The organism is Kitasatospora sp. NPDC094019 (assembly GCF_044764505.1).
Taxonomy (GTDB): Bacteria; Actinomycetota; Actinomycetes; order Streptomycetales; family Streptomycetaceae; genus Kitasatospora.
The window spans coordinates 557,751-614,463 of record NZ_JBIWIF010000001.1 but is presented as its reverse complement, the minus strand read 5'-3'; the positions used below and the strand labels follow the sequence as shown (position 1 = coordinate 614,463).

The following is a 56,713-nucleotide window of genomic DNA, read 5'->3' as shown; positions in this document are numbered from 1 at the left end:
CGCCGCGTTCGCCGCCGCGTCCACCGGAGCGGGTCGAAAGGCCGCTGAGCTGCACGTCAATCGGACATTGATTCGCCTCTGATGTCCTCTCATCACCCTGGTGGGAGTGCCAGCCCACCGCTTCCGCCAGGTCGTGCCTGCCCTGCCCGAACCGTGAAGAGAGTGCCATGCCCAGCCACCTGCTGCCCGTAGCGTCCCCGGTGTCCCCGGCCGTGCCCACCCAGGGCGGCCCCGCGCACGACCGCACCGCCGACGAGGAACCGCAGGCCGTCCGCTTCGCGGGACTGCGGCTGGTGCACTCCGCACTCCGCCGGGACCTCGCCAGGCTGCCCAACGCGCTCCGACTGCTGCAGCCCGGCGAGGACGAGAAGGGCGCCGCGCTGCTGCGCCACTGGACCTTCGTCACCGCGGTGCTCTCCTGCCACCACGAGCAGCAGGACACCCGGATCTGGCCGATCGTCCGCCGGTTCGCGCCCGAGCTGCGGCTGCTGCTGAACTGGCTGGAGTCGGACCACCACAACCTCGACCACTCGTTCACCCGGGTCACCACCCTGGTCCGGATCGCCAGCCGGGACACCGGTTCGGTGTGGCCGGTGGCCTACGCGATCGAGGACCTCGCCGCCCGGCTGGAGACCCATCTGCGGGTCGAGGAGCGCCAGCTGCTGCCGCGGATGGAGATGGTCTTCACCGAGAACTCGCGGGTGGGCAGCCTGCCCGAGCTGCTCGACGTGATGCACTCCGCCGACGGCCCGGGCACGCCGGACGCGCTCGCCTGGCTGCTGGACGGTGTCGAACCGGTGCTGGTCGAGCGGCTGCTCGCCGATTGCGACGACCTCGTGGCCCGGCACTGGCCGCACTGGCAGGCCACCTACCAGCGGTGCACGGCGCCGCTGTGGGGCCCACCCGAGGCTTGGGACGCGGCCGGGGAGTGAACCCCGGGGCTTTTGCGGCGCTTCGGTCTACGCGCGTGGCAGGTGCCGCTGGCGTATGCCGTCGGTGACCTTCGCCGTCGGGCCGCTGTCCGGTCGGCGTCCGGGCCGTCGTCCGGTCACGTTCGGTCGACGTTCGGCCGTTGTCGGGCGCCGCCGGCTGTCGTTCGGCCGTCGTTCGGCCGAGGTTCGGCCGACGTGCGCGGCGGGCTCAGCGCAGGCCGAGGCGGGCCAGGTAGTCCGGCAGATCGGCGGGGTCGTGGGTGGCCAGGCCCAGATAGCCGTCCGGCCGGACGACGAACAGGCCCGGTCCGTACGCCCGCGCCGTGGCCCCACCGTCGATCCGGTGTCCGTGCGCCCCGGCGGGCAGCCCGGGCAGGGCGCGACCGACCGCGAGCACGGTGACGTGCGGGCCGCGGAAGAGCTCGAAGAGCCGCCGCGCCGTACCGGCCGTCGCGCCGGCCGCCGTACCTTCCGCCGTGCCGTCCAGTGGTGCGTCCGGGGCCCGCTCCCCGGCCCGCAGCGCGTCCTCGGCCAGGCCGGGGCGTGCCTCGACGGTCAGCGGGCCGTCCTCGTAGCCGAGTCCGAGTTGTTCGGTGCGCGGGCCGCGGCGCAGTCCGCCGGCCCGGACGCCGCCCGCGCGGTGCAGCCGGGTGGAGATCTCCAGCACGTCGGCGGCGATCGGCAGCCGCTCCTCCTCGTAGCTGTCCAGCAGGGCCTCGTCGGCGCCGTGCCGCAGTACCTGGCCGAGCTTCCAGCCCAGGTTGTAGGCGTCCTGGATGCCGGTGTTGAGGCCCTGGCCGCCGGCCGGGGAGTGGATGTGCGCGGCGTCGCCGGCGAGGAAGACCCGGCCCTCCCGGAACCGCTCGGCGAGCGCCGCGCGCGGCCGGAAGCCGGAGGCCCAGTGGACCCGGCCGAGCGCCGACTCCGGCAGGTGGGTGCGGGCCGCGACGGTCCGCCGCACGCCCTCCGGCGAGGTGTCGGGCTCCTCGACTCCTTCTGCGGCGCCGTCCGCCGCGCCGTCCGCCGCGCCGTCCGCAGCTCCGTCCGCCGGGCCGAACTGGGCGAACAACTGGAACGCGGTGGTGCTCGGCAGCGGGCAGAGCAGGAGCGGGCCGCCGGGAGCCTTCGGCCAGACGTGCCAGTTCCCGCGGTCCAGGCCGTCGATCTCCAGATCGGCGACCAGGGCCGGGCGCGGGTCGACCCGCTCGCCCGTCATCGGGATGCCCACCGCCCGGCGGACGGTGGAGCGGCCGCCGTCGGCGGCGACCAGGTAGCGGGCGACGACGGTCCGTTCGGCGCCGTCCGGGCCGGTCAGCCGCGCCTCGACCCGGTCCGGGTGCTGGTCGAGGCCGTTGAGCGCGGTGTCGAGGACGACCTCGCCGCCGAGTTCGCGCAGCCGCTCGCGCAGCAGCTCCTGGGTGCGCCACTGCGGCAGCATCCAGACCGAGGGGAACGGCACGGTCGGGTCCGGCTCGGCCGGCCCGGGGCCCCCGACGAGGTCCCACTCGCCCTGCCGCTCACCGTCCTCCCAGCTCAGCATCCGGGGATAGGGGCGCCCGGCGGCGTGGACGGCGGCCAGCAGGCCGAGGTCCTCGAAGACCTCCTGGGTCCGGGGCTGGAGGCCCTTGCCGCGGGAGCCGGGGAACAGCGCCCCGGCCCGCTCGACCAGCAGCGCGGCGACTCCGCGCCGGGCCAGGTCGCAGGCGAGGGTGAGGCCGGTCGGGCCGGCGCCGACGATGAGGACCTCGGTCCGGGTCGGGGCGTGCGCCATCGCACACTCTCCTTAACGTTGTTAAGTGGCTGACGTCAGGAGCATGCGCTTAACGGTGTTAAATTGTCAATGCCGGACGGCCGCGACGGGTTGTCGCCCGACCCGCGGTGCCGGATGCCCCGCCGAACGACCCCGCCGGACGCCCCCCGTCGCCACCAGGGCCGGCCGGCACGGAAGGAAGCACGACATGCCGCCGAAGCTGGATCGCGCCCAGGTGGTCGATGCCGCCCTGCGCCTGCTCGACGAGACCGGGCTGGACGGGCTCACCCTGCGCCGGATCGCCACCGAGCTGGACGTCAAGGCGCCCGCGCTGTACTGGCACTTCGCCAACAAGCAGGCGCTGCTGGACGAGATGGCCACCGAGATGCTCCGCCGGATGTCCGCCGGACCGGTCGGCGTCCCGGCGAGCTGGCAGGAGGCGATCGTCCTCACCTGCCGCACGCTGCGCGGCGCGCTGCTCGGCTACCGGGACGGCGCCAAGGTCTTCAGCGGCACCCGGCTCACCGACTACGGGCACTCCGAGGGGCAGCAGGCCCTGCTCGCCGCGTTCCACCGGGCCGGTTTCGAACTCGCCGACGCCGTCCTGGTCCTCACCACCGCGTACGCGTTCACCATCGGGTTCGTGATCGAGGAGCAGGCCGTCCACCCCGTGCCGGGGGAGCGGGCCCACGGCTACGACCCGGACCGGCGGGCCGCCGCCATCGGCCCCGGGCATCCGCTCGCGGCGGCCGCGAGTCAGGAGCTCTTCGGCGACTTCGAGCGGCGCTTCGAGCGCGGTCTGGCGATCGTCGTGGCCGGTGCCGAGGTCTCGCTCCGCCCGGCGTCCCCGCCCCAGGAGCCGTCCGGGCCGTCAACTCCCCTCGCCCCCTAGGGGTTCAGCCCCACCCGGTGTCGGGGTGGCGGCGGTCCCGGGGGTCGGGGAAGTGCCAGGGGCCGGGTACCGCCGACGGCCGATGGCCCCCCGGCGGCGGCCGCCTACCGTCGGAGCCATGACGAGTGCACCCGCGAACCCGCCCCCGGAGCACCGCCCCGGGCTCCACTCCACCGACGGTTCCGCCGACCGTCCTGTCCGTCCTGCCCGCCGTCCTGCTCGCCGCCGTGGGCCGGTCGCCCGCTCGGCCGCCCTCGCCGCCGGTGCCGTGCTGCTGCTCGGCGCCGGCCTCGCCGCCTGCAAGGGCGGTGTCTCGCTCTGCCTCGACGACAACAGTTGCGACGTCGCCGTCCACACCGACAAGGCCGACGGCACCCACACCGTCGAGGTGTTCGGTGGCGACAAGGCCCTCAGTCTGACCGTGGGCCGGATCACCGACACCACGGCCGAGGTCAAGCTCGGCGATGACACCAGGACCGTCACCGAGGAGGTCGAGACCACGTTCGGCTCGGCGAAGGTCACCCTCCACCACGCGAACGCGCACGAGCACACCGCCGAACTCCACGTCGTCCGTTGACCTCCGCCGACCGTCCGCCGGCCATGCCGGAGCCGGCCGCCACTACTCCGGCAGACGGTTGAGCCAGCTGATCGGCGTGACCGCGATCGCCGTCTCCGGCGCACCGTCCCACTCCGAGGGAAGCCCCGCCGCCGTCAGCGCCGCCACCACCGCGCGGCCGACCTCCGCCGTCCGCCGGACCACGGCCTCCGTCGGCTCGCCGTCCACCTGGAACCCGCCGTACCGCAGCATCAACGCGCCCCCGTCGGCGGCCCGTTCGGTGTCCTGCTGGTGGAAGAACACGAAGCCCCGCGAATCCTCGTCGGCCTCGCCCCCGATCTCGGCGTAGCCGCAACTCGCACAGCAGGTGAAGTCCATCGCGGCGACGATGCCCAGCTCCTCCAAGGCGTCGAAGGCGGCCTCCAGCCGGTCGACGTCGGTCGTCTCCGGCCAGGCGGCCTGTTCCTCCAACCGCACCCGCCACAGCGGAGCGACGATCCGCTCCGCCTCCTCCATCGTCAGTCCCTGGTCGTCGAGGACCTCGACCAGGGACTCGGCTATCTCGTCCGGCTCCTGGAAGCCGCACCGGATCAGTTCGCGGGCCCGCTCCTCGGCGTCCCGCAGTACCTCGTCGGCAAGGGTGCTCTGTACGGTCTCCTGGTCCATACCCGCATCCAAGCACCCCCCTCCGACACTCCGGGGCCGACCGTCCGGCGAGGGCCCCTCCTCGCGCGACCGTCCGGCCGGGGTCCGGCGGTCAGCCGGTGGCGAGGCGGAACTCCAGGTTGCCGAACCGGACCTGGTCGCCGGGGCGGACCCGGGCGCCGCCGACGATCCGGTAGCCGTTCACATGGGTGCCGTTGGTCGAACCGAGGTCGTACAGCACCCAGCCGTCGCCCTCCCGGCGCAGCTCGGCGTGGTGCCGCGAGACCGACGCGTCGTTCAGCCGCAGCCCCGATCCGGGGATCCGGCCGATCGTCAACTGCCCGCCCCCGGACTGGGGGAGGCTCAGCCCCGGCAGCCGCTCGGTCCGCCAGGCTTCGCCCACGCGCACGCCGAAGGCGGAGGCCCGGCCCACCGCGCGCAGCAGGAACCGTCCGACCGGGTTCCCGCCCGGCAGATCGGCCATGACGGCCTTCAGTTCGGCGCGGCTGCCCGCGTGGAGGACGAGGTCCAGTCGGCCGAGAAAGGTGTCGTGCGACAGTCGGCCGTTGCCGGCGCCCTCCCGCAACGCGTCGAGGGCGTGCTCCCGCTCGGCCTCGGACGGCCGGACCACCTGTGTCCGGTTCTCACGCGACATCATGGACCGATTCTCGGCCGCCCCCGCCGAGCTGTCCAGATTCCCCGGGGCACCGGTCCGCCGGCGCGGGTCAGGCCTTCCGCGCGGCCGCCACGATCTTGACCGTGGTGTGCAGGAACCGCGCGGTCGCCGACCCCCGGTACGACTTGCCGAAGAGATTGCCGGTGGTGGCCCACTTCCCGTTCTTCAGGTGCACCACGACGAACGCCGTCCCGGGATCGGCGCCGATCACCTCGTAGTCGCCCTTCGGCGAGGTGTAGGGGAGCGGGAAGTCCGCGGGCAGCGGCTCGGAGAGGAAGTTCACCGTGAGCCGGAGCTCCGGCGTCACCTCCACCCCCGCGAACGGTTCGGCGTCCAGCACCGCCTGGACCTCGTCCACCGTGCGCAGCAGCACCGGTACCGGGAAGCCCAGCTGCTCGGCCAGGTGCCGCTCGATCCGGCCGGTCAGCGCGGCCCGGGCCGCCGCGTCGGTGGGACCGGCGGTGAAGAACACGTTGCCGCTCTGGATGTAGGAGCCGACGCGCTCCAGGCCCAGCTCGCCGAAGAGCGCGCGCAGCCGCTCCATCCGCACCGTCCGGCCGCCCACGTTCACGGCGCGCAGGAAGGCGATGTAGGTGGTCGTAGTGGTCACCCGGTCAGTGTGGCACCGGCCACCGACGCGGCGCGGTGCCGCGCGGTGTCCGCCCGGCGGTTGTCGGTGGCCGGTGCCACACTGACGGCATGGCTACCTGGCAGGATTTCGAGCACGAGGCGCCGGACCTGGCCCCCGCGGTGCGGGCCCGCTTCGAGGCCAACAAGCACCACGTCCTGGCGACGCTGCGCAGCGACGGCTCACCCCGGGTGAGCGGCATCGAGGTGGACTTCTTCGGCGCGGACGTCGTGCTCGGCTCGATGCACGACGCGATGAAGGTGCGGGACCTCCGCCGCGACGCCCGCTTCGCGCTGCACAGCAACCCGAGCGACGAGACGCTGGCGGACGGTGACTCCAAGCTCTCCGGCCGGGCCGTGGAGCTCACCGACGAGGCGGAGCGCGCCGCCTACGAGGCCGAGCTCCCGGAGCCGCCGCCCGGCCCGTACAACGTCTTCCGGCTGGAGCTGGAGCAGGTCGTGCACACCACCGTCGAGGGGGACGCGGTGCGGATCAGCTCCTGGCGGCCGGGCGAGCCGGTCCGGCGGTTCGAGCGCCGCTGACACCGGGGGCACCGCTCCACCGCTGCCCCCACCGGCCGCGCCCTAGGGCAGGACGGACCGGACCGCCTCCGGCGTGCGCGCCACCACGGCGTGCCCGTCGTCCGCGGTGATGATCGGGCGCTGGATCAGGATCGGGTGCTCGGCCATCGCCGCGATCCAGCTCGCCCGGTCGCCCTCCTCCCGGCCCCACTGCTTCATGCCCAGGTCCTTGGCCACCGGCTCGTCGGTGCGGACGATGTCCCAGGGCTCCAGGCCCAGCCGCACCAGCACCTGCTCCAGTTCGGCGACGCTCGGCGGGTCCTCCAAGTAGCGCCGCACGGTGAATTCGGCGCCCGCGCCGGTCAGCTCGTTCAGTGCGCTGCGGCACTTCCCGCAGCGCGGGTTGATCCAGATCTCCATCCCACTACCCTACCGACCGTGGCCGGGCCCGGTCCGCCCCCGCGCCGCCCGGCGTTCACCGCCGCGTCCCCGCGCGTCGGCCCCCGTGTCCGTGCCCGCCCGCCGTTCCCGTCCGCGGCACCCGCCTCCCCGCCCGCGCGGGCCCGCTGCCCCGCGCGGGAACTCCCTTCCGTCCACCGACAGTTGTCCGTGCGGGAACTGGATCTACGGGAGGGGAACCCGCATGGACGGTGCGTCGATCATCGAGCGTCTCATGACCACCGAGGGGCGCTTCGACCCCTACCCGCTCTACGCGCGGGCGCACGAGCTCGGGGCCGCGGTGCCGGCCGGCCCCGCCGCGGTGCTCGTGGTCGGACACGCCGCCGCCAACCAGGTGCTGCGCAACCCCGCCTTCGCCCTGGAGGACACCAGGACCCTCACCGCCGACAATGCGGACCTGCTCGCCCACCCCTCCGTCCGGCTGCTCGGTCGCTCGGTGCTCCAGCTCAACGCCCCCGACCACGGCCGGGTCCGCTCGCTCGTCGCCTCGGCGTTCAACGCCCGCCGGGTCGCCGCCCTGCGCCCGGCGATCGAGGCGACGGCCGCCCGGCTGCTCGACGAACTGGAGGAACGGGGGGCCGACGGCTCGCCCGTCGACTTCATGGACGCCTTCGCCTTCCGGCTCCCGGTCGAGGTGGTCTGCGAGCTGCTCGGCGTCCCCGCCGCCGACCGCCACCGCTTCCGAGGTCTCGCCTCGGACCTCACCATCGCCCTGGAACTCGTCCAGGACCTCGGCGAACTCGCCGCCGCCGACACCGCCGCCGAGGAACTGGAGTCCTACTTCGCGGAGTTGGTCGCGGAACGGCTGGCCAGGCCGACCGGTGACCTGATCAGCGACCTGGCCCGGACCGCCGCCGACTCGCCGGACCGGATCTCCGGCGAGGAGTTGCTCAGCAACCTCGCCCTCCTCCTGGTCGCCGGCTTCGAGACCACCACCAACCTCCTCGGCAACGGTCTCACCCTGCTCTTCCGCCACCCCGGTGCCGCCGACGGCCTGCGCAGCGGCGGGCTCGACCCCGCGCTGTTCACGGACGAGGTGCTGCGCCACGACTCCCCGGTCCAGCTCACCTCGCGGATCTCCACCGCCCCCGGCCTCACGGTGGCCGGCCTGCCCACGCCCACCGGCACCGTGGTGCTGGTGCTGCTGGGCGCCGCCAACCACGACCCCGCCCGCTACCCCCGTCCGGACCGGTTCGACCCGACCCGTACCGACAGCCAGCCGCTCAGTTTCGGTGGCGGCCCGCACTTCTGCCTGGGCAGCCGACTCGCCCGCCTGGAGGCGGAGATCGCCGTCCCGGCGCTGCTGGACCGGTTCCCCCGGCTCGCTCCGGCCGGCCTTCCCGTCCGCCGGGACCGCCTCGTCCTCCGCGGTTACGAGTCCCTTCCCGTCACCACCCGCTGAGCCGCGGCCCGGGCGGGTCCTCCGCCCTCCCGGCCGTCCCTCGGCCGCCCCGCCCCCGGTCCGGCGCGTCGCCCGCCGACGATTCCCCCGCCGGCGCGTCGCCCGCCGACGATTCCCCCGCCGGCGCGTCGCCCGCCGGCGCGTCCCCCGCCGGCGATTCCCCCGCCGGCGCGTCGCCCGCGAGCCGGAGACTGCGGGCGGACTGGTAGGGGCAGCCGGCCGCGGCGAAGGCGGCGGCCGTGGCCCGCACACCCGCCGGGTCGCCGTCCAGGAGCGCCCGCGCCCGGTCGAGCTGGGCCACGGCGACGGGATTGCCCGCGACCGTGGTCCGGGCCTCGGCGAGCCGTAGCCGCGCCTCCGGGTGCCCACCCAGCACCGAGGACTCGACCCGCGCCGCCGTGTACCAGTGCAGCCAGACCCAGGAGACCCACTTCCACACCTCCGCGGGCGCGGGCGACAGCCGCTCCAGCGCGGCCTCCGCGTCCCCCCGGTGGAGCAGCACCGTGGCGTCGAACACCGCGCCGTAGCCGTGGCGGTGCTCCTCCTCGGTGCCCGCCCGGTGGACGACCGCCAGCCAGGAGGCCCGGGCGCCGTCGTCGCCGCGCAGGCCGTGGACCATGGCGACCGCCGCGGCCGCCGGGCCGAGCGAGAACGACCGCGGCCGTCCGCCCCGCTCCCAGGCGTCGAGGAACCGCGCCCCGCCCGCGAGCACCTCCTCCTCCCGTCCGGCGAACGCGTCCGCCACCAGCAGCCAGGACGTGGCGTGGTGCCCCACCTCGGCGGTCAGCGGATGCCCGGCGAGCTGCCGCCCCCACTGCCGGGCCCGGTCGAGTCCGCCGACGCCGATCGCGGTCGCGGCGGCCATCGCGAGCGCGTCCACCTGTTCGTGCGCGGTGGCCGGGGTGCGCGGCGCCAGGGCCAGCAGTTCGACCCGGCGGCGGGCCGCCCCGGCGGCCCCGAACGGCGAGCCGGCCCAGCTGTGCGCACCGGAGAGGGCGTCCAGGGCGGCGGACTCGGCCACCGGGTCGCCCGCGCGCCGGGCCAGCTCGACGGCCCGCTCGGCGTACCCGACCGTCTCCCGGGCCGTGTTGTCCGGACTGCCCTGGACGGAGCCGAAGGCGTCCGCGAGCACGGCGGCCTCGGCCAGGGCGAGGGCGGCCGAGACCGCCGGGGAGCCGTCGGACAGTTCGCGGGCCCGGGCCAGCAGGTCGGTCACCTCCGCGGCGGCGGGAAGGCGCGCGAACGCGCTGGAGAAGCGGTGGGCCACGGTGGCGGCCCCGGCCAGGTCGCGGGCGGCCCCGGCCCGGTCCCCGGCGTCGAGCGCGGCGGCCGCGGCGGCGCGGTGGAGGCGGTACATGTCGTCGCCGAGGCGGCGGCACCCGGCCACCCGGGCCGCCTCCCGGAGCGCGGCGGCGGCGTCCGCGGGGGAGTCGTCGGAGAGGGCGGCGGCCTGTTCCAGGCGCTGCTGGGCCTCGCCGAGCAGCTGGTGCCCGAAGGCCGGCCCGGCGAGGCCGAGGGCGAGCCGGCGGGCGTCGGGCCGCCGTTCCGGGCGGTCGGCGGCCCAGGCCAGCGCGGCCCGCAACTCCTCGGCCACCGCGTCGAACCCGGCCTGTCCACCGCCGTCCCGCGGCCGTCGTTCCTCGTCCCCTGCCCCGGCGAGCCCGTCCGCGCCGAGCAGGCACCAGTCGAGGTGGCGCCCCCGCGTCCGCGCCGACTCCCCGGCGCCGTCGAGCCGTTCGGCGCCGTACTGGCGGATCGTCTCCTGCGCCCGGTAGCGGGTGCCGTGCGCGGACGGGACGGCGGTGAGCAGGCTCTGCTCGGCGAGCCGGCCCAGCCCGTCGGCGACGGCGCCCGCGTCGAGCGGGGCGAAGCCCGCCACCGAGACCGCCGCCCCGGCCGTGAACGGCAGTACGAACGCCGACACCCGCCGCAGCAGCGCGCGGTCGGCGGGCTCCAGCAGTTCATGGCTCCAGTCCAGGACCGCCCGCACCGAGCGGTGCCGGTCGTCCGCGCGCGGGCCGCCCGCCAGGATCCGCAACTGGTCCGACAGCCCCGCCCGGAGCCCGTCCAGCCCGAGCGTCGGCCAGCGGGCCGCCGCCAGCTCGATCGCCAGCGCCATCCCGTCCAGCCGCTCGCAGACGTCCGTGATCCCGTCCCGGAGCGCCGGATCCGGGGCCGCCCCGGTGGCCGCGGTGGCCCGTTCGACGAACAGCGCCACCGCCTCCGAGGCCGTACCGCCGTCCCGGGACAACGGCGGTACGGGGAAGACCCGTTCGAAGGGAACCAGCAGCCGGGCCCGGCTCGTCGCCAGCACCCGCACCTCCGGGCAGGCGGCCAACAGCCGTTCCAGGAACGGCGCGACACCGTCCCTGACCTGCTCGCAGTTGTCCAGCAGCAGGAGCGCCCGGCGTCCGGCCAACGCGGCGCACACCGCCTCGTCGACACCCTGCCCGGGCTGTTCGCCGACGCCCAGGACGGCGGCGACGGCCGCGGGCACCCGCTCCGGACCGGCGACCGGGGCCAGGTCGACGAACCACACCCCGTCGGCGAACCCGTCGGCCGCCCCGGCCGCCACCGCCAGCGCCAGCCTGGTCTTGCCCACCCCGCCCGGTCCGACCGCCGTCACCTGCCGATGGTCCGCCAACAGCGTTGCGAGTCCGGCGCGTTCACGCTCCCGGCCGACGAACGCCGTCAGCGGCGCCGGCAGTGCGGGGGCCGTGCGGGGGCGCCCGGCACGGGCGAGTTCGACCGCCCGCCGGGACAGCGCGCGCCGGTCCGGCAGTGCCAACTTGCGCAGCAGTGAGGAGGTGTGGGACTCGACCGTGCGCACGGAGATGAACAGCCGGTCGGCGATCTCGGCATTGCTGAGGTGTTCGCCCAGCAGCGCCAGCACATCGGCTTCACGGGGCGAGATCACAGGAGTCGGCACGGCGCCATTATGCGGTCCGTCCCGAGACCCGTTCCGTGGCCCCTCCCGTGGTTCGTTCCGTGGTCCGTTCCGTGGTCACCACGGATGTGGCGCCCACCCCGCCGGAGGGAGGCTGTGACCAACGCCGCCGACGAGCACAGGAGTGAGAGACCATGACCGGACCGCGCACCCTCGCCGAGCGCCGCCAGGACGTCGAACGGCGCCTCGCCGCGGACGTCGACGTCTGGGTGGCCACGGCTTCGCCGGAGGGCATGCCCCACCTCGTCCCGCTCTCCTACGACCAGGACGGCGGAGCACTGCTGCTCGCCACCCCGGTCGACAGCCCGACCGGCCGCAACCTCGCCGCCTCCGGCACCGTCCGGCTGGCACTCGGCCGCACCCGGGACGTCTGCATGATCGAGGGCCGGGTCGAGGCCCTCGGCATCGACGACCTCCCGGCCGGCCGGGCCGACCGCTTCGCCGCCCGCACCGGCTTCGACCCGCGGGCCTCGACCGTTCGTTACGGCTGGTTCCTGGTCACGCCCCGCCGTGTCCAGGCGTGGCGGGAGGAGAACGAACTCTCCGGCCGCGAGCTGATGCGCGACGGCCGCTGGCTCGACCGGTAACCCGCGTTCCACCCGCAGTCCGACCCCCTCAGGAGGAGACCCACCATGAGCACCACCGACCGCACCACCAGCACCGCGCGGGCCTTCGACGGCTTCACCGAGGACGAGCGCGCGGCCATGAAGGACCACGCCAGGGAACTCAAGGCCGCCTCCCGCCGCAACCCGCGCACCGCCGGGGCCGACGCCGAGCAGGAGGTGCTCGCCAAGATCGCCGGGATGGAACCGGCCGACCGCGCCCTCGCCGAGCGCGTCCACACCCTGGTCCGCGCCGTCGCCCCCGGCCTCACGCCCAGGCTCTGGTACGGCATGCCCGCCTACGCCGAGAACGGCAAGGTCCTCTGCTTCTTCCAGTGCGCCCAGAAGTTCAAGTCCCGCTACGCGACCCTCGGTTTCAGCGACGTGGCCACCCTCGACGACGGCACCATGTGGCCCACCACCTTCGCCCTCACCGCCCTCACCCCCGCCACCGAGTCCCGGATCACCGCCCTCCTCACCGCGGCGACCGCCTCCGCCTGACCCGCCCCGGGACACGGGTTCACGGCGTCCGCCTCAGCGGCGCGGTGGGCGTGGGAGGAAGCCGCTGGTGCGCGCGACGTAGGCGTCCCAGCCCGGTTTGCTGGAGCCGAGCCCGCGTTCCAGCAGGGGCTTGCCGCTGCCGAACGCCAGCAGGTAGGTCATCAGCACCGGGCTGAGGACGAACGCCCAGCCGACCGGGTCGCCGGCGGCGAGCAGGAACAGCGCCCACCAGACGCAGGCGTCGCCGAAGTAGTTCGGGTGCCGTGTCCAGGCCCACAGACCCTGGTCCATGACCTTGCCGCGGTTCGCCGGATCGGCCTTGAAACGGGCCAGCTGCCAGTCCCCCACCGTCTCGAAGAACATCCCCACCGCCCACAGGAGCAGCGCCGCCGACACGAGCGGGCCCAGCGGCACGGTGAGGTACTGGGCGGCCTGGACGGGCAGGGAGACGAACCAGACGATCCCCGCCTGGAGCAGGTGGACGACGCGCAGCGCGTAGGTGTCGCGCCGCCCGGGCGGGGCCTTGGCGAGCATGCGGTCGTAGCGCGGGTCCTCGCCGAGCCCGCGCGCCCGTGACCGGATGTGGGCCGACAGACGCAGCCCCCACACCGTGACCAGCACGGTGACCAGCAGGCGGCGCCCCGGGTCGCCGTGCCCGGCGGAGAGCGCGTAGCCGGTCCAGGCGACGGCGGTGAAGGCCAGGCCCCAGGCGACGTCGACGCCCCGGTGGCGGCCGGTGCGCAGGCCGACGGCGAAGGCGACGAGCAGCACCGCGAGGGCGGCGCCGGCGGTGGCGGCGAGGTTGATCGCGAAAGCGGTGGCGTTCACGACGGCCCGCCCCGGTGGCGGTCGGTCAGCGGGCGGTCGGGGACGAGCGGCCGGGCGGGGGTCATCGGGCGGCCTCCGGGCGGGTGAGGAGGATCTGCTGGACGTTGAGGTAGCCGGTGGCGAACCCGGCCTCGGAGTAGGCCAGGTACAGCTCCCACATGCGCCGGAAGACCAGGTCGAAACCGAGCGCGTCGACCTCGTCGGCACGTTCGGTGAAGCGTTCGCGCCACAGCCGCAGGGTCTGCGCGTAGTGCGGACCGAAGGAGTCGCAGCGGGCCGGGCGCAGGCCGGTGTGGCGGGCGGCGGCCTGGCGAACCGCCTCGGTGGAGGGGATCTGGCCACCGGGGAAGATGTACTTGAGGATCCAGGTGTAGGTGCCGCTGCTGGCGAGCATGCGCTCGTGCGGCATGGTGATCGTCTGGAGCGCGACCCGCCCGCCCGGGGCGAGGACGCGGTCGATGGTGGCGAAGTAGACGGGCCAGAACGGCCGGCCCACGGCCTCGATCATCTCCACGCTCACCACCGCGTCGAACTCGCCCTCGGCGGCGCGGTAGTCGCACAACCGCACCTCGACCCGGTCGGTGAGGCCGGCGTCGGCGACCCGGCGCCGGGCCAGGGCCAGCTGTTCCTCGGAGAGGGTGAGGCTGACCACCCGGGCGCCGCGGGCGGCGGCGCGGATCGCGAGTTCGCCCCAGCCGGTGCCGATCTCCAGCACCCTGCTGCCCGGGCCGACGCCCGCCAGGTCCAGGAGGCGGTCGATCTTGCGGTGCTGCGCGGCCGGGAAGGTGTCCCAGGAGGCGAGGGGCGCGCCGTCCGCCGCGGTGGGGAAGATCGCCGAGGAGTAGGACAGGGTGGGGTCGAGGAAGAGCGCGAACAGCTCGTTGGACAGGTCGTAGTGCCGGTGGATGTTCGTGCGGCTGTTGTCCGGTGTACTGAGTTCGGTGGCGGGCGGGCGCTGGACGTACAGGCGTCGGAGCCACTGCGCTCCGGTGGGCACCAGCGTCTCGGGGGCGGTGGCCAGCTCGGTGAGCAGCGCGATCAGGTCGGGCGAGTCCCAGTCGCCGGCCTGGTAGGACTCGCCGAAGCCGATCAGCCCGCTCTCCCCGATCCGGTGGAAGAACGCGTCGGGCCGGTGCAGGCGCAGCACCGGTGCCCCGGCGGGGGCGGGGACCAGCGGGCGCGCTCCGGGCAGCTCGACGCGCAGGCCGCGGCGGCGGGCGATGCGGCCGAGCAGCCGCCGTGCCACCGCGGCGCGGGCCGGGACGTGCGGTGTTCGGGCCACGTCGGGCCACTGCCGCGCGTCGACCACCCCGGGTGACGCGGCGGCTACGGGCTGGGCGGCGGGCAGGGTCATGGGGCGGGCACCTTCGTCTGGGCGGTGTGGCCGGGGCAGGTGTGGCCGGGGCGGGGGTGGCCGGGGCGGGGGTGGCCGGGCAGGCCGCGCAGTCGGAGCGCGATGCCCTGGAGACGGATGTGGGCGCTGACCGCCCAGGTGGAGAAGGGGTGCCGGGTCGCGGCCCGCAGCAGGCGCCCGGTCGTGGCCGGGTGGCGGGTGCCGCGCAGGGTGGCGGTGAAGGGGCGTCCGCCCTCGCGTTCCAGCCGGACGGTCAGGGCCAGCCGCTCGCCCGGCTCCGGCAGCACCATCCGGTAGCGGCCGTCGACGGGGAAGTACGGCGAGACGTAGAACTCCTTCGCGGCCTCGGCCCGGCCGCGCCCGTCGGGGTGCAGCAGGTAGCGGTGCCGGCCGCCGTAGGTGTTGCGGACCTCGGCGACCGTGCAGACCGGGCGGCCGGCGCGGTCGTGGCACCAGTACACGGTCAGCGGGTTGAAGGCGTGCCCGAGCGAGCGGGCGTGGGCGAGCATCAGCACCCGCCCGCCGTCGAGGTCGATGCCCTCGCCGGCGAGGTAGCGGCCGATCTCCTCACGCGGCGGAAGACCCCGCTCGCCGGAGGGGAAGGAGGCCAGCCACCGCAGCGGCCGGGGGACGGGCGGCAGGCGGTCCAGGTCGACCAGCCACAGGTAGGTGCGGTGCCCGAAGGCGTTGCGGATCGGGGCGGTGCGCACATGGGTGATCCGGCACTCGTACAGCGCCGCGCCCCACGGCCCCGGCAGCGCGGGCGCCGGGCACCCGGCCGCCGGGGCGGACCGGTCGGCGGTCACGGTGCGCCCACTCCGAGCAGGGCGTGGGCCGCGGCCAGGCCCGAACGGCAGCCGTCCTCGTGGAATCCCCAGCCGTGGTAGGCGCCGGCGAACGCGGTCCGCCCGGTGGTCAGTTCGGGCAGCCGGGCCTGGGCCGCGACGCTCTCCCGGGTGTAGACCGGGTGCTCGTAGACGGTGCGGGAGACGACGTGCTCGGCCGGAACCGGGTGGCCCGGGTCCTCGTTCAGCGTCACCAGGTAGTCCTCGGTGGTGTCGAGGCCGAGGAGGCGGTTGAGGTGGTAACTGACCCGCACGCCCCGCGCGTCGTCCTCGCAGCTCGCCATCCGGTAGTTCCACGACGCGCGGGCCCGGGGAGCGACGGGGAGGTGGGAGGCGTCGCGGTGCAGGACGGTGGGGTTGCGCGAGTAGCGGAACGCCCCCAGCACCTCGCGCTCGGCCCGGGTGGGGTCGGCCAGCAGGGCGAGCGCCTGGTCGGCGTGGGTGGCGATCACCACCGCGTCCACCTCGGTGGCGCGGCCGTCCCGCGTGGTCACCGTGACCCCGTCGCCGTGGCGGCGCACCGTACGTACCGCGGCGCCGCGGTGGACGGTGCCCAGTTGCTCGGCGATCTTCGCCACGTACGTCCGTGAGCCGCCCGCCACGGTTCGCCAGTGCGGCGACCCGGTGACCGACAGCAGGCCGTGGTTGGCCAGGAACGCGAACAGGTAGCGCGCCGGGTAGTCACCGGCGACGTCCGGTGCGCACGACCAGACCGCGGCCACCACCGGCGTCATGAAGTGGCTGCGGAAGTAGGGCGAGAAGCCGTCGGCCACCAGGAACTCGCGCAGCGTCGGCTCGCCCGCTCCAGGATCGGCCAGCAGCGCCCTGGCCCGGCGGTGGAAACGCGGTACCTCGCCCAGCAGTCGCAGGTAGCCGCCGCGGGCGAGCGAGCCCGGCCGGGCGATCAGACCGCCGGGGCCGCGGGCCCCCGCGTACTCGAGCCCGCACCCGTCGCAGCGCACCGACATACTCATGTCGCTCTCCCGGGTGGCCACCCCCAACTCCCGGAACAGCGCGACCAGGTGCGGGTAGGTCCGCTCGTTGTGCACCAGGAACCCGGTGTCCAGCGCCAGCGTCCGGCCGTCCGCGCCGGTGGCCCGCTGGGTGTGGGCGTGACCGCCGAGCCGGTCGTCGGCCTCGAACAGCACCACCGGACGTCCCGCCCGGTGCAGCCGGAACGCGGCCGTCAGCCCCGACACTCCCGCGCCGACCACGGCCACGGTGCCGCCGCCCGCGTCGCCGGGGAGCGCCGTGGGTCCGCCCGTCCGCCACCAATCCACCGTAAACACCGTCGTGCCCTCCTCGCGGCCGGCCCACCCCGGGCCCGTCACCCTGTCCTCACTGCTGCTTCGGAGCACACGGGGAAAGGGATTGCTCCATTCGGGTCGGCGACTCGGACACCGGCCCGGCCGGTCGCGTCGGCCCCGCATCGTCGATCCACAGCTCGCGGGCCGCGCCCGGCGCCGCCCCGGGCGCCCCGTCGGCCACGAGCCCGCCGCCGACCCCGCCCGAGGCCGACCGCCGCGAGGCGGATCGACTGTCGCGAGGCGGGCCGCCGGCACGAGCCGCGGTCACGTCGCGTCGCGCCGGAGCGTGCCGGGCACGAGGACGGCGTGCCGGGGACGGGGCACGAGGAGCGGCGCCGGGCGGCGGGACGGAATCCCCGTGGGAGTACCGGTCCTGTTCGCCGCCGACAAGTCCGATCGTCATCGCGTTACGTGAATGACCGGCTGTGACGCGGGTGTCCCATAAAGTGGGGAACTCCCCTCATCACATGGGGGGCGGGATCATCGTACGGCGACAGTAGTGCCCGCGTCCGGATGCGATGTTTCCCCGCTGGAGTGATGAGACATGATAGAGACGCCATCGGATGTCACCCCGGCGGCCCAAGTCGGACTTCCCAGGCTGCGGTTTCACCATTTCGGCGTGCAGACGACCGACCTCGACAACAGTGTTCGCTGGTACGGGGACTTTCTCGGGTGCCGGCAGGCATGGTCGCTCGACCGGTTCTCCGAACTGACCCGTAGCCGCCTGCCCGGGATTCGCGAGCTGACCGAGATGTCGATCGGAAATGTCCGCATTCACCTTTTCGACCGGCCCGGCCGCACGTCCGATCCGGCCGAGAGTGTCGTGCAGTTCCAGCACCTCTGCTTCGGAGTGGAAACACCCGAGGACCTGATACGGCTTCGCCGGCGCTGGACCGAGCTCTACGAGTCCGGGCGGTATGTTTTCGCGACGGACGAGCAGCCGACCGACATCGTGATCGACAAGGACGGCGTGCAGAGCTTCTACGCGTACGACGTCAACGGGCTGGAATTCGAATTCACCTTCCTGCCGGAAGCACTGTCATGAAGCCAGCCACCAGTGGTGCGCTGTGCGACGCTCCGACCGCCGGGCGATGGGACTTCGGGGGATTCCCGTACGGTCTCGAACCGCTGATCCTGCCGGCGGTGGGGGAGCCCGACGGCCCGGCGGACGCGGTTCCGGCCTGGGACTACGCCGAGAGCTGCCGACGCCTGGCCGATCTCGGCGAACGCGGCCTGCTGACGCCCGAGGTCGAGCCGTGCGAATCGCAGGACGAGCTGTTCTGGTTCCGGTGGCTCACCGGGCACCAGGTGTGCTTCGTGCTGTGGCGGCTGATCGCCCAGCTCGTGGACGACCTCGACCAGGGGCGCCGGCCGGCCGACGAGGTGCTGCCGCAGATCAGCCACTACGTGCACGGTTACTCCGCGATGCTGCTCTACACCGGCTCGTGCCCGTCCGACGTCTACGACGTCCTGATCAGGCCGAGCATGCGGTTGAGGCACCGCGCGTTCAGCGGCGCCTGGGCGCCGGACTACTGGCCGATCCGGGACCTCTTCCGCCGGCGTCGGCTGCCCGGGGCCGCCGAGGCGGACACCGGTGAACTGCTGGACGCCATCGGCCTGCTGCACCTCGTCCACGACGGGGTCGCCGCGCGTCTGGTCGCCAACGGCCGGTCGCTGCTGCGCGAGGCCGCCGTGCGCAGTCCCGGTCACCGGGCCGCGGGGCTGGTCTACGACTCCTACTTCACGACGCTGCGGGCACCGGTCGCCCGGCACGAGGTGGTGGCGCAGCTGCTGCGCCGACTCGTGGCGATCGCCCAGGACGTCACCGCGAACGGGCTGTACGCGGCGGGTGACGCCGACGAGCGGCCGACCGAGCTGCAGAAGCCCGAAGTGGTCAAGTGCGAGAACAGCCTCGTCGACATCCTGCTGGGCGTCGCCCGACACGCGTGCGGCCTTCCGACCCCGCCGCTGCCCACCCCCCCGTACGAAGCCTGGCCGAGGAGTTAGTCCATGACCGTCCTGCGACCGGCGCTGACCGGAACCCTCGGCGGCGTGTCCGCGACGCACTGGCTGGCGTCCGCCGTCGGCATGGGCATCCTGGAGCGCGGCGGCAACGCCTTCGACGCCGCGGTGGCCGCGGGGTTCGCCCTGCAGATCGTCGAGCCGCATTCGAACGGGCCGGGTGGCGACGTCGTGATCGCCGTCTACTCGCGCTCGACCGGCGAGGTCCGCGTCATCTGCGGCCAGGGCCCGATGCCGCAGGCGGCGAGCATCGACGCGTTCGGTGCGCTCGGCATCAAGCAGATACCGGCGGGCGGCCTGCTTCCGGCGACCGTGCCGGGAGCCTTCGGGGCCTGGATGCGGCTGCTCGGCGAGTTCGGCACCATGCCGCTGGAGACCGTCCTCGAACCGGCGATCGGATACGCCTCCAACGGTTACCCGCTGCTGCCCGCCGCCGCCTCGACGATCGGCGCCATGGCCGACCTGTTCCGGACCGAGTGGACCGATTCGGCCCGTACCTACCTGCCGGGCGGCGCGGTGCCGGCGGCCGGGTCCCGGATGCGCAACGAGGCGCTGGCCGACACCTACCGACGGCTGATCCGCGAGGCACGGGCGAAGTCCTCGACCCGGGAAGGTCGGATCGAGGCCGCTCACACCGCCTTCTACCAGGGCTTCGTCGCCGACGCGATCGACCGCTTCGCGCGCACCGAGGAGGTGTTCGACTCGACCGGCCGGCGCCACCGCGGCCTGCTGACCGGTGACGACCTGGCGAACTGGCGGCCGGGCGTCGAGGCCGCGTGCTCGCTGCCGTACGGCGAGTTCACCGTCCACAAGGCGGGTCCCTGGTCCCAGGGCCCGGTGTTCCTGCAGCAGTTGGCCCTCCTTCAGGGGTGCGACCTGCGGTCCATGGGACTGGGCAGTGGCGAGTACGTCCACACCGTCGCCGAGGCGGCCAAGCTCGCGATGGCCGACCGGGAGGCGTGGTACGGCGACCCGGACCACACGCCGGTGCCACTGGCCGAGCTGCTGTCGGCCGAGTACTCCGCCGAGCGGCGCTCGCTCCTCGGTGAGCGGGCGAATCTCGATCCGCGGCCGGGACGGCCCGGCGGCGCCCGGGGACGGATCCCGGAGCCGGAGCCGGAGGAGGTGGGCGCGGACGAGCCGGAGTGGATGACCCACCTGCGCAGCGGCCTGCCCACCGTCACCCCGATCGGTCCGCGGGCCGGCGCCGGGAACACCTGCACGGTGGCCGTCGCCGACGCGTGGGGCAACCTGGTCGTCGCGGTGCCCAGCGGCGGCTGGCTCAAGAGCTCGCCGGTGATCCCGGACCTCGGTTTCGCGCTCGGCACCCGGGGCCAGACGGCGTGGCTCACCGAGGGACACCCCAACTCGCTCGCGCCCGGACGGCGCCCCCGCACCACGTTGAGCCCCAGCATCGTGCTGCGCGGCGGCGAGCCGTTCCTGGCCTTCGGAACCCCGGGCGGTGACCAGCAGGACCAGTGGACGCTCCACGCGTTCCTCGCGGTCGCCGAGTTCGGATGCGAACTCCAGGCGGCGGCCGAGCTGCCCGCCTGGCACATCGACCACTTCCCGCAGTCGTTCGCGCCGCGCACCTCGCGGCCGGGCGTGGTGGTCGTGGAGCGCTCGTTCGACCCCGCCGTGCTCGCCCTGCTGGAGCGGAAGGGGCACCGGCTCGACGTGGTGCCGGAGGGCACGCTCGGCAAGGTCTGCTCCGCCGGTGTCGACCCGGTCACCGGATTCCTGCGGGCCGCAGCCGGTCCGCGAGGCCGCCAGGCGTACGCGGTGTGCCGTTAAATTCCCGATCATGTGAGGCGGTAGCCATGTTCGTGCCCAGCCATTACCAGATCCAGGACGAGGACTGGCACCGCCGCATCATCGACGGTCACCCGCTGGCGACGCTCACGACCAACGGCGCGACCGTGCCGTGGGCGTCGCGCCTGCCGGCCCTCGTCGCCCCGGGCCAGCCCCGGTCCGGCCCGCTCGTCGGCACGGAGCTCTTCGGTCATCTCAACCGCGCCAACCCGCATTGGAAGGCGCTGGCCGACGGCACCCACGCCCGGCTGATGTTCGACGGGCCGGGCGGATTCGTCACCCCGGCCGTCTACCCCGGTGGCCCGTCCGCCCCGACGTGGAACTTCGCGGCCGTGCACGTCTGCGGGCGGATCCAGCTGATCCACGAGCCGGAGGAGACGCTCCAGGTGGTCCGGTGGACGGCCGAGCGCCTGGAGCAGCGCTTCGGCGCCGGCTGGGACCAGACCGCGTCGATCGACCACTTCCGCCGGATCCTGCCCGGCGTCGGTGCCTTCAGGCTCCGGATCGAGACGGTGGAGGGGCTGTTCAAGTTCAGCCAGGAGAAGCCGGCGGACGTTCAGGAGTCGGTGATCCGGCGCTACGAGGCCGATGACAGCGGCACCGGCCGGCCGATCGCCCGGCTGATGCGCGAGGCCGGGATGGGGCAGCCGGCCGGGGTCGGGGTGGCCGGCCGGGCACCGGATGTCGCCGCCGGGGTCTGCCCGTTCTGACCGGTCCGGGACCGCGGGACGATCGGTCGACCACAGAGCGGGGCACACCGTAACGTCCGAGGCATGGCACTCATCACCCGTACCGCCCAGGCGCTCTCCACCGAGACACTGAACCAGTTGCGTTCGGCCGTCGAGACGGCAACTCGGCCCGAACGCCTGGGCGGTCGCAGTCCCTATCACTACACCTTCTGGTACCCGCTGGGTGCGCCGCCGCGCAACCTGGTCGAGGCGGCCGTCCGGAACCACCTCCTGCGGCACATCCCCGCCGAGGTCCGGGCGGCCGCCGTCGGCGTCGAGTGGTGGCTCGGCCGGCTGTCCCCGCCGTACGCCCCGAACTTCGAGTTCGGTCTGCACCGTGACATCGGCGAGGATCCGGAGACCGGTGCGCTGGACTCCCCGATGCTGTCCAGCGTCATGTACCTGAACGACGTGGACGACGGCCCGCTGATGGTCTTCGGCGGTGAGCCGTCGCCGGAGGCGCAGGACCGGGAGTTCGTCTTCCCGGCCGAGAACCTCTACGTCACCTTCCCGGGCCACCTGTGGCACTCCGTCGGCAACCGGCGCGACGTGCACCACGAACCGTCAGCCGTTCCCGAGCACCGGGAACGGCTGACGGTTCTGGTGAACTGGTGGCCCTACCAGCCGGGCGACATCGCCGCCGAGCCGATGAAGCAGGTCGCCGCACCGTACGACGGGTCGATGTACCCCGAGTTGCGGGCGGCGGACACCGGCTCTCAGATCTCCCCGTAGCCCATCCGCCGGGTGATGGCGTCCTTCATCGCCGTGGCCAGCTGGTCCACGTTCTCGCGGTCGAACAGGCTCAGGTGGCTGCCCTTGACCTCGGTGCTCTCCAGCTCGGCGACGAAGGCGCCCCACCCGCGGTCGCCGTCCAGGTAGCCCGGGGGGAACGCCGGCGCGTCGGCCGGCAGCGGGTCTCCGGCGCGCAGCAGCTCCACCTCGGCCGGGTAGAACTCCGGCCAGTAGTCGAGGAACGCGGCGCGGTTGCGCTCGACCGTCCTGGTCAGCTCGGCCGGCGCCGTGGCGCCGGGGTCGGCGCCCTCCAGCCGCAGTACGTCGAGCGCCAGGCACGCGTCCCGCACCTCGGCGGCCTCCTCCGCCGAGGACATGAACGAGGGCGGCGCCCAGGTGTCGAGCAGCAGCGTCGCGGCGACCCGCTCGCCGCGCAGCAGCCAGGTCCGGGCCATCTCGACCGCCACACAGCCGCCCATCGACCAGCCGGCGAGCACGACGGGGGCGATGCCGCGCACCGTGTCGACGGCGGCCGCGTACCGGGCGGCGATCTCCTCGATCGTCGCCGGAGCGTCGTCCGGCAGCGACTGCAGGGCGTACACCGCGAACTCCCCGCCGAGCCGCTGGGCCACCTCGTGGAAGGGCAGCGCCGAACCGCTCGCCGCGTGCACGAGCACCAACAGCGGCGCGCCGGGGTTCTCGACCAGAGCGACCAGGTGGCCCTCGGGCGCCGGAGCGGCTTGCGCCGCCCCCAGCGTGGCCGCCAGTTCGCGCACCTTCGGGGCGGTGAAGACGTCCTGGACGGAAGGTCGCAGGCCGAGCCGGCCCGCGCATTCCTCGATCAGTTTGAACACCAGCAGCGAATGGCCGCCCAGCTCGAAGAAGCTGTCGGTGACACTGACCGAGTCCCGGCGCAGCAGCCGGGCGTAGATCTCGGCCAGTCGGGCTTCGAGCTCGGTCCTCGGGGCGACGAACCCCTCGTCCTCGGCGAGTGCCTCGCCGCCGCGCAGGTCGAGCAGCGCGGCGGCGTCGATCAGGCCGTCGTCGGTGCGGAGGATCCGGTCCACCACGGTGACGCTGCCCGGTACGAGATAGCCGGGCAGCTGCCGGGCGGCGCCGTCGGCGAGTTCCGTCGCCGACGGGGTCCGGCCGTCGGCCGGCACCACGAAGGCGGCGAGGCCGCCCTCCGGCGCCGCGGTGACCGCGCACAGGGCCACCCCGCCCTGGCCGGTGAAGGCCGCCTCGACGGCGGCCCGGTCCACGCGCATGCCGTGGAGCGTGAGCTGCCGGTCGACCGGGCCCAGGTGTTCCAGCGCACCGTCCTCGCGGCGTCGGCAGAGTTCGCCGGTACGCACCATGCGCGCGCCGGGCGCGCCGAAGGGGTCGGCGACGAACTGCTCCGCGGTCGGCGCGGACAGCCCGTGGTAGCCGTGGCCCGCTCCGGCCCCGCCGACGTACAGCTCGCCGACCACGCCGACCGGCGCCGGTTCGAGCGTCCCGTCCAGCACGTACAGGGCGTGGTGGGCCGCTCGACGGCCCTTCTCGGTGACCCGGCCGGTCTCCGGCAGGCCCTGCCAGGTGATGACCTCGCCCGGGAAGCCGGCGACGGTCACCGGTTCGCCGCCGCAGAAGATCCGGCGCAGCGACCCGCCGCCGGCGCCGTCCAGCGGCACCGACGGCCTGGTCCACAGGGTGGTGACGCGGTACGTCTCGATGTGCTCCAGCAGGGCCCGCGGGTCCTGGTGCGTCCCGGGCCGGCAGAGGGTGACGGTGCCACCGTACGACAGCGGCCAGAACGCGCCGTCGGGGGTCTCCGGGAGCACCACCTCGCCGACGGCCAGGGGGTGGCTGCGCTGCAGTTCCGCCACCTCGGCCAGCTCCCCGGCGACGGAACGGACGACGGCCCCCGGCCGGCCGGGGGAGCGGACCAGGCGGAGCAGGTCGTACCCGGCTTCCGGGGCCGACGGGTTCTCGGTGGGCGCGTCGGCCCACCGCTCGGCGTCGGCGAACGAGACCACCCGCCAGGATCCGGCCGGCACCCGGGCCGCGGTCGCCCGATCGGTGACCACCACCTCCGGAGCGGCGTCGGCCAGTTGCTCCGGCGCGACCGCCGTGTACGGGGCGCCGAGCTTGGCCGCGGCGTACCGGGCGACGAGCTGGTCGGCGCCGTCGCCGAGGCAGAGTGCCAGGACCGTGCCGGGCCGGACTCCGGCGTCGCACAGGGCCCACGCCAGCCGGTTGGCCCGGCTGTTGAGCTCGGCGTAGCTCACCGCCCCCTCGTCGGTGCGGACCGCCACCGCGGCCGGGCTGCGGCGGGCCTGCTCCTCGAAGGGCTGTGCCATCGTCCGGTACCGGACGTCCGGCCGTTCGGGTCCGGCCGGCCGGGGCAGGCCGCGCTCCCGTTCGGCCGGTGCGAGCAGCGGCAGCTCGAACGCCGGTGCGTCGGGTTGTCCGGCGCCCTCGGCGAGCAGCGTCTCCAGGACCCCGGCGAAGCGCAGGGCGGTCGACCTCTCGAACAGGCCGGCGTCGTAGATCAGGACGCCGCTCATCCCGTCCCGGTCGCCGAACAGGCTCACGGCCAGGTCCCACATCGCGGCGCTGGTGTCCAGCTCGGAGCCCAGGTCGGCGGTGCCGCCCGCGCCGGTCGACTGCACGTTGACCATGGTCTGGAACACCGCCTGCACCCCGTCCAGCCGGGGCAGGGCCAGTTCCGCCACCACCTGGTCGAAGGGCACCGCCTGGTGGTCGTGGGCCTCCAGGACGGTCTGGTGCACCCGGCGGACGACCTCGCGGAGCGTGGGGTGGCCGCTCAGGTCGGTGCGCAGGGGCGCCGACTTCACGAAACAGCCGATGATCGTCTCGGCGACCTCGTGGTCCCGGCCGGCCAGCGGGGCGCCGACGATGACGTCCCGCTGCCCGGTGGTCCGGGCCAGGAACAGCTTGTACGCGGCCATGAGGACGACGAACAGGGTGACGCCCTCGTCCGTCGCCAACCGCTGCAGGCGGGCCAGCACCGGGCCGGGGACCGTGAGGGGAACGGTGCCCCCGGACCGCTTCGACCGGGCCGGCCGCGGACGGTCCCTCGGCAGGTCCAGCACCGGCAGTTCGCCGGCCAGCTTTCCGGTCCAGTAGGACAGGTCGCGCCGGACCGCCGCCTCGTCGGCGTTCGCCTGCTCCCAGGCCACGTAGTCGAGGAAGCCGACCGGCGGGGCCGGATCGAGCGGGCGGCCGGCCAGCAGGGCGTCGAGCTCGGCGACGACCATCATCCGGGACAGCCCGTCGATGACGATGTGGTGGAAGATGACCGCCAGCATGGTCCGGTCGCCGGGCAGGGCGAACCCGATGATCTGGAAGAAGCACGGCCCGTCGAGCGGGAACGGGCGCCGGGCGGCCTCGTTGCCGCCCTCGGTCGCCAGCGCCTGCGCTTCCTCGGCCGACAGGTGGCGCAGGTCGTGCCAGGTCACCGGCGGCTCGATCGGGCCGTCGTCCTGCTGCACCGGCACGCCGTCGAGTTCGAACATCCGGACCCGCAGGACGTCGTGGCGGGCCATCAGCTCCGCCGTCACGGCGCGCACCGTCGGGAGGTCGAGCGCCCGGTCCAGGGTCCGCAGCTCCGGCAGGCTGTACTCGCTGGTGTCCGGGTACTGGCGGCAGGAGAACCAGATCCTCGCCTGCGGCGGGTTGAGCGGTACCGGGGTGCCCCGCGGCACCGGGGTGATGCGCGGGCCCCGCGTCGCGGTGCTCCGTTCGAGCAGCAGCTTCATGAGCTGCTGCTGCTGCTTGTCCACGTTCGGTGAGGTCATCGGATCAGCCCTCCTGGCTGTCGGGGTGCGCGGCGTGGTCGGAGAGTGCGGCCAACTCGGCGATCAGCGCCTTCTCCAGGTGCTCGGCCACGCCCGCGATCGTCGGCGCGCTGAAGAACTGCCGTACGGTGACCGCCACTCCGAACCGGGTCTTGACCCGGTGCAGCATCTGCAGGGCCGACAGCGAGCTGCCGCCCGCCTCGAAGAAGTGCTGCAGCCGGCCGACCTTCTCGATGTTCAGCAGCTCGCACCAGACCTCGGCGAGCTGCGACTCGATCAGCGAGGCGGCCTCGGAGACCCCGGCGCGTGCCCCGCGGTCCTGTGCGGTCGGTGCCGGCAGGGCCTGCCGGTCGACCTTGCCGGACGGGGTGAGCGGCAGCGCGGCCAGCTTCACGTACGCCGCCGGCAGGAGGTACCGGGAGAGGTAGCCGGCCGCGTGCTCCGCCACCTCGGGGACGGCGGCCCCGGGGCCCACAAGGTAGGCGACGATCTCCTTGGTGCCGGGCTCGTCCTCGCGGATCCGCACGGCCACCTGTTCGACCGACGGGTGGCGGCGCAGCACCTCCTCGATCTCGCCGGGCTCCACCCGTACGCCCCGGACCTTGGCCTGGCCGTCGGACCGCCCGGCGTAGTGCAGCAGGCCGTCCTCGTCCCGGACGGCCAGGTCGCCGGTGCGGTACAGCCGCTCTCCCGGCGTCACGGCCCAGGGGTGCGGCAGGAACCGCTCCGCGGTGAGGTCCGGCCGGCCGAGGTAGCCCCGGGCCAGGCCGTCCACGCCCGCGACGTAGAGCTCGCCCGGCACGCCCGGGGCCACGGGCCGCAGGGCCTCGTCGAGCACGAACAGCCGGTAGCCGTTCACCGCCCGGCCCATCGGGACGCTGCCGTTGCCCGGCCAGTCGCGCCCGCTCCACACTGCGACCTCGGAGGTCTCGGTCTGGCCGTACGCGTTGTCCAGCCGGACCTCGAAGTGGGTGGCGAACCGCCGCAGCAGCGCGGCCGGGACCGCCTCGCCCGAGGTCTGCACGCGGTCGAGGCCCGGGTACCGGGTGGCGTCGACCGTGGCCAGGTACATGTCCAGCATCGACGGGACGAAGTGGGCGACCGCGGTGTCCGGCGTGGCGAGCGCCTCGGCCAGGTACGGCACGTCCGTCTCGCTGCCGGCCTCGGCCAGCAGGACCGTCGCGCCGGCCCCGAGCGTCGCGAAGACCTCCCAGATCGCGACGTCGAAGATCAGCGGGGTCTTGTGCACCACCCTCAGACCGGGGCGCAGCTCGTAGCGCCGGGCGATCCACTCCACCCGCGAGGCCGCGCAGCCGTGGTCGATGATCACGCCCTTGGGCCGGCCGGTCGACCCGGAGGTGTAGTGGACGAACGCCGTGTTGCGGGGGTGGATCCCGGCCTCCGGCCCGCCTGCCGGGGCGTCCGCCGGGGTGTCCGCGGCCGGATCGACGACCGGCACGTGCTCCAGCCCGGCCGGCACCGCGGAGGCGACCACCGCCGCCATCGCGGAGTCGGCGGCGATCCAGCGCAGCCGCTCGGCCGGGTATCCGGCGTCCAGCGGTACGAATCCGGCGCCGGCGCGAAGCACCCCGAGCACCGCGGCGATCGAGGCGACCGAGCGTTCGACGCAGATCCCGACCAGCGCCTCCGGACCGACGCCGACGGCGGTCAGCGCGGCGGCGACCGCCCCGGCCCGGGCGTCGAGTTCGGCGTAGCTGACGGTGGTCGTCCCGGCCTGTACGGCGATCACGGACGGGTCCCGGGCCAGCGCCGCGCGGAAGCCGTCGTGCAGCAGCGCGTCGGCGGCGACCCGGTCCCGGTGGTCGGCGTTGATCGCGGCCAGCTGGGCGGTGGCCGCGGCGGGCGACAGCAGCGGCAACTCGGCCAGCCGCGCCGACGGGTCCGCCAGCGCCGATTCGAGGAGCGCCACCAGGGCGTCCTGCCAGCGATCGGCGGACGGGCGGTCGAAGCGGCGGCCGGAGTACTCCACCTCGCCGGTGACCCCGCCGCCGTCCAGCCGCAGCGTGCAGGTCAGCGCCATCTTGGCGGTGCCCGAGTGGATCAGCTGCTCGGTGATTTCGAGGCCGTCGATCGCACCGTCCTCGTCCACCGGGGTGGACTGCAGGACGAACATGGTCTGGAAGAGCGGGTTCTCGGTGGCGTCCGCGCCCTGGGAGACGCCGCCCGCCATCTCCGAGAACGGCAGGTCCTGCCGGGACAGCGCCTCGGCCAGCGCCGCGTCGGTGCGCGCCACCAGCTCCCGGAAGGTCATCCGGGGGGTGAACCGCACGCGCAGCGGCACGGTGTTGACCAGGTACCCGACCAGCTCCTCGGTGCCCGACCGTCCCCGGCCGGCCATCGGCACACCGACCACGAGGTCGTCGGCGCCTTCGGTCATCCGGTGCAGCGTGGCGAAGAAGCCGGCGAGCAGCACGCCGAACGGGGTGGACCCGCAGGCGCGGGCCACGTCCTCGACCTGGGCCGGGCCGAGCCCGTCGAACCCGAGCGGTATCGAGAACCCGGACTGCCCCGGTGCCCCGGTCGGCCGGCCCGGCTCGACCACCGGCGCGTCGCCGGAGAGCCGGTCCGTCCAGTAGCGCCGCTGCCCGGCCGCCTCCTCCGAGGCCAGCCAGCGCTCCTGCCAGGCCACGTAGTCGGCGTACCGCACGGCGGGCCCGGGCAGCGGGCGGCCCTGGTACAGCGCGGCGAACTCGCGCCGGAACACCCCGAGCGACCAGGCGTCGAAGGCGCTGTGGTGCACGTCGAGCAGCCAGAGGTGGTTCCTGTCGTCGACGCGGTAGCAGAAGGAGCGCAGCAGCGGGCCGGCGGACAGGTCGAACGGCCGGGCCGCGTCCGCCTCGGCCCGACGTGTCGCGGCGGCGCGGTCGGCCACCTCCGTCACCCGGGTGCGGACCGGCGCCGGCGGCCGGAGGCGGGCCCGGACCCGGCCGTCGACCTCCGCGAGGGTGGTGCGCAGCGCCTCGTGCCGGGCCGTCAGCTCGGTGAGCGCGGCGTCCATCCGGTCGATGTCGAGCGGACCGGAGATCCAGTACCCGAAGGGCACGGCGTACGTCGCGGCGCCGCCGTGCAGCCGGTCCAGGTACCAGAGGGCGGCCTGGCCGCGGGAGACCGGCCGCCACTCCTCGCGCTCGCCGGTCGGCGTGACGGCCCCCAGACCGGGTTCGTACCTCGGCGCCCGGTCCACCAGCGCGGTGACGCCGGCCACGGTCGGGTCCGAGCGCAGCTGCTCGAAGGTCAGCGCCGCTCCGGTGACCTGGGCGACGCGGCTGAGCAGTTGCAGCCCGCGCAAGGAGTCGCCGCCCGCCGCGAAGAAGTCCTCGCCGGCGTCCGGCACCCGGCCCAGCACGTCCGCGAAGAGGCCCGCGACGGTCTGCTCCGGGGTGGACGGGGCGACCGGGCCGGGCCGGTCGGCGACGGCCGGCGGGGGCGGCAGCCGGGACGGGACGACCTTGCCGCTCAGCGGGGAGCGCGGGATCCGGTCCAGCCGCACGATGGTCCCCGGGACCATGACGGCGGGAAGCCGGCCGGCCAGCTCGGCCCGGAGAGCGGCCTCCCCCTCCGGTGCCTCGTCCGCCTCGACGTACGCGACCAGGCGCGCGCCGGAGACCGGGTCCTCGGTCGTGACCACGAAGGCGTCACGGACGCCGGCGCAGGCCCGTACGGCGTTCTCCACCTGGCCGGGCTCGATCCGGAAGCCGCGGATCTTCACCTGGCGGTCCGAGCGGCCGAGGAACTGCAGGTTCCCGTCGGGCAGCCGCGAGGCACGGTCACCGGTCTTGTACATCCGGGTGCCGGGCGGCCCGAACGGGTCCGGGCAGTAGCGGTCGGCGGTGGCCGCGGGCGCGCCCAGGTAGCCGCGGGCCAGCCCGAAGCCGGCGATCCACACGTCTCCCGGTCCACCGTCGGCCACCGGCGTCAGGTCCTCGTCGAGCAGGTGCACGGTCACCCCGGGCAGCGGCCGGCCGATCGGCACGAGTCCGGTGTCGGGCAGGTTCGCCGGGTCCGGACGGTACGTGGTGCAGCTGATCGTGGTCTCGGTGGGCCCGTAGTCGGCGACGAAGTCCACCGGTCGCGAGCCGACGACCTCGGTCCAGGCGGCGAGCTTGTCCATGCGGATCTTGTCGCCGCCGATGAAGACCGTGCGCAAGGTCCCGGGGAGGTCCACCACCCCGGCCCGGAGGTCGTCCGTCCACTGGTGCCAGTACGCGCTCGGCAGGCTCACCGCGGTCACGCCGCGCGCGGTGATCAGCTCGGTCAGCTCGACGCTCGTCGGGCGCGGAGCGTCCGGCAGCACGACCGTTCCGCCGGCGAGCCAGACCGGCAGCGTCTCCTCCAGCGAGGCGTCGATGGCCATCGAGGTGAACTGGAGGAACCGGTCGGTCGGCTTCAGGTCCAACTCGGCCCGGATCGCGGCGGCGTGGGCGGCCAGCGAGGCGTGGGAGATGCCGACGGGCTTCGGCCGGCCCGTGGAGCCGGAGGTGAACATGCAGTAGGCCAGGTTGTCCGGCGACATCACCGGGGCCGTGGCGGTCGGGGCGGTACCGGCCGGGTCCGGGCCGGCCGGGGCGGCCAGGTCGGACAGCCGCACGGCCGAGAAGCCGGTGCCGGTCGGCACCGGACCGGAGCCGGAGTGCAGCAGCAGCTCCACCCCGGCGTCGGCCAGCATCGAGGCGGCCAGGTCGGCGGGGAGCGCGGAGTCGAGCGGGACGTAGACGCCACCGGCCTTCCAGATGGCGAGCAGCGTCACCAGCCAGCGCGCCGACTGTTCGACGGCCAGCCCGACCCGGACCTCGGGGCGCACCCCCCGCTCGGTCAGCAGGCCGGCCAACCGCGCGGCCTGTTCGTCGAGTCGGGCGTAGCTCAGGACTCCGTCGCGGGAGACGACCGCGGGCGCGGTCGGCGTTCGCGCCGCCTGCGCCTCGATCAGATGGTGCACGCAGAGAGTGGACATGAAACAGCCTGCCTCCGGATCCGAAAGGGCGTGAATCGCGCACGGGGAAGGGGGATCCGCCACCGTGTCCAACTGTGTGGGATGCGCGGTCGGACAATGCCTGGAGCAGCACCCGAGCGGGCCGGACCGGGACTTCGGGAGCGAGGAAACGCTCCGTCGTCGGTGCGCGGTCGGTGATCCCGATGCGCGTTCACGAGGGGTGAAGCACGGCCGGAGCCCTGGCGGAGTGGACCACGCCAGGGCTCCGGCGACGAGCGGCCGCCGCGGCCTCGACCTGCGGCGCCGCGGTCCTCGGCTACGGCAGTCCGGCGCCTCCCACCAGGGGCAGGGTCAGACGGCTGCCGCGCAGGTCCAGCCGCACGGTGGCGCCGGTCGTGGTCGGGGTCGTGTAGTCGGGGTCGCTCTGCTGCAGGACCAGCCCCAGCACGTGTCCGGCCGGGACGGTCTGGTCCATGGCCTGCATCGGCACCGTGATCGAGTACCACCGGCCGGGCTGCAGCGGGACCCGGAAGCGCAGCGAGATCCGATGGGCGGCGTCCTGCCAGCCCCGGGTCAGGATGCCGCGGTCGCTGGTCACCACGTCCTCGACGGAGTCGCGGTAGCACCCGCTGTCGGCCGCGGTCGACCCGCCCCAGCAGGACGTGGTGTCCAGCGTGCGGACGCCCTCGTCGGGATAGACGGTGTTGACCCGTGCGGCGGTGCCGTAGTCGACGAGCCTGGCGCTGAGTTCGGTGGTCGGCCGGTCCACCTGGACGCGCAGCTGTACGGCCGGATTTCCGGAGATCCGCATGTCGCGGGTCAGCGGCCCGGAGAGGAAGGCGACCCGTCCGGCGACGGCGTCCTTCGGGTCGGCCGTGGCGGCGTCCTCGGTCAGCTCGGGGTTGTCCGCCCAGATCCGCTCACCGGTGCCGGGGCGGCCGCCCAGGGTGCCGGTGGTGCCGTTGCCCTCGCCCAGGCGGACCTGCACCTGCCGCGTGCCCGGAGCCGGCCAGGCCGGCTGGTCGGTCCACGTCCCGGGAGCGGTCTCCAGGGTCACCGGCGCCTCCCGGTCGATGCCGTTGCGCAGGCCCTGCAGGTAGAAGTCGAACCAGCGGTGCAGCGTGTCGACCCACTCGGCGCGCCGGTAGTCGAACGGGTCGACGTGGCCCGTCTGGGAGAGCCACATCTTGCGGGGGACCTTCAGCGTCTCCCACCACTTGGTGGCGTGGTCCGTCATCACGTTGCCGTCGTTGAGGCCGTGCACCAGGAAGACCGAGGCCCGTACCTTGGACGCGTTCAGCCGGACGTCGCGCTCCGCCCAGTAGGCGTTGTAGTCGCCGGTCGCGTCGTCGCTGCCGGCCTCGATCTCCTTCAGCATCCGGGCGCAGGCTTCCGCCGGTCGGCTGGTGACCAGGTTGAACAGGTACTCACTGGTCTTCGGGCCGACCAGCACGCCGTTGTGGCGGGCGTAGTCGTATCCGCTGGAGGTGGCCGCGATCGCCACGACGGTCTTCAGCCCCTCCACGCCGGTGGCCGCCACCTCGTTGGCGACCGTCCCGTCCGCCGACTTGCCGACCATGCCGACCATGCCGTTGGTCCAGCCGGTCGCGACGGCCGGTGACCCGTCGGCGTACGTGGCCTTCCCCCGGCCGTTGAGCCAGTCGATGGCGGCCTTCGTGCCCAGCGTGTCCTCGGGCCCGTCGGTGTCGGTGCAACCGGTGGAGCGGCCGGTGCCGGCCAGGTCCACGGAGACGACGGCGTACCCGCGCGGGACGAAGTAGTTGTCGTAGAAGAGCGGCATCCCGGAGATCGTGCCCGCCGCGTCGTACGCCTTGAGTTCCCGGTCGGGACCGCGGCCCACACGGGCGTTGTAGGGCGACGCCGTCATGATGACCGGCACCCGGACGTTGCCGGCCCGGGGCCGCACGATGTCCACCGCGACCTTGTCGGGCACCCCGTCGTGGTCGTTGTCCAGCGGGGTCCGGACCCAGACGCTCTCACGGACCGCGTCGGCGTACGAGTACACGGGCACCGTGCCGGTTCCGCGGACGTGGGGTGCGGTGGCCGAGGCACTGGCCGGTACGGCGGCGGCACCCAGCACCGCGACCAGAACTGTGCAATACACGAGGAAACGACGCATGGTCAGATCTTGCTGGAGTCACCGCCGGAGACGAAGCGTCGCGGTGCCGCATAATTCGGGGACTTTGACGGAACTCCCACTGTTCAATCGACCGCCGGTGGGAGGCCGACCCGGGCGGCGAGAAACTTCGGGGCCAGTCGGCAATAGCTGTCGGTGACGAGTTCGGAAATCTCGGTCCAGTCGGTGTGGTCGCCGAGAACGGCGGCGACGACGTCGTGGCCCCAGTCGGCCCGGAGGAACGGGAAGCCGCCGGAGGTCAGGCCGAGCAGGTCGTCGACGGGTACCCGGAACGTCATGACGACCAGTTCCCGGTCCCCGGTCGCGTACGGCGCGTAGAACGGGACGCGGTCCGCGTTCGGCGCGTAGACATGGGCGAAGGTCCGCGCGCGGATCCGCCAGCGCACGCCGATCCAGGCCGGTTCCTCGTACGACTCGGGCAGCTGCCGGCAGATCGGCCGCAGCCGCTTCAGGATCTCCGGTGGTACGTCTCCGGTGCTGGACATGGGCCGACTCTAGCGGCCGCCGGCGAATTCCGCGCCGGATACGGGCGGGCCGGGTGCGCACGCGATTCCCCAAAACAGGGGGCACCGCGGAACCCGTTGTTCGCCGGGTGGAGAAGCCAGAATGGTTCTGCTTGGCGCGACATGATGAGACTTCGGACGAAGAGGGTGTTGATCGTGGAATTCAGGCGTCGGACGATTGTCTTCGAGGCTGCGGACATCGGCGTGGAGAGCGCGTTCTGGGCGGGGCTGCTGGACGGCACGGTCGAGGCCAAGGACACCTGGCACAACGTCTGGGTCGAGGGGGACTGGCACCTGGCCGTCCAGCTCGCGCCCGACCACGTCCCGCCCGTGTGGCCGGACGGGGCTTCGCAGCAGGTCCACCTCGACTTCTACGTCGATGACCTGGAGGCCGCGCACGACAAGGTGGTCGAGCTCGGCGGGCGGCTGGTGAAGGCGTCCGACGATCCCGCCGCGCGCACCGGGTTCCGGGTCTACACCGACCCGGCGGGTCACCCCTTCTGCGTCGCCTGGCCGTAGGACCGCACGATCTCCGGGCGGAACACGACGCCGGTGGCGGGTCTCCGAGGAGACCCGCCACCGGCGTCGTGTTCCGCCCGGTCAGACGTCGAAGACGTAGAGTCCGTAGTTCCGGTCGGTGACCAGGGCGTAGTTCCTCCCGCCGATCCTGTGGACCACGACACCCACGAAGTCGTTGCCGGGCTCGCAGTGGGCGCCGACCTCCCGCAGGCCGTCCGGGCCGTAGCTCAGGACGCGGAGCCCGCCCGAGTAGAAGGTGGCGTACACCAGGCGGCGGTCCGGGTCGATCGCCACGTGGGACGCCGAGAGGTCGCCGAAGCCGATCGCGTACTTCGGGTCCTGGGACTCGGGGATGGCGTAGGTGTCGACCTGTTCGAGGGAACCGCTGCCGACGGCCGGGACGTGGGTCCTGAACAGCCGCAGGTAGCCCCATCCGTTGAACACCGACCGGAGGGCGATCGCGGGGATGTCCGGCGCGGCCGGCGTCGGGGTCGAGCCGGCCGTCTCCTCGGTCACCCCGGTCACCCCGAGCAGCCGCAGACCGGTCAGGCGGTTGACGAAGATCAGCGGGATCGGTCCCTTGGCCGAGGTGGGGTACTGGTGGAGCGCGTCCGGCCCCTGCCGGTTGAAGACGATGCCGGCCGAGTAGCCGGCCGCGGCGACGGCGTCGAGCTTCTCCTGGAACGAGCACCCCGGGTTCGAGCCGGCGGTCAGCAGCGAGGCGTCGCGTTCCATCAGCGCGATCCCGCGGCCGGGCCGCACCGTGCCCGGGCATCCGTTGCCGACGAAGGTCGGGGTGCCGGAGAGGCCGTCCTCGTCGATCGGCGCGGTGTCCGGGCTCCAGGCCGCGGTGAACTCCAGACCGGCCTCCGGCCCCGAGGTGATGGTGCCGATCAGGCGCACCGCTTCGTAGTTCTCGTCGGCGCCCACCAGGAACCGGGCGTCGGGCGAGAGCGCGCAGTGCTCGGCGTTGCCCTCCGGCGGGACCCGGTGCCCGTGCTTCGCGCGTTCCTCGTCCAGTTCGGCGTAGAAGGACTGGGCGATCATCGAGACGTTGCCCGGCGTCGGGTCGGTCACGTCGAGCAGCACGTATCCGCCGTCCCAGTAGGTCGCGCTCATGACGTAGCGGTCGCCGGACCGCTTCACGTCGACGGCGTGCCCGAACAGCGAGTCGAGGCCCGCGGGGGACTTCTGGGCGACGCCGAACGGCGGCAGCCGCAGGTCCAGGGAGTTGACCAGCACCGGGTTGCGCGGGTCGGTGATGTCCATGATGCAGATGTCGGTCGTGATCTTCACCGTGACCATGGCCACATAGGTGCGGCCCGTGGCGCCGTTGGTCCACGGGAACACGTAGTAGACCTCGACGGCCTGGTCCAGCGGTGAGCCGTCCACGTCCGTGTAGTCGCCGGCGTGGGCGGTCAGGAGCCGGGCGTGCTCCGGGTCGGTGATGTCCCAGATGTTGACGCCGCCCCGCTGGCGCGGCCCGGTCGGGTCGGGCGCGTGGGCCTGGGCGTAGATCTCGTTCCCGTGGACGAACAGCACGCCGCTGAAGTACTCGTTGTCGACCTCGATGACGCCCGGACCCTCGCCGACGTAGTTGCCCGTCGTCGTCTCCATGAACGCGCTCTCGACCTCGAACGGCGCCCGCGGGTCGCTGATGTCGATGACGTAGGCGCCGGTCCGCTCGCAGGTCGGCTCGCGGTAGGCCGTGAGGAACGCGTGGTTCCCGTGCGCGGCCAGGTCGCAGATGTGCCGTTCGAGGCCGGCCCCCGAAGGGTTGTTGACCTGCGCCCTGCCCACGCACCGCACCCCGTACGAGACGGTCGGCAGCTGGGCTCCCTCGGGCGCGTCCTGGCCGTCGTGGGCCGTACCGGTGCCGGTCATGCATACCTCCTGGCTGTGCCCGCCTTCGACGACGCGAAGGAGGACGTCATTTCTGCTCGGGGAACGGGGTCATCTGGAAGCTGATGAACCGCCAGCCGTCACGTTCGTGGCGGCGCAGGACCTGCGTCGCCACGCCCGCGAGCGTGCGTTCGCCGCCGTCCGGCGTCCGCAGAAAGTTGGTCAGCCCGCCGGTGACGACCGCGACGTCGCCGACGAGCCGGACGAGCAGCTCGTCCCGGACGATGCGGAGATAGGGGCGGCGACTGACGGTGTGCTCGATGAGTTGTGTCTTGGTGTGGGTGATGCCGTGCGCGTGGGTGTGCACGAGGGTGTCGTCGAAGATCTCGTCCAGGGCGTCCGGATCGGCGTCGACGAGCGCCCGTTGTCGACGGAGTTCGACGGCACGCAGCTCGCTGGCGACCTGCTGATCGGGTGGTCGAACGGTGACGTGCATGCGGTCTCCGCGGTGCTCCGGTGAAGGACTTCGGTCAGGCGGCTGACTTCACCAGCCGGTTGAGCAGGGCGACCCGGGTGAGCTCGGCCTTGTTGCCGACGCCGAGCTTGGCGCGGATGCGTTTGACGTAGGTGTCCACGGTGTGCGGGCTGATGCCGAGTCGGGTGGCGATCTGTCCGTGGGTCAGTCCCTGGGAGATCTGGCTGAGCACCTGCTCCTCGCGCGCGGAGAGGTTCAGGGTGAGCAGCTCGTGTCGTTCCGCCGGAGGCTTCGCGGTATGTTCCTCGGGCAGCACCGGGGTGCCGACCGTCACGCTCCGCAGCGCCGTGATCAGGCTCTCTCGCGGCTGGTGCTTGCGGATCACACCGACGGCACCCGCCTGCAGGTACTCCTCGGCCAGCGGCGACCAGCTGTTGAGCAGGACCAGGACCGAGGTGGTGCGGGTCGCCTCGGCTATGTTGTCCAGGGCGTCCGCTTCCCCGAGGGCTTCCTCGTCGATCAGGGCCGCGTCGGCGAGCCAGGACACTCGCTCGGCCGGGGACCGGCGGGTCGAGACGACGGCGATCCCCTCGTCCGAGAGAACCTGCACGAGACCGACGAGATAGACTGGGTTGTTGACCAGTACATCAACTCGAAGCATGCTTCTCCCTCTATGTAGCCGGATGGGTTCATCCATCGTCGGGCGAGCAGCGGGAACGTGGTCGCCCGCTGCCACGAAGCCTTTCAGCGGGATCATGACATGTTGGCGCCTCGGGCCCGCCTCCGGAAAGCAGTGAGTCGCACCCCGGGCAACCGACCGTGATCCACTACCGCCACCGATTATTGGTCCCATCGAAGCGACCCGCTTGTCGCGCCAACCGGGGACATGGACCGTCCTTGACGGCAGTGGGTAGGATCGTTCCCCATCAATCGCGCTCACTGGCCTCTGACCTGTGCAAACGCACCAGTGGCCGGGTGTGGTTCCCCGAAGCGGAGGGCGATTGTCGCCGGTTCACGTGACTGCGCCGGTCACACCCGACCCACCTACTGTCAACGCACAGTGGGCCAGGGTCAGGTGAAGGGATGGGGTCGGTGGCTATCGGCGAGACTGCGACACTGCTCCTCGCACTGCTGGTGATCACCGTGGTCGCCCGGGTGCTGGGAGCCATCTGCAAGCGGTTCGGTCAACCGGAGGTGATCGGCGAGATCGCCGGTGGCATCCTGCTCGGTCCGTCCCTCTTCCACGGGGAGATCGCGCGCACGGTGTTCCCGGCCGAGATCCGTCCGGAGCTCAGGACGATCTCCAGTGTCGGGGTCTGCGTCTTCATGTTCCTCGTGGGGCTGCACCTGGCCGAGAGCCGTCTGCGCGGGCAGGGCCGGATCGTCCTGTCGTTGTCGATCGGTTCCATGGTCGTGCCGTTCGTCCTCGGCGGCCTCTTCGCGATCGGCGTCGTCGGCGACCGGTCCGGGCGGAACGCGGTCCTGTTCTGCCTGTTCGTCGGGACCGCGATGTCGATCACGGCCTTTCCCGTGCTGGCACGGATCCTGACCGACCGGCAGTTGATCGACACGCCCATCGGCGGTCTGGCGCTGGCCGTGGCCGCGGTCGGGGACTTCTTCGCCTGGGCGATGCTCTCGGTGCTGGTCGCCCTCTCGCACGGGGACCAGCCCCCCTGGCGGATCCTGCTGGTGGTGCCCTTCGTGGCCTTCCTCGTCGGGGTGGTGCGACCGGTGCTGGCCGGACTGGCGGAGCGCCGGTCCGGGCGCCCGCGCGGGTCCGTCGCCCGGATCGCCGGGGGCGCCGGCACGGTGGCCGCGATCGCCGGAGCGCTGTGGCTGTCGTCCGCGGCGACCGAGTGGATGGGGCTGCACCAGATCTTCGGCGCGTTCCTGCTGGGGGCGGCGATGCCCCGCTCGGGCGCCGCCGACCTGCGCGAGCGGGTACTGCCCCGGGTCGAGCAGGTCAACCGGATCCTGCTGCTGCCGGCCTTCTTCGTGGTCGCCGGCTTCGCGGTGAACCTGTCCGGGATGGACGCCCGGGAGTTCGGCCTGCTGCTGCTGATCCTGCTGGTCGCGGTCGGCGGCAAGGTGGTGGGCGCCTTCCTGGCCGCGCGGCTGGTCCGGGTGTCGCCCCGGCACAGCGTCGCGCTGGGCCTGCTGGTCAACACCCGAGGACTCACCGAGCTGATCGTCCTGGCGATCGGCCTCCAGATCGGCCTGCTCGATCAGCGCCTGTACTCGCTCCTGGTGCTGATGGCGCTGGTCACCACATCGATGGCGGGTCTGCTGCTGCCCTTCGTCTACCCCCGGCGGCAGGCCGAGCCGCACCGCGAGGGCGGCCCGGCCCCCGAGTTCGCACCCCTGGTGAAAGAGGAGTCGAGATGAACCCGTTCGACGACCCGCAAGGTCGCTTCCTGGTGCTCGTCAACGAGGAGGAACAGCACTCGCTGTGGCCGAGCCGCCGGGCGGTGCCCGCCGGCTGGCGGATCGTCCACGGCGAGGACAGTCGGCAGGCGTGCCTCGACTACGTCACGCAGCACTGGACCGACCTGCGCCCGCTCAGCACCCGCTGAGCGGTCCGCCGAGAAGAGGCAGCCCGTGATCCCGATCTCCGACTTCCTGGAAGAACTGCGCGTGGCCGGCGTACAACTCTGGCTTCAGGAGGGCAAGTTGCGTTATCGGCCGACCGGTGCGCTCGACGCCGAACGGCTGGCGGCGCTCCGCGAGCGGCGTGACGAGGTGATCGCCACCATGCTCGCCGACCCGGCCCCGGCCGCCCGGCCGGACGCCGTCCCGCTCTCCGACCACCAGCAGGGCATGTGGTTCCTGGAGCAGATGGGCGTGCTGGGCGCGGCGTACAACCAGACGGCGCTGCACCGCGTCACCGGCGACCTCGACGTGGCGGCGCTGCGGTCGGCGATCGCCGAGATCGTGCGACGGCACGAGATCCTGCGCACGGCGTTCCCGGCGCGCGACGGCGTCGGCGTACAGGTCGTGGAGCCGCCCGGCGACCCCCGCTTCACCCTGCTCGACATGTCCGGGCTGTCCACGGCCGAGCAGCAGCGGTGGCTGGACGAGCGCAAGCGGATGTACGCCGAGTACCGGTTCGACATCTCCGTGGCGCAGAACTTCCGGACCGAGCTGATCCGCTTCTCGCCGACCGAGCACGTGCTGGTCCTCCGTTCGTACCACCTGGTGCTCGACGGTCCCTCGCACGCCAACCTCTACGAGGAACTGCGCACGTTCTACCGGGCGTTCCGGACCGGCACTCCGGCCGACGTGCCCGAACTGAGCATGCAGTACGCCGACTACGCGGTGTGGCAGAACGGTCGGCCCGCCGCCGAGGCGAAGCGGCACATGGACTACTGGACCCGGCGACTGGCCGACGCGCCGCACGTCTTCGACCTGCCGACCGACCGGCTCCGCGCGGCCACCGCCGGACTCGACGGCGACACGGTCGAGGTGCCGGTGCCGGCCGAGGTGGCCGAAGGGCTGCGCGCGCTGGCCCGGCAGCGGGGCGCCACGCCGTTCATGGTGCTGCTGGCGGCCTTCCACACGCTGTTGTACCGCTGGAGCGGTCAGACCGACGTGAGCGTCGGGATGATCGTCGACGGGCGGGCGCACCCGGACGTCGAGGCCAACATCGGCCACTTCGTCAACCCGGTCGTCCTGCGGGCCGACCTGGCCGGACGGCCGACCTTCGTCGAACTGCTCGGCAAGCTCCAACCGCTGATGCTGGAGGCGTACGAGCACCGGCACGCGCCGTTCGACCGCCTGGTCGCGGAACTCCGTCCGCAGCGGGACACGGCGGTGCAGCCGCTGTTCCAGGTGCTGTTCACCTATCTGAGGGCCGAGCCGTTCGACCTGCTCGACGGGCTGACGGTCACCCCGATCGAGCCGGACGAGCGCAAGGCGATGTTCGACCTCACGCTCTTCGCGCAGGAGAGCGGTACGGGGGAGCTGAGCGTCGGGCTGGAGTACCGGACCGCGCTGTTCGAGCGCTCGACCGTGCGGCGCCTGGCCGGCTACCTGGTCACCCTGCTGGCCGGGGTGGCCGCCGCGCCGGACCTGCCGATCGACGATCTGCCCCTGATGTCGGCCGCGGAGGAGCACGAGGTGCTCGAACTCTGGAACGGCACGGTCGCCCGGTACGACGAGGACAGCTGCCTGCACCAGGTGGTCGAGCGGCAGGCGGCCGCCACCCCGACCGCCGTCGCGGCCGTGTTCGAGGGCCGGGAACTGACCTACCGCGGACTGGACGAGCAGGCGAACGCCCTGGCCCGGAAGCTGCGGGAGCTGGGCGTCGGTCCCGACGAGCGGGTCGGCATCGCCCTGCGCCGCTCGCTCGACCTGCTGGTCGCCAACCTGGCGGTGCTCAAGGCGGGCGGTGCCTGCGTCCCGATCGACCCGTCCTATCCGGAGGCGCGCCGGCAGCTGATCGCGCAGGACGCGGCGCTGCGCCTGGTGATCGGCCCGGCGGACGGTGCGGCCGGCCCGGAAGGCTCCGCCCCGGTACTGGCGTTCAGCTCCTCGGCCGCCGCCACCGGCCCGGAGGACCTGACCGACCCGGCCAACATCGCCTGGGTGCTCTACACGTCCGGGTCCACCGGCCGGCCCAAGGGCGTGGCCATGTCGCACCGGGCACTGCTCAACCAGGTGCGGTGGCAGCGGCGCCAGGGCCCCGGCGGCCGCGGGCGGACCCTGCAGTGGGCGGCGCTCAGCTTCGACATCTTCTACCAGGAGATGATGACCACGCTGGCCGCGGGCGAGACGCTGGTCATGGTCGAGGAAGAGGTCCGGCACGACTTCGAGCGTCTGCTCGACGTCATCGAGACGCAGCGCGTCGAGCGGGTCTTCATGCCGTTCGTGGCCCTGCAGGGCATGGCCGAGCTGGCCGTGCGCCTCGACCGGTTCCCGCCGTCGCTGCGCGCGGTCCTCACGGCCGGCGAGCAGCTGCAGGCCACCCCGGCGATCCGGGAGTTCTTCACCCGGCTGCCCGGGTGCGCGCTGTTCAACCAGTACGGGCCGATCGAGGTCCACCTGGCCACGTCGCACCGGCTCGGCGGGGATCCGGCGCGGTGGCAGGCGCTGCCGCCGATCGGCCGGCCCTTCGACAACGCCAGGACGTACGTTCTCGACGCCGAGCTGCGGCCGGTGCCGCCGGGGGTGGCCGGCGAACTGTTCGTCGGCGGCACCCCGTTGGCCCGCGGATACCTGGGCCGCCCGGACTTGACGGCGGAGCGGTTCCTGCCCGACCCGTTCCGCGTCGGAGCCCGGATGTACCGCACCGGTGACAAGGTCCGCTGGAGCGCCGGCGGGCAGCTGGAGTTCCTCGGCCGGTTCGACGACCAGGTGAAGATCCGCGGGTTCCGGGTGGAGGTCGCCGAGATCGAGGCGGTCCTCAGCGGGCACCCGCGGGTGCTGGAGTGCGCCGTCGCCGCCCACCGGTACGGCGTCGGCGACCGGCGCCTGGTCGCGTACGTCGTGCCGGACCCGCAGTCCCCGCCGTCCTCGGCCGAGCTGCGGGCCTTCCTCGCCGACAGGCTGCCGGACTACATGGTGCCGGCGGCCTATCTGACGGTGGCGGAACTGCCGTGCACGCCGAGCGGGAAGCTCAGCCGCGCGCTGCTGCCCCGGCCGGACGACGAGACGGAGTGGGCGGGGGCGGCCGCGTACGAGCCGCCGGGCACACCGCTGGAGGAGAGCATCGCCGCGATCCTGGCGGAGGTGCTGGCCGTGCCGAGGGTCGGAGTGCGGGACAACTTCTTCGAGCTGGGGGGCCACTCGCTGCTGGCGGTCGCGGTCGTCAACAAGGTCGGGGACCTCGTCGGGCGCACGGTCGCCCTGCGTACGCTGTTCGAGGCGCCGACCGTGGCCGGCCTCGCGGCCCGCCTGAGCGGGCCGGACCCGAGCGGGCCGGACCCGAGCTGAGCGGACGGAGCGGGCCGGACCCGAGTTCGAACTGCCGGAGCACACGAGAACGGGCCGGTGTCCACCAGGACACCGGCCCGTCGCGTTCCCGCCGCGGTCTCAGCCGGACGCCCCGCCGGCCGCGGTGCTGCCGTACTCGTCCTCCAGCCCCATCGCGAGCTGGATCCAGGCGGCCGCGCAGGACCTGGCCAGGGAGCCCAGGTTGAGCCGCGAGTGCGGCGGGATGTGGCAGAGCGTCATCGGGATCTCGTCGGGAACCAGCACGCGCGGCCCCAGCCAGCGCAGGAGCACCCGTCCGGACTCGGTGTAGCGCAGCGACGGATCCCGTTGGATGCTGTCCAGCAGCGCCCGCAGTTCCTGGGAGGGGTCGGCCTCCGGCAGCTTCACCGTCATCTGCCGGTCCTCGTTGCGGTCGACGAGCTCAGGACGGGTCCGCCGGTCCAGCACCGGGTCCTCGCCGGCCCGCAGCCGTGCCCGGACACTGCGCGCGGTCTCCACCGAGATACCGGCCTCCTTGGCGATCCGGCGCAGCGTCGCCTCCGGATGCACCGCGATCAGCTCGGCCGCGGCCTGCCGGCCGGCCGCCCCGTTGATCGGCCGTACCCGGCCGTCACGGCCGATGCGCGCCTCGACCGGCGGGCCGTCGATCCCGCGGCGCAGCGAGCCCACGGTCTTCGCGGCGAGCCCGGCGGTGAAGGCGATCGACCGGTCCGACAGCTGCGGATGGCTCCGGATGATCCGGACCGCGGCGGTGCGCCGATCGGCGAGCGTCAACGGCCTGCCGTGCGACACGTTGAGCCGGACGGCGACCAGGAACGCCTCGTGACTGTCGCCGTCGAACAGCTGCGCGCGGATCTCCCGCTCGCCGCGCAGACGCGCGGCGGTGAGCCGGTGCATGCCGTCGATGACGCGCATGGTCGCGCGGTGCACCACGATCGGCGGCAGGTCCGCCTCCATCTCCGCCAGGGAGCTCGCGTACTCCAGGTCCACGCCCGCGGACCGCGGGGAGTCGGCGTCGCGGATGGCGGAGAGGGGCAACTGCACGACCGCGTCGCCCCCGTCGGGGAGCGGCTGTGTGCACGGCTGCACACCGGTGGAGGTCGCGGTTTCGAGTGTGGATCCAGAGGTGTTGACCGGCACTGGTTCAGCTCCGTTTCTGTCACGGCCCCGATGGTCGAACGAGGACGCACCGTCCTTGTTCATCCTGACCACGTGACCGGACCCACGGCACTCACCTGTTTTGGGGGCAACGCCTGCTAGCCGGGCGTACGGAGGTACCCCAGGCGCCGTACCGGCTCCGCGCCGTCGGCCAGCCGGACCGGACCGCTGCCGCGGGCCAGCGCCGCCAGGAACGCGTGGCGCGGCATCGGCTCCGCGCCGAGGCGCCGGCTCCGCTCGCTGTCCCACTCGACGTCCAGCAGCGTCACGCCGGCGCCGGCCAACCGGTGCTCCATGTCGAGCAGCGCCACCTTCGACGCGTTGCTGCGCCGGTGGAAGCAGGTGTCCAGGACGAACACCTCCCCGGTGCCGATGCCGATGGCACCACCCACCAGCTCGTCGCCCTCCCACACTTCGACGCTGTGCGCCCAGCCCTGCCGGTTGAGCTCGACCATGCACTCGCACAGCTCGGGGGTCAGCCACTCGGGGAGGCGGTCCCGGCGGCACTCGGCGAGCACCCGGGCGAAGTCCTGGTTCGCGGTGGTGGTCCAGGGCAGCCGGTTGCGCAGCAGCTTCATCAGGCTGCGAGCCTTGGTCAACCCGCCGTACGGTACGACCGGCCGGGGCCCCGGGGACCACCAGGCCAGCGCGTACGGGTCGGGCAGCGGCGAGTCGAGCACCACGGTTCTCCCGGACTCCACCGACTCCTCGTACAGGGCGTGATTCACCTCGATGTCGGCCCCCGTCGCGGCCGGCATGGGGAAGGCGCCGTGCCGGTAGCCGCCGAGAACGGTGGCCGGGTCGAGCCGCCCACCGATCGCGATCGGCACATCGGCCGGGGCACTATCCATCGCGAATCCGTCCCAGACGCACCCTTCGCAAGAAATCACATCCGGATTCTGTCCTCAGACCCGCAACCGACGGGAGTCCCCCGATGACCGCACCCTCGACACCGGGCAGCGCCGGCGCGACCGCGCGCTGGCTGCGCCGGCCCCGGCCGCGCCGGGATCCGGCCGCGCGCCTCGTGTGCCTGCCGCACGCCGGCGGCACGGCCAGCGTCTACAGCCCGTGGTCCGACCGGCTGCCGGCCGCGATCGAGCTGATCGCCGTGCAGTACCCGGGCCGCCAGGACCGGTTGGCGGAGCCGCCGGTGTCGTCCGTCCCGCGGATCGCCGACGCCGTGGCCGAGGCGCTGGCGCCGTACACCGACCGGCCCCTGTTCCTGTTCGGGCACAGCATGGGCGGCCTCGTCGCCTACGAGGTCGCGATCCGCCTGGAGGCCGGGCCGGGCGCGGACCCGGCCGGCCTGTTCGTCTCCGGCCAGCTCGCCCCGCACCGGTCCGCGCCACCGGAGGAGGCGCTCGACGACGCCACCGTCGAGGCCGAGGCCCGGGAGGCCGGCTGGTCGGATCCGGTCGTGTTCGACCACCCGGAACTGCGCGAGCTGGTGCTGCCGGCGCTGCTGGCGGACGTCCGGGCGTCCCTCACGTACCACCGGGAGGAACCGGTGCGGCTGAGGGCCCCGATCGCCGCCTACGGGGGGCTGGGCGACGGCGGTGACGTGCCCGGCGAGTTGGCCGCCTGGGGCGAGGCGACCTCGGGCGCCGCGGTGTGGCGGGCGTTCGACGGCGACCACTTCTACCTGAGGCCCCAGGAGGCTCAGCTGGTTGCCGACATGGTGACCCGGATGTCTGACTGGGGAGTGGCGTCAGTTGGACTGAGTGAGGAGAAGGACCGTGGCTGATTCTGATCTGGCCGAGCGGTACCGCTTCGCGCCGGACATCATGGCCGAGGTTCGGGCCGTGTCGAGGCCCGACAACTGGCACGGCCCGCTGGAGGCCGTCACGCACTGGGCCTGGATGGCGTTCTGGTGCGCGGTCTCGGTGCTGTCGTGGCAGCACGCACCCTGGTGGCTGGCGCTGCCGGTGTACCTCGTGGCGGTGTTCTTCATCGGCGGTCGGCAGCGCGGCATCGCCGGCATGCTCCACATGGCGACGCACCGGGTGTTCATGGCCGACCGCCGGGCCGGCAGCGTGATCGGGGCGGTCCTCGGCGGGTACCCCGTGCTGCAGAGCTACACCGGCTACCGGGCCTCGCACCTCGGCGAGCACCACGGCCGGCTGGGCGATCCGGACCGCGACCCGGACTACCGCCAGTACCGGGACAACGCGCTGTGCGGGGACGACCTGAGCCGCAAGGCGCTGCGCCGGTACCTGCGCACGGTGGTGACGCCGAGGGCGACCGCCTCGTACGTGTTCTACCTGCTGCGCCACCGCATCGTGGCGGCGGGGGAGCACCCCGCCGAGCGGGCGTTGCGGGTGGTCCTGCTGGCGGGGGTGCTCACCTGGGCCGTCCTGGGCGGCTGGTGGCTGTGGCTGCTGCTGCTCTGGTTCGTCCCGCTGGTCACCACGCAGGTGTGGATCGGCGCGGTGTCCGAGCTGATGGAGCACTTCCCGCTGATCGAGACCGCCCCCCGGGTGGACATCCACATGTCCTGGAACCGGGTCTACGGATGGGGCACCCGGTTCCTGCTGGGGGAGATCGACGGCGAGGGCTTCCACCTGGTCCACCACCTGTTCCCGCGGACGCCGATGTGGCGTCTGCGCGAGATCGACGCGATCCTCGGCCGCGACCCGGTGTACGCGGCACTGCCACGGCTCGGCGGCCCCCTGGGCGGCCTTGAGCAGATCTACCGCTCGCTGCCCGCGCACCGCGAGCACGACGACCCAGTGAAGGTGGACTCATGACCGAGACGGTGATCGTGGTCTACACGGCCGGAGCCGCCAGCCCGCTCGAACTGGCCGCCGACGCGGAGGGCTACGAACTCCTGTTCGCGGTGCCCGTCGAGGAGGCGCCGGACGGGCTGACCGACCTGCTGGCGGCCGTCGGCGAGGTCGTCGACATGACCGACGAGGCGGCCGGCACCGCGGTGCTGGCCGCCCGTCGGCCGGCCGGGATCGTGGCCTTCTCCGACCGCGACCTGCCGCTCGCGCAGCGGCTGGCCTCCCGGCTCGGCCTGCGCTTCCACTCCGAGGAAACGGTGCGCGCCGCCACGGACAAGCACGCCCAGCGGCGGCGCTTCGCCGAGGCCGGGCTCCGGGTGCCGCGGTTCCGGTTGCTGACGGGGCCGGAGGAGGCGTTGGAGGCGCTCGCCGAGGTGGGCACGCCGGCCGTGCTGAAGCCGGTGAGGGGGGCGTCCAGCCGTCAGACCTACCGGCTGGACAGCCCGGAGGACGCGGTGCGCTACACCGCGGACGCGTTCGCCTCGGGCGACGCCGACGAGTTCGTGATCGAGGAGATGCTGGTCGGCTGCCCGACGGTGGCCGGACCCGGCCTCGGCGACTACGTGTCGGTCGAGGTGCTGTGGTGGCGCGGCACGGTGGTGTGCCAGGTGCTCAACTCGCGACTGCCGTTGCTGGAGCCGTTCCGGGAGCGGGGCTTCTTCCTGCCCGGACTGCTGCCCGCGCCGGTCGAGGAGGAGGTCCACGCGCTCTCCGCGGCGGCCTGCCGGGCTCTCGGCGTGCGGGACGGGTGGGCGGACGTCGAGCTGAAGCTCACCGCCGACGGGCCCGTGGTGATCGAGGTGAACGCCCGCCTCGGCGGGTACACGGCCGCGCTGTTGCACCGGTCGTTCGGGGAGGAGGCGGTCCGGCTCGCGTTCGAGGTCGCCGTCGGCCGGCAGCCGGTGGTGTCGCTCGGGGAGCCCACCGCGGTCGCCTTCGGTTACCAGATCATGCCGCCGGTCGGCGACTGGCGGTTGGCCTCCTGGGGCGACCTGGCCGCCCTCGCCGACCGGCCCGACATCCTCTCGGTCGTCCTGACCGCGGAGCCCGGTGACCGGGTCGACTGGCGGCTGGGCGGCCAGGGCACGATCGGAGTGGTGGAGGGCCTGGTGGCGCGGCCGGAGGAGGTTCTCCCCGTGATGAACGCGATCGAACGGGCCATCGCCGACCAGGTGGTCTTCACCCCCGCGTGAGCGGCCGCTCCCAGTAGCTCGTCCGGCGCCGGGACATCGACCGGCGCATCGGATCGCGCAGGACCCGGAGGACCAGGCCCGCCGGGACCACGAGCAGGACGTACAGGACGGTGAGCAGGGCCTTGCGCATCGGGAACCCCTTTCGGTGTGGGACGGACGGACGGCCGCTGGTCAGTCGAGGGGGACCTCGGTGCGCCAGTCCACGTCCTCGTTCCAGTCCGGCTGGTCGGACTTGTGCAGCACGAACCCGCCGAGCACGAGCAGGTCCATGTCGGTCCGCATGAAGCAGGTGTACGCCTCGTGCGGCGTGTTCACGATCGGCTCGCCGCGCACGTTGAACGAGGTGTTCACCACGACGCTGCTCCCGGTCTCCCGCTTGAGAGCCGTGAGCAGGCGGTGGTAGGCGGGGTTGTCCCGCGGCCCGACGGTCTGCACCCGCGCCGAGTGGTCCACGTGCGTCACCGCGGGGATCACCGACCGGGCGACCTTGAGCCGGTCGATGCCGGTCAGGCCGGCGTCCGTCCCGGCGGGCAGCCGGGCCGCCTCGGCGACCGGCGCGACCACGAGCATGTACGGACTCTCCTGGGAGAGGTCGAAGAACTCCTCGGCGTCCTCGGCCAGTACGGACGGCGCGAACGGCCGGAACGACTCCCGGAACTTGATCTTCAGGTTCATGACCGACTGGGTCCGCGGATCACGGGCGTCGCCCAGGATCGACCGTGCTCCGAGCGCCCGCGGGCCGAACTCCATCCGGCCCTGGAACCAGCCCACGACCATCCCCGCGGCGATCGACCTCGCGACCTCGGTGGCCAGTTCCTCCGGTCCGAGGCGGCGGTGCGGGACACCGGCGTCGGCCAGGTAGGCCGCGATCCCGTCGTCGTCGTACGCCGGTCCGAGCAGCGACCCGGACATCGCGTCGCGCCCGGTCCCCGCGTGGGCCCGCCCGGCTCCCCGGTCCATCGCGACCGCGAGCGCCGCGCCCAGCGCGCCGCCGGCGTCACCGGCCGCCGGCTGGATCCACACCTCGTCGAACAGCCCGTCGGCGATGATCCTCCCGTTCGCCACGCAGTTCAGGGCCACGCCCCCGGCCAGGCAGAGCCGGGACTCGCCGGTCAGCTCGCGGGCCCTGCGCGCGAGCTCGAGGACGACTTCCTCGGTGACCAGTTGGACGGACGCGGCGAGGTCGAACTCCCGCCGGGTCAGCTCGCCCTCGGGCTCCCGGCGCGGACCGCCGAACAGCTCCTCGAACCCGCGACCGGTCATCACCCGGCCGCGCAGGAACTCGAAGTAGCGCATGTTCAGGCGGAACGACCCGTCCGGCCTGACGTCGATCAACCGCTCGCGGATCAGGGCCGCGTACCGCGGCTCGCCGTAGGGCGCCAGGCCCATCAGCTTGTACTCGCCGGAGTCCACCTTGAAGCCGCAGAAGTAGGTGAAGGCCGAGTAGAGCAGGCCGAGCGAGTGCGGGAAGCGGATCTCGGCCGTCGGCTCCAGCCGGGTGCCCCGCCCGTGCCAGATCGAGGTGGTCGCCCACTCGCCGACGCCGTCGACGCACAGCACGGCGGCCGATTCGTACGGGCCGGCGAAGAACGCCGAGGCGGCGTGCGACTCGTGGTGCCGCCGGCAGACGATCTCCGGCACGCGTCCGCGGTCCAGCCCCTCCAGCTCGCGGCGGACCACCTCGGCGGCCCGTCGCTTCGACGACCACCAGCCGGGAAGGGTGTCGCGGAACGAGGCGAGCCCGAACGGGGCGGCGCCGAGGTAGGTCGCCAGGACACGGCGGAACTTGAGCGCCGGGTCCTCGTAGTAGGCGATCGCCGACACGTCCGCGAGGGTGGCGCCGACCTCGTCCAGGCAGTAGCCGACGGCGTTCGCCGGGAACGCGGGGTCGTGGCGGCGCCGGGTGAAGCGCTCCTCCTGCGCGGCCGCCACGGGGCGGCCGTCGGACACCAGTGCCGCGGCACTGTCGTGGTAGTAGGCGGAGATGCCGAGAACCAGGTCAGACATGTGCGGATGCCTCCACTCGGGCGCGACGGGCAGCCTTGCGGGCCCAGAATCCGGAGGGCGGGTTCAGCGAGCGGTACCCGGTCCGGACCCGGTCCCACGCGTCCGTGCGGGCTGCCGGCGCCTGCTGCGCCAGATACCCGTCGACGGCGTCCGCCGCCCACGCGGAGTGTCCGGTCGCGACATTGTCGATGGTGTTGTGGACGTCGACGAACGTGGTGCTGAAGCGGTACTGCTTGAGCGCGTGCCGGGCGCGGCGGTAGCTGCCGCCGACACCGGACAGCTCCATGGCCAGGTTCAGGCCGAGGATCTCCGGTTCGAACGTCCGCGGGAACCGCCCGATCGCCAGCCAGTAGACGGGCAGTTCGAACGACGGGTCGCGGAGGGCCGGCCAGGCCGCGAACTCCGGCGACCGGGTCGGTGGCAGGTCGATGCCCATCTCCCGCAACAGGGTGCGGTAGATCAGCGGGTGGTTCAGTTCCGGCTCGCCGTTGCCCAGTTCGTCCCAGTAGGTGTTGAACAGGAAGTGGCCGCGCTCGGCGGAGGCGAGCCGGTAGTCGGTGTGACCGGCCAGCCAGGCGCCGTCGATCAGTGTGAGCGGCGCCAACTGCAGCGTCGAGTCGATGAGTTCGGCGCGGCTCGGCAGGGGATCGTTCGAGCCGTCCTGGAACTCGCTGTTGTGGAGGTCGTGCTGGTCGAGCAGCCACGGCCGCAGGCCGTCCGTCGGCGGCTCGGCCGGCAGCGACTGGGCCGCCCGCCTCATGCCGTGACGGGACCGGGCCAGCCACTTCTCGACGTAGCGCAGCGCGTACTGCCGGGTGGCCGGCGTGACCGACCGCCGCAGCAGCCGGGTGTACGCCTCCCGCAGGTCGGCGGGAGCGGCGTCGTCCTCGCCCGCGGTGTCCGGGGCCGTGCGGAACCCGATGCTCCTGGGCCGGTGCGCGGGCGGCCGGAGCCGCCCGCGTTCGGCCGGATCGGCCGGCAGCGCGTCGATCCACCGGTTGATGACGTCCAGGTCCTCGTCGGGGAACACCCGGAACATCCGGCCGTTCTCCGACACCAGTTCGCCGGTGAGCCGGCTCTCCCCGGACCGGCCCGGCCGCACGAGGCGGCTGTCGGCGAGCGCGGCCAGGAACGGAGCCGGGTCGGTGCGCGCCTCGGTGAGCCACTGCTTCAGCGGCCGCCCGCGCATGACGAACCGGTCGTGGTAGGCCGACGCCTCACGGGCCCGGGAGCGCATCAGCTCGGCCATTTCGAAGGACGGGTCGCGAGCGGCGTCGAGCTCCCGGTACACCTCGTCGCTCCAGCACCGCAGGGCGGCGAAGGCCCAGGCGAAGCCGCGGTCGACCGCCGCCGCCCCGGCCGCTCCGGCCGCCGCGGTGAACCCGGCCGCGAGGGCTGCCGCGTCCTCGCTCGCCGGCGCCCGGTCCGTGCCGCGCGCGCCGCCCGGGTCCAGCGCGGCCCAGTCCGCGGTGCCCGGGCCCCGGGCCCGGACACCGGCGAGCGGGGGCAGCAGCCCGACGGCCCGCAAGCAGAGGTCGAGACCGATGATCTCGCCCCGGTACGCGTCCGGGCGCCGGCCCATCGCCAGGGCGAGAGCCGGCAGGTGGAAGGACGGGTCGGCGATCCGGCGGTCGTGCGCCAGCCGGGCGGCCGGGCACGCGTGCACGGCCACCCGGACGTGCCGCATCAGGGCGAGGTACGCGTCGCCGCGGGACTCGCCCGGATGTCCGGTGCCGACATCGGCCGCGAACAGCGCGAGCGCCCGCAGGGCGACCGGCTCCTCGGCGTTGCCCGGCTCGCTCATCCACTGCAGCCAGGCACCGGAGACCGAGGCCAGCGGCGCGCAGGCGAGCACCGCCCGGCGGACGAGCACCTCCGCGCAGCCCTCGCGCTCCGCCGTGGCGAACAGCGCGGTGAAGCGGGCCCGTTCGGCCGCGGCCCAGGCAGCGGCAGCGGAGGGTTCGCACCGCGGACCGCCGTCCTGGCCGGCCCGGTCCAACTCGTCGGTGATCGCCGGCCGCAGAGTGTCGGGCAGCGGTGTGTCCTCCGGCTCGCACGCGCGCGCGAACACCGTTCGGACCGACAGCGTCGGCCCGTCGTTGCCCGTCACCTGATCAGAACATCGGGTAGATGGAGGCATCGGCCTTCTTCTTCTGCTTCTTCTTGCGGCGGCCGCGCAACCTGGCCAGCAGCGTACGCAGGAACGACACGGGGAGGTCTCCTCGGTTCACTTCGGGTCGGCGTCCGGATGTCAGGTCAGGTCAGGTCGGGTCACGTCGGGTCACGTCAGTTCGAGGCTCTCGGCGAGCACCTGCGCGACCGCGTCATTGCCCTGGTCGGTGTAGTGGCCGCGGTCGACGAAGAGCCAGTCGGACGGCTTCACGGACGCGTTGAGCCGGGAGAGCGTGTCGACGAACGGGATGCCCTTGCGCGCGCAGGCGTCGCCGAGCGCCTCAACATAGGCGGCGCCCGTCGCGATGCTGCCGACGTCGCCGTAGCGCTCCTCCCAGGTCCCGTAGTCGGATGCCTGGTCGAACTCGTCGAAGAGCAGCTTCTCCTGCGGCGCCGGTGTCTCCCGCAGCCAGGTCGCGAGCGGCTGGAGGGCGAAGCTCACCCGGGCGCCGGTCGCGGCGGCCATCACCAGCCAGCTGTCGAGGTTCCGCAGCGTGACGTCGACCGCGGACCGGATCATGCTGTCCGTCGTCGGGAGGGCCGCGGACGGCGCCGCGGACTGTGCCGGCGGACGCGGGCCGGTCCGCCACCGCTTGGTCCTGGCCGGCTCGGCGTACCGCGCGCGCAACTCCTGCATCTTCTCGAAGTACTCGTTGCAGAAGAAGAACGGCTCCTGGCCGCCGGCGTCCACCCCGGTCAGCTGTCCCATGACCAGCGTGTTGAAGCCGCTGAGGACGACGATCTCGTCGATCGGCGGCAGCAGGTGCCGGTGGAGCACGAAGAGCATCAACTCCTGGGTGGAGTTGAGGTACGGGGCGCCGAAGGTGTACCACGGCCGGCTCGGCGCGTGCTTCGTCCAGAGCCGGGAGGCGATCGTGGTCGCGTCGCTCGTGGCGCCGTAGCCCAGCGACACCGAACCACCCACGAGCAGCCGGACCGGCCCGTCGGGCCGCTCACCGCCGACGGACCCCGGTCCGTCCGGACCGTGCGAGATCCGGAATCCGATCCGGTCGGTGTTGATTGCCGCCGATCGGTAGTTCGGTCTGTTGAAGTACATCAGATAGGGGAGGTACCTCATCTCCCCGCGATCGAGGAAATCGAGATAGTCCGAGAGCTGAGGTGTCAACAGCTCGGTTTGCCGCACCATTAAGACGACCTCCACATTGCCTTCGGGCGACCGTCCGGCCGGAATCCCTTCATGGCAACCTAATGCCGCTGCGGCCGGTCGGCGTGTCCCGTAAAAGGGCTGCGGGCGGCCGCCGGCCGGTCTCCGGAACCCTGGATCCGGCGGATCCCCCGGAACTCCCGGGGCGGTCCGTCCGGCGTGCTAGCCTCGGCTCGGCCCTGACGTGGAACGACCCGTCGTTCCGTCCGAGACGGAGATCCGATGACTGACGACGTGGCCGGGGACATCTCGCTGCGACCCCTGACCGAGGATGACGTTCCGGTCCTCTTCGACATCCAACTCGACGAGGAAGCGCAGCATTTGGCTGCCTTCACCGACGCCGCCACCGCCCGCGACGCCGACGCCTTCCGGCAGAAGTACCGGAGGATCCTGGCCGACGACGCGATCGTCAACCGGGTCGTCGAGGTCCGCGGCGAGGTCGTCGGCAGCGTGGCCACCTTCCCGATCGAGGGCGACACCGAACTCACCTACTGGATCCGCAAGGACTGGTGGGGCCGGGGCTTGGCCACGGCGGCCGTCGCGGCGCTGCTCGACGAGGTGACGGAGCGTCCGATCCAGGCCCGGGTCGTGGAGGACAACGCCGGCTCCGTCCGGGTGCTGGAGCGCAACGGCTTCGTGCGCGTCGGCAGTGAGGACTCGTTCGCCCCCGGCCGCCAGGCCACCGTCACCGAGCTGATCTTCGAACTGGGCGACTGACGACGGACCCGGCGCGCCTCCGCGCGGACCGGGTCAGAACGACAACACCCGTGCGCCGCACGGTCCTCGGACCGTGCGGCGCACGGTTTTTCGTGCGCGGTCCTCCGCTTCCAAGTGCCGATTGTGAACAGTTGGACGCCCGGTGCGTCCGGATGTCCCTTCGGTGTTCCGCGCGTTCGGGGCGACCGCGGCGACGCGGGTGGTGAACGCCCGGCCGACGGCATCGTTGACAGTTCCGGCCGTGGTTAGCGTCGTCACCGTATCCCGGGCTCTGTGACCCGTGGCCCGATTCCCGGAGCTCGCGAATTCGCGCGGGGAACGGCCACTTCGGTGAATCGCCGGGCAGGTCCACCACGCGTACGGAAAGGTACTGGTGCAATGGTCGACGCCAAACCACAGCAGTTCTGGCGGAACAGTCCGGCCGACGCCATCCTGCTCGCCATCACTCTGACCCAGTTCGCCGGGACCATCGCGCTCGCGGCTCTGACACCGGACGGACCGTGGTCCAGGCTCGGCTCCGCCGCCCTGGTCGCGGCCATGATGACCTACTCGATCATCGTGGTCACCCATCTGTTCGTCCATCAGCCCTGGTTCAGTGACGGCCGCCTGAACGCCGTCCTGTCGATGGTGAGTTCGGCGAACATCGCGCAGTCGGTCCAGGGCTACTACCTGACCCACGTGCGCAACCACCACCGGTACAACAACGACCGCAAGCGCGACGGGACCACCGCCGACATCACCTCCACCTACCGGCACGGCCGCGACGACGACCACGCCCCGCTGTGGCGGTACCTGGTCGGCGGCCTGGCCTCCTCCGCCCTGGAGTGGGCGGCCACCTGGGCGATGCTGCGCCGGGGGTGCGCGGTCGGCCCGCGGGAGGTCACGCTGCAGGGGCTGGCCTCGCGGAACCCGGGCCGGCGGGCGGCCGAGCTCCGCCAGATCAGGTTCGACCGGCTCGCGTACCTCGCGTTCACGGTGCTGCTGGCGGTTCTGTCCTGGCAGTGGACCCTGCTGTGCTACCTGCCCGCCGTGGCGCTCGCGTTCACCCTGGTCAACATCCAGAACTACTACCGGCACTTCGGCGCGGAGCCGGAGAGCCGCTACGCGAACTCGGTGAGTCACTACGGCCGGCTGTACAACCTGCTGACCTTCAACGACGGCTACCACCAGGAGCACCACCTGCGCCCCGCGACGCACTGGAGCCGGTTGCCGGTGGTCGCCGAGGAGTACCAGGAGCAGTTCGAGGAAGCGGGCCGCGTGGTCTCCCCGGTGCCGGCCCTGGTCGGCTTCCTGGACACGGGCCGCGTCGGTCAGCGCCCGCCGGCGAAGCCGTCCGTCGGATGAGACCGCCAAGCCGTCGAGGAAGGAACAGCCACGTGAAGGATCCCGGGACGCGGGACGACCCGTACGACGTGATCGGTCTGGGTTTCGGACCGTCGAACATCGCGCTGGCGATCGCCGCGCAGGAGATCGCCCCCGATCGCAGCTGCCTCTTCCTGGAGCGCTCGCCGGACGTCAGTTGGCACGAGGGCATGCTCATCGACGGGGCACGCATGCAGATCTCGTTCCTCAAGGATCTGGTGTCCCTGCGCAACCTCGCCAGCCCGTTCACGTTCCTGGCGTACCAGAAGGCCAAGGGGCGGCTGGAGAAGTTCGTCAACCTCGCCGAGTTCCGGCCGACCCGGCTGGAGTTCCAGGACTACCTGCGCTGGGTCGGCGGTCAGTTCTCCGGTCTGGTGCGGTACCGCTCCGCGGTCACCTCGGTGTCCCCGGTCCGCGGCGACGACGGCACGCTGTCGTTGCTGCGGGTCACGGCCACCGACACCGCCACCGGTGAGGTGGTCGAGTACCACGCCCGCAACGTGGTGCACGGGCTCGGTGGCCTGCCGAAGGTGCCCGCCGGGGTGACGACCGGTCCGTCCGTGGTGCACTCCAGCGCGTTCCTGTCCAAGTTCCCGGGCGCCTTCACCGACCACGACCGGGGCTGGGAGTTCGCGGTCGCCGGGGACGGCCAGAGCGCCGGCGAGATCACCCACTACCTGCTGGACCGCTATCGCAACTCGCGGGTCCACCTGGTCCTGCCCGGGTACTCGCTGAGCGCCACCGACAACAATCCGTTCGCCAACGAGCAGTTCTTCGAGGCCAACGCCGACGCCTTCTACTCCCGCAGCGAGGAGAACCGGCGCGACTACGCCGCCCGCCTGCGCGACACCAACTACGCGGTGGTCGAAGCGGGTTTCCTCGACGACCTGTACCGCCTGGTCTACGCGGACGAGGTGCGCGGCCGCACCCGGCTCGTGGTGCACGACGGCTCCCGGCTGACCTCGGCCGAATCCGACGGCACCGGGGTCCGGGTCGGTGTGCACAGCCGCTTCGGCGCCGGGGCCCACGAGCTGCGCACGGACGGACTGGTGCTGGCCACCGGATACCGGCGGGACCTCGACCCGGGGATGTACCGGGACGTCCTGCCCCACCTCCGGACCGACGACCACGGCCGCCCCGTGGTCTCCCAGGACCACCGGGCGTGCGCCACCGAGGAGTTGACCTGCGGGCTGTACCTGCAGGGCCTCTCCGAGACCACGCACGGGCTCGGCGAGACGCTGCTCTCGCTGCTGCCGTTCCGGTCCAAGCAGATCATCACGGCCATCGCGAAGGACGGCGGCTCGATGGCGCGGGCGTTCCCTCCCGCGCGGGACGACTTCGAGGCCCTGGCCGCGCGGATCGGGCGGTGCGACTCCGGCACCGTGATCAGCGCCGGGCCTTCGGAGTTCCCCGTCGCGATCCGGCTGCCGCTGACCCTGGACCGGAACCGGGGCCGGCGGGGCGTGCTGTTCGGAGTGCTGGACCGGACGGACGCGGTGCCGCTGACCGACGGCGGCAAGGTGCTGGCGGTGTTCGACCCGGCGCCGGCCGGTGAAGCGGTGTCGGTCACCGTGCGCGGGCACGTCCGACTGGTGAGCGACCGGGAGCGGATCGCCGGCCACCTGGCCGGGGCGGACCCGGCGGAGCCGGCCGGCCCGCCGGACGTCACGGTCGGAATCGAGATCGAGATCGAGACGCTGTCCGGCCGCGTCGGCCCGTCCCGGGAACAGCGCGCCGTAGGAACCGACAAGGAGGGGCAGTCATGACCGACACCGACGAGACGTACGTGGTCGTGCACAACGCCGAGGAGCAGTACTCGATCTGGCGGTCGGACC

Annotated in this window: 46 protein-coding genes (1 of these 46 running past the window's edge); 23 read left to right on the top strand and 23 right to left on the bottom strand. The window is 73.2% G+C overall.

What is annotated here, in order from left to right; all coding sequences use genetic code 11:
- Positions 1-167: 167 nt before the first annotated feature.
- Positions 168-932 carry a hemerythrin domain-containing protein gene (locus tag ACIQ9P_RS02790; RefSeq protein WP_402348581.1) on the top strand — a complete coding sequence of 255 codons (765 nt, stop codon included), beginning with the start codon at positions 168-170 and terminating at the stop codon, positions 930-932.
- A 208-nt stretch (positions 933-1,140) separates the two neighbouring features.
- Here ACIQ9P_RS02790 and ACIQ9P_RS02785 read toward each other — a convergent pair whose 3' ends face one another.
- Entirely contained in the window at positions 1,141-2,703 is a 1,563-nt protein-coding gene (locus tag ACIQ9P_RS02785) for an FAD-dependent monooxygenase (protein WP_402348578.1), read from the bottom strand.
- 187 nt (positions 2,704-2,890) lie between these two features.
- On the opposite strand from ACIQ9P_RS02785, the gene ACIQ9P_RS02780 reads away from it, so the two are divergent.
- The gene (locus ACIQ9P_RS02780) at positions 2,891-3,574 is read left to right on the top strand and encodes a TetR/AcrR family transcriptional regulator C-terminal domain-containing protein (protein WP_402348575.1); all 684 of its coding nucleotides are present in this window, start codon (positions 2,891-2,893) and stop codon (positions 3,572-3,574) included.
- A 118-nt stretch (positions 3,575-3,692) separates the two neighbouring features.
- Positions 3,693-4,151 carry a hypothetical protein gene (locus tag ACIQ9P_RS02775; RefSeq protein ID WP_402348572.1) on the top strand — a complete coding sequence of 153 codons (459 nt, stop codon included), beginning with the start codon at positions 3,693-3,695 and terminating at the stop codon, positions 4,149-4,151.
- Positions 4,152-4,193: 42 nt separating this feature from the next.
- On the opposite strand, the gene ACIQ9P_RS02770 is transcribed toward ACIQ9P_RS02775, so the two are convergent.
- From ACIQ9P_RS02770 to ACIQ9P_RS02760, 3 genes are all read right to left on the bottom strand, one after another.
- The gene (locus ACIQ9P_RS02770) at positions 4,194-4,796 is read right to left on the bottom strand and encodes a DUF6891 domain-containing protein (RefSeq protein WP_402348569.1); all 603 of its coding nucleotides are present in this window, start codon (positions 4,794-4,796) and stop codon (positions 4,194-4,196) included.
- Between the two features lie 91 nt (positions 4,797-4,887).
- Positions 4,888-5,433: an FHA domain-containing protein gene (locus tag ACIQ9P_RS02765; RefSeq protein WP_402348566.1), complete on the bottom strand. Its 546-nt coding sequence runs from the start codon at positions 5,431-5,433 to the stop codon at positions 4,888-4,890.
- 67 nt (positions 5,434-5,500) lie between these two features.
- Positions 5,501-6,061 (bottom strand): DUF1697 domain-containing protein, encoded by a 561-nt coding sequence (locus tag ACIQ9P_RS02760; RefSeq protein WP_402348563.1) that lies wholly within the window; start codon positions 6,059-6,061, stop codon positions 5,501-5,503.
- Positions 6,062-6,150: 89 nt separating this feature from the next.
- Here ACIQ9P_RS02760 and ACIQ9P_RS02755 point away from each other — a divergent pair, with 89 nt between their 5' ends.
- Positions 6,151-6,621: a pyridoxamine 5'-phosphate oxidase family protein gene (locus ACIQ9P_RS02755; RefSeq protein WP_402348560.1), complete on the top strand. Its 471-nt coding sequence runs from the start codon at positions 6,151-6,153 to the stop codon at positions 6,619-6,621.
- Between the two features lie 42 nt (positions 6,622-6,663).
- Here the strand turns inward: ACIQ9P_RS02755 and ACIQ9P_RS02750 are convergent, their stop codons facing one another.
- Positions 6,664-7,020 (bottom strand): arsenate reductase family protein, encoded by a 357-nt coding sequence (locus ACIQ9P_RS02750; RefSeq protein WP_402348556.1) that lies wholly within the window; start codon positions 7,018-7,020, stop codon positions 6,664-6,666.
- Positions 7,021-7,243: 223 nt separating this feature from the next.
- Here ACIQ9P_RS02750 and ACIQ9P_RS02745 point away from each other — a divergent pair, with 223 nt between their 5' ends.
- Positions 7,244-8,461: a cytochrome P450 gene (locus ACIQ9P_RS02745; protein WP_402348553.1), complete on the top strand. Its 1,218-nt coding sequence runs from the start codon at positions 7,244-7,246 to the stop codon at positions 8,459-8,461.
- Here the strand turns inward: ACIQ9P_RS02745 and ACIQ9P_RS02740 are convergent.
- Positions 8,448-11,390 (bottom strand): ATP-binding protein, encoded by a 2,943-nt coding sequence (locus ACIQ9P_RS02740; RefSeq protein ID WP_402348550.1) that lies wholly within the window; start codon positions 11,388-11,390, stop codon positions 8,448-8,450. The two genes, ACIQ9P_RS02745 and ACIQ9P_RS02740, sit on opposite strands and share 14 nt — an antisense overlap.
- Before the next feature lie 152 nt (positions 11,391-11,542).
- On the opposite strand from ACIQ9P_RS02740, the gene ACIQ9P_RS02735 reads away from it, so the two are divergent.
- Both ACIQ9P_RS02735 and ACIQ9P_RS02730 read left to right on the top strand, forming a co-directional pair.
- Positions 11,543-11,995 (top strand): pyridoxamine 5'-phosphate oxidase family protein, encoded by a 453-nt coding sequence (locus ACIQ9P_RS02735; RefSeq protein WP_402348547.1) that lies wholly within the window; start codon positions 11,543-11,545, stop codon positions 11,993-11,995.
- Between the two features lie 45 nt (positions 11,996-12,040).
- A complete protein-coding gene (locus ACIQ9P_RS02730; RefSeq protein WP_402348544.1) occupies positions 12,041-12,511 on the top strand; it encodes an iron chaperone in 471 nt (156 codons plus the stop codon).
- A 33-nt stretch (positions 12,512-12,544) separates the two neighbouring features.
- On the opposite strand, the gene ACIQ9P_RS02725 is transcribed toward ACIQ9P_RS02730, so the two are convergent.
- The 4 genes from ACIQ9P_RS02725 to ACIQ9P_RS02710 all read right to left on the bottom strand — a co-directional run bounded on the left by ACIQ9P_RS02725 (position 12,545) and on the right by ACIQ9P_RS02710 (position 16,758).
- On the bottom strand, positions 12,545-13,339 hold the full coding sequence (locus ACIQ9P_RS02725) for a DUF1295 domain-containing protein (RefSeq protein ID WP_402348541.1): 795 nt from the start codon (positions 13,337-13,339) through the stop codon (positions 12,545-12,547).
- Positions 13,340-13,400: 61 nt separating this feature from the next.
- A complete protein-coding gene (locus ACIQ9P_RS02720) occupies positions 13,401-14,693 on the bottom strand; it encodes a class I SAM-dependent methyltransferase (RefSeq protein WP_402348538.1) in 1,293 nt (430 codons plus the stop codon).
- The gene (locus ACIQ9P_RS02715) at positions 14,690-15,451 is read right to left on the bottom strand and encodes a DUF1365 domain-containing protein (protein WP_402349841.1); all 762 of its coding nucleotides are present in this window, start codon (positions 15,449-15,451) and stop codon (positions 14,690-14,692) included. Before ACIQ9P_RS02715 ends, ACIQ9P_RS02720 begins: the two co-directional genes overlap by 4 nt.
- Before the next feature lie 44 nt (positions 15,452-15,495).
- Positions 15,496-16,758, bottom strand: coding sequence for an NAD(P)/FAD-dependent oxidoreductase (locus tag ACIQ9P_RS02710; protein WP_402349838.1), 1,263 nt, complete (start codon positions 16,756-16,758; stop codon positions 15,496-15,498).
- Positions 16,759-17,389: 631 nt separating this feature from the next.
- On the opposite strand from ACIQ9P_RS02710, the gene ACIQ9P_RS02705 reads away from it, so the two are divergent.
- From ACIQ9P_RS02705 to ACIQ9P_RS02685, 5 genes are all read left to right on the top strand, one after another.
- Complete coding sequence (locus tag ACIQ9P_RS02705; RefSeq protein WP_402348535.1) at positions 17,390-17,890, top strand: VOC family protein; 501 nt, start codon at positions 17,390-17,392, stop codon at positions 17,888-17,890.
- On the top strand, positions 17,887-18,852 hold the full coding sequence (locus ACIQ9P_RS02700; protein ID WP_402348532.1) for a hypothetical protein: 966 nt from the start codon (positions 17,887-17,889) through the stop codon (positions 18,850-18,852). Before ACIQ9P_RS02705 ends, ACIQ9P_RS02700 begins: the two co-directional genes overlap by 4 nt.
- A gap of 3 nt (positions 18,853-18,855) precedes the next feature.
- Positions 18,856-20,661 carry a gamma-glutamyltransferase family protein gene (locus ACIQ9P_RS02695; protein ID WP_402348529.1) on the top strand — a complete coding sequence of 602 codons (1,806 nt, stop codon included), beginning with the start codon at positions 18,856-18,858 and terminating at the stop codon, positions 20,659-20,661.
- A gap of 26 nt (positions 20,662-20,687) precedes the next feature.
- Positions 20,688-21,389 carry an FMN-binding negative transcriptional regulator gene (locus ACIQ9P_RS02690; RefSeq protein WP_402348526.1) on the top strand — a complete coding sequence of 234 codons (702 nt, stop codon included), beginning with the start codon at positions 20,688-20,690 and terminating at the stop codon, positions 21,387-21,389.
- 63 nt (positions 21,390-21,452) lie between these two features.
- A complete protein-coding gene (locus tag ACIQ9P_RS02685; RefSeq protein ID WP_402348523.1) occupies positions 21,453-22,139 on the top strand; it encodes a hypothetical protein in 687 nt (228 codons plus the stop codon).
- Here the strand turns inward: ACIQ9P_RS02685 and ACIQ9P_RS02680 are convergent.
- From ACIQ9P_RS02680 to ACIQ9P_RS02665, 4 genes are all read right to left on the bottom strand, one after another.
- Entirely contained in the window at positions 22,124-25,942 is a 3,819-nt protein-coding gene (locus tag ACIQ9P_RS02680) for a condensation domain-containing protein (RefSeq protein WP_402348521.1), read from the bottom strand. The two genes, ACIQ9P_RS02685 and ACIQ9P_RS02680, sit on opposite strands and share 16 nt — an antisense overlap.
- Before the next feature lie 4 nt (positions 25,943-25,946).
- Positions 25,947-30,914, bottom strand: a complete 4,968-nt coding sequence (locus ACIQ9P_RS02675) for an amino acid adenylation domain-containing protein (protein ID WP_402348518.1) — start codon at positions 30,912-30,914, stop codon at positions 25,947-25,949.
- Between the two features lie 295 nt (positions 30,915-31,209).
- Positions 31,210-33,033, bottom strand: a complete 1,824-nt coding sequence (locus tag ACIQ9P_RS02670; RefSeq protein WP_402348516.1) for a CocE/NonD family hydrolase — start codon at positions 33,031-33,033, stop codon at positions 31,210-31,212.
- Positions 33,034-33,116: 83 nt separating this feature from the next.
- Complete coding sequence (locus tag ACIQ9P_RS02665; protein WP_402348513.1) at positions 33,117-33,536, bottom strand: MmcQ/YjbR family DNA-binding protein; 420 nt, start codon at positions 33,534-33,536, stop codon at positions 33,117-33,119.
- Positions 33,537-33,710: 174 nt separating this feature from the next.
- Between ACIQ9P_RS02665 and ACIQ9P_RS02660 the strand changes: the two genes are divergently transcribed.
- Positions 33,711-34,073, top strand: a complete 363-nt coding sequence (locus ACIQ9P_RS02660; RefSeq protein WP_402348511.1) for a VOC family protein — start codon at positions 33,711-33,713, stop codon at positions 34,071-34,073.
- A gap of 81 nt (positions 34,074-34,154) precedes the next feature.
- Here ACIQ9P_RS02660 and ACIQ9P_RS02655 read toward each other — a convergent pair whose 3' ends face one another.
- Genes ACIQ9P_RS02655 through ACIQ9P_RS02645 form a run of 3 tightly spaced genes read right to left on the bottom strand, consistent with a single transcriptional unit; the run spans position 34,155 to position 37,000 of the window.
- The gene (locus ACIQ9P_RS02655) at positions 34,155-35,957 is read right to left on the bottom strand and encodes a PA domain-containing protein (protein ID WP_402348508.1); all 1,803 of its coding nucleotides are present in this window, start codon (positions 35,955-35,957) and stop codon (positions 34,155-34,157) included.
- Positions 35,958-36,003: 46 nt separating this feature from the next.
- The gene (locus tag ACIQ9P_RS02650; RefSeq protein ID WP_402348505.1) at positions 36,004-36,411 is read right to left on the bottom strand and encodes a nuclear transport factor 2 family protein; all 408 of its coding nucleotides are present in this window, start codon (positions 36,409-36,411) and stop codon (positions 36,004-36,006) included.
- 34 nt (positions 36,412-36,445) lie between these two features.
- Positions 36,446-37,000, bottom strand: a complete 555-nt coding sequence (locus ACIQ9P_RS02645) for a response regulator transcription factor (protein WP_402348502.1) — start codon at positions 36,998-37,000, stop codon at positions 36,446-36,448.
- Positions 37,001-37,482: 482 nt separating this feature from the next.
- On the opposite strand from ACIQ9P_RS02645, the gene ACIQ9P_RS02640 reads away from it, so the two are divergent.
- Genes ACIQ9P_RS02640 through ACIQ9P_RS02630 form a run of 3 tightly spaced genes read left to right on the top strand, consistent with a single transcriptional unit; the run spans position 37,483 to position 42,321 of the window.
- A complete protein-coding gene (locus ACIQ9P_RS02640) occupies positions 37,483-38,775 on the top strand; it encodes a cation:proton antiporter (protein ID WP_402348499.1) in 1,293 nt (430 codons plus the stop codon).
- A complete protein-coding gene (locus tag ACIQ9P_RS02635; protein WP_402348496.1) occupies positions 38,772-38,963 on the top strand; it encodes an MbtH family protein in 192 nt (63 codons plus the stop codon). Before ACIQ9P_RS02640 ends, ACIQ9P_RS02635 begins: the two co-directional genes overlap by 4 nt.
- A 25-nt stretch (positions 38,964-38,988) precedes the next feature.
- Positions 38,989-42,321 (top strand): amino acid adenylation domain-containing protein, encoded by a 3,333-nt coding sequence (locus tag ACIQ9P_RS02630; RefSeq protein WP_402348493.1) that lies wholly within the window; start codon positions 38,989-38,991, stop codon positions 42,319-42,321.
- A gap of 99 nt (positions 42,322-42,420) precedes the next feature.
- On the opposite strand, the gene ACIQ9P_RS02625 is transcribed toward ACIQ9P_RS02630, so the two are convergent.
- Both ACIQ9P_RS02625 and ACIQ9P_RS02620 read right to left on the bottom strand, forming a co-directional pair.
- Positions 42,421-43,365 (bottom strand): ParB N-terminal domain-containing protein, encoded by a 945-nt coding sequence (locus ACIQ9P_RS02625; RefSeq protein WP_402348490.1) that lies wholly within the window; start codon positions 43,363-43,365, stop codon positions 42,421-42,423.
- Between the two features lie 212 nt (positions 43,366-43,577).
- On the bottom strand, positions 43,578-44,330 hold the full coding sequence (locus ACIQ9P_RS02620; protein WP_402348487.1) for a leucyl/phenylalanyl-tRNA--protein transferase: 753 nt from the start codon (positions 44,328-44,330) through the stop codon (positions 43,578-43,580).
- Between the two features lie 83 nt (positions 44,331-44,413).
- Between ACIQ9P_RS02620 and ACIQ9P_RS02615 the strand changes: the two genes are divergently transcribed.
- From ACIQ9P_RS02615 to ACIQ9P_RS02605, 3 genes are read left to right on the top strand one after another with little or no spacing between them, the layout of a single operon-like run.
- Positions 44,414-45,223 (top strand): thioesterase II family protein, encoded by an 810-nt coding sequence (locus ACIQ9P_RS02615; protein WP_402348484.1) that lies wholly within the window; start codon positions 44,414-44,416, stop codon positions 45,221-45,223.
- Positions 45,216-46,226, top strand: a complete 1,011-nt coding sequence (locus ACIQ9P_RS02610) for a fatty acid desaturase (protein ID WP_402348481.1) — start codon at positions 45,216-45,218, stop codon at positions 46,224-46,226. The genes ACIQ9P_RS02615 and ACIQ9P_RS02610 overlap by 8 nt, the downstream gene beginning before the upstream one ends.
- Positions 46,223-47,455 carry an acetyl-CoA carboxylase biotin carboxylase subunit family protein gene (locus tag ACIQ9P_RS02605; RefSeq protein WP_402348478.1) on the top strand — a complete coding sequence of 411 codons (1,233 nt, stop codon included), beginning with the start codon at positions 46,223-46,225 and terminating at the stop codon, positions 47,453-47,455. Before ACIQ9P_RS02610 ends, ACIQ9P_RS02605 begins: the two co-directional genes overlap by 4 nt.
- Here ACIQ9P_RS02605 and ACIQ9P_RS02600 read toward each other — a convergent pair.
- The 4 genes from ACIQ9P_RS02600 to ACIQ9P_RS02585 form a co-directional block, all read right to left on the bottom strand.
- Positions 47,442-47,585 (bottom strand): hypothetical protein, encoded by a 144-nt coding sequence (locus ACIQ9P_RS02600; RefSeq protein ID WP_402348475.1) that lies wholly within the window; start codon positions 47,583-47,585, stop codon positions 47,442-47,444. The genes ACIQ9P_RS02605 and ACIQ9P_RS02600 overlap by 14 nt on opposite strands.
- A gap of 41 nt (positions 47,586-47,626) precedes the next feature.
- A complete protein-coding gene (locus ACIQ9P_RS02595) occupies positions 47,627-49,462 on the bottom strand; it encodes a carbamoyltransferase (RefSeq protein ID WP_402348473.1) in 1,836 nt (611 codons plus the stop codon).
- Positions 49,455-51,572 (bottom strand): iron-containing redox enzyme family protein, encoded by a 2,118-nt coding sequence (locus ACIQ9P_RS02590; protein ID WP_402348471.1) that lies wholly within the window; start codon positions 51,570-51,572, stop codon positions 49,455-49,457. Before ACIQ9P_RS02590 ends, ACIQ9P_RS02595 begins: the two co-directional genes overlap by 8 nt.
- A gap of 171 nt (positions 51,573-51,743) precedes the next feature.
- Complete coding sequence (locus tag ACIQ9P_RS02585) at positions 51,744-52,712, bottom strand: Inducer of phenazine A (protein WP_402348468.1); 969 nt, start codon at positions 52,710-52,712, stop codon at positions 51,744-51,746.
- Positions 52,713-53,021: 309 nt separating this feature from the next.
- On the opposite strand from ACIQ9P_RS02585, the gene ACIQ9P_RS02580 reads away from it, so the two are divergent.
- The 4 genes from ACIQ9P_RS02580 to ACIQ9P_RS02565 form a co-directional block, all read left to right on the top strand.
- Positions 53,022-53,516: a GNAT family N-acetyltransferase gene (locus ACIQ9P_RS02580; RefSeq protein WP_402348465.1), complete on the top strand. Its 495-nt coding sequence runs from the start codon at positions 53,022-53,024 to the stop codon at positions 53,514-53,516.
- A gap of 378 nt (positions 53,517-53,894) precedes the next feature.
- Complete coding sequence (locus ACIQ9P_RS02575; RefSeq protein ID WP_402348462.1) at positions 53,895-54,860, top strand: fatty acid desaturase family protein; 966 nt, start codon at positions 53,895-53,897, stop codon at positions 54,858-54,860.
- A 32-nt stretch (positions 54,861-54,892) separates the two neighbouring features.
- On the top strand, positions 54,893-56,644 hold the full coding sequence (locus ACIQ9P_RS02570; protein WP_402348459.1) for a SidA/IucD/PvdA family monooxygenase: 1,752 nt from the start codon (positions 54,893-54,895) through the stop codon (positions 56,642-56,644).
- Positions 56,641-56,713, top strand: the beginning of a protein-coding gene (locus ACIQ9P_RS02565) for an MbtH family protein (protein ID WP_402348456.1). 134 nt of this gene lie beyond the right edge of the window; 73 of the gene's 207 nt are visible here — the first part of the coding sequence; its start codon is at positions 56,641-56,643; the stop codon falls past the right edge of the window. Before ACIQ9P_RS02570 ends, ACIQ9P_RS02565 begins: the two co-directional genes overlap by 4 nt.

What these genes read in the sequence shown, in the direction of transcription:
- ACIQ9P_RS02790 (WP_402348581.1), top strand. Translation starts at nt 168, where the DNA reads ATGCCCAGCCACCTGCTGCCCGTAGCGTCCCCGGTGTCCCCGGCCGTG.
- ACIQ9P_RS02785 (WP_402348578.1), bottom strand. Translation starts at nt 2,703, where the DNA reads ATGGCGCACGCCCCGACCCGGACCGAGGTCCTCATCGTCGGCGCCGGC.
- ACIQ9P_RS02780 (WP_402348575.1), top strand. Translation starts at nt 2,891, where the DNA reads ATGCCGCCGAAGCTGGATCGCGCCCAGGTGGTCGATGCCGCCCTGCGC.
- ACIQ9P_RS02775 (WP_402348572.1), top strand. Translation starts at nt 3,693, where the DNA reads ATGACGAGTGCACCCGCGAACCCGCCCCCGGAGCACCGCCCCGGGCTC.
- ACIQ9P_RS02770 (WP_402348569.1), bottom strand. Translation starts at nt 4,796, where the DNA reads ATGGACCAGGAGACCGTACAGAGCACCCTTGCCGACGAGGTACTGCGG.
- ACIQ9P_RS02765 (WP_402348566.1), bottom strand. Translation starts at nt 5,433, where the DNA reads ATGATGTCGCGTGAGAACCGGACACAGGTGGTCCGGCCGTCCGAGGCC.
- ACIQ9P_RS02755 (WP_402348560.1), top strand. Translation starts at nt 6,151, where the DNA reads ATGGCTACCTGGCAGGATTTCGAGCACGAGGCGCCGGACCTGGCCCCC.
- ACIQ9P_RS02750 (WP_402348556.1), bottom strand. Translation starts at nt 7,020, where the DNA reads ATGGAGATCTGGATCAACCCGCGCTGCGGGAAGTGCCGCAGCGCACTG.
- ACIQ9P_RS02745 (WP_402348553.1), top strand. Translation starts at nt 7,244, where the DNA reads ATGGACGGTGCGTCGATCATCGAGCGTCTCATGACCACCGAGGGGCGC.
- ACIQ9P_RS02735 (WP_402348547.1), top strand. Translation starts at nt 11,543, where the DNA reads ATGACCGGACCGCGCACCCTCGCCGAGCGCCGCCAGGACGTCGAACGG.
- ACIQ9P_RS02730 (WP_402348544.1), top strand. Translation starts at nt 12,041, where the DNA reads ATGAGCACCACCGACCGCACCACCAGCACCGCGCGGGCCTTCGACGGC.
- ACIQ9P_RS02720 (WP_402348538.1), bottom strand. Translation starts at nt 14,693, where the DNA reads ATGACCCTGCCCGCCGCCCAGCCCGTAGCCGCCGCGTCACCCGGGGTG.
- ACIQ9P_RS02705 (WP_402348535.1), top strand. Translation starts at nt 17,390, where the DNA reads ATGATAGAGACGCCATCGGATGTCACCCCGGCGGCCCAAGTCGGACTT.
- ACIQ9P_RS02700 (WP_402348532.1), top strand. Translation starts at nt 17,887, where the DNA reads ATGAAGCCAGCCACCAGTGGTGCGCTGTGCGACGCTCCGACCGCCGGG.
- ACIQ9P_RS02695 (WP_402348529.1), top strand. Translation starts at nt 18,856, where the DNA reads ATGACCGTCCTGCGACCGGCGCTGACCGGAACCCTCGGCGGCGTGTCC.
- ACIQ9P_RS02690 (WP_402348526.1), top strand. Translation starts at nt 20,688, where the DNA reads ATGTTCGTGCCCAGCCATTACCAGATCCAGGACGAGGACTGGCACCGC.
- ACIQ9P_RS02685 (WP_402348523.1), top strand. Translation starts at nt 21,453, where the DNA reads ATGGCACTCATCACCCGTACCGCCCAGGCGCTCTCCACCGAGACACTG.
- ACIQ9P_RS02680 (WP_402348521.1), bottom strand. Translation starts at nt 25,942, where the DNA reads ATGACCTCACCGAACGTGGACAAGCAGCAGCAGCAGCTCATGAAGCTG.
- ACIQ9P_RS02675 (WP_402348518.1), bottom strand. Translation starts at nt 30,914, where the DNA reads ATGTCCACTCTCTGCGTGCACCATCTGATCGAGGCGCAGGCGGCGCGA.
- ACIQ9P_RS02670 (WP_402348516.1), bottom strand. Translation starts at nt 33,033, where the DNA reads ATGCGTCGTTTCCTCGTGTATTGCACAGTTCTGGTCGCGGTGCTGGGT.
- ACIQ9P_RS02665 (WP_402348513.1), bottom strand. Translation starts at nt 33,536, where the DNA reads ATGTCCAGCACCGGAGACGTACCACCGGAGATCCTGAAGCGGCTGCGG.
- ACIQ9P_RS02655 (WP_402348508.1), bottom strand. Translation starts at nt 35,957, where the DNA reads ATGACCGGCACCGGTACGGCCCACGACGGCCAGGACGCGCCCGAGGGA.
- ACIQ9P_RS02650 (WP_402348505.1), bottom strand. Translation starts at nt 36,411, where the DNA reads ATGCACGTCACCGTTCGACCACCCGATCAGCAGGTCGCCAGCGAGCTG.
- ACIQ9P_RS02635 (WP_402348496.1), top strand. Translation starts at nt 38,772, where the DNA reads ATGAACCCGTTCGACGACCCGCAAGGTCGCTTCCTGGTGCTCGTCAAC.
- ACIQ9P_RS02620 (WP_402348487.1), bottom strand. Translation starts at nt 44,330, where the DNA reads ATGGATAGTGCCCCGGCCGATGTGCCGATCGCGATCGGTGGGCGGCTC.
- ACIQ9P_RS02615 (WP_402348484.1), top strand. Translation starts at nt 44,414, where the DNA reads ATGACCGCACCCTCGACACCGGGCAGCGCCGGCGCGACCGCGCGCTGG.
- ACIQ9P_RS02605 (WP_402348478.1), top strand. Translation starts at nt 46,223, where the DNA reads ATGACCGAGACGGTGATCGTGGTCTACACGGCCGGAGCCGCCAGCCCG.
- ACIQ9P_RS02600 (WP_402348475.1), bottom strand. Translation starts at nt 47,585, where the DNA reads ATGCGCAAGGCCCTGCTCACCGTCCTGTACGTCCTGCTCGTGGTCCCG.
- ACIQ9P_RS02595 (WP_402348473.1), bottom strand. Translation starts at nt 49,462, where the DNA reads ATGTCTGACCTGGTTCTCGGCATCTCCGCCTACTACCACGACAGTGCC.
- ACIQ9P_RS02585 (WP_402348468.1), bottom strand. Translation starts at nt 52,712, where the DNA reads ATGAGGTACCTCCCCTATCTGATGTACTTCAACAGACCGAACTACCGA.
- ACIQ9P_RS02580 (WP_402348465.1), top strand. Translation starts at nt 53,022, where the DNA reads ATGACTGACGACGTGGCCGGGGACATCTCGCTGCGACCCCTGACCGAG.
- ACIQ9P_RS02575 (WP_402348462.1), top strand. Translation starts at nt 53,895, where the DNA reads ATGGTCGACGCCAAACCACAGCAGTTCTGGCGGAACAGTCCGGCCGAC.